The organism is Enterobacter cloacae complex sp. SHL009 (assembly GCF_049237205.1).
Lineage (GTDB): Bacteria > Pseudomonadota > Gammaproteobacteria > Enterobacterales > Enterobacteriaceae > Enterobacter > Enterobacter cloacae_M.
On record NZ_JBMKIW010000007.1, the window covers coordinates 112,877 to 170,022 of the forward strand.

At 57.3% G+C, this 57,146-nt stretch carries 55 protein-coding genes (1 of these 55 cut by a window edge); 17 read left to right on the forward strand and 38 right to left on the reverse strand.

The window, feature by feature from the left end:
• The first annotated feature begins 155 nt into the window (after positions 1-155).
• The 4 genes from xseB (at position 156) to ACOTZC_RS16575 (ending at position 4,223) form a co-directional block, all read left to right on the forward strand.
• Positions 156-398, forward strand: coding sequence for an exodeoxyribonuclease VII small subunit (xseB, locus tag ACOTZC_RS16560; protein ID WP_008503331.1), 243 nt, complete (start codon positions 156-158; stop codon positions 396-398).
• A complete protein-coding gene (gene ispA / locus ACOTZC_RS16565) occupies positions 399-1,298 on the forward strand; it encodes a (2E,6E)-farnesyl diphosphate synthase (protein WP_064791217.1) in 900 nt (299 codons plus the stop codon).
• 24 nt (positions 1,299-1,322) lie between these two features.
• Positions 1,323-3,185: a 1-deoxy-D-xylulose-5-phosphate synthase gene (dxs, locus tag ACOTZC_RS16570; protein WP_047173808.1), complete on the forward strand. Its 1,863-nt coding sequence runs from the start codon at positions 1,323-1,325 to the stop codon at positions 3,183-3,185.
• 63 nt (positions 3,186-3,248) lie between these two features.
• Positions 3,249-4,223, forward strand: coding sequence for an aldo/keto reductase (locus ACOTZC_RS16575; RefSeq protein WP_064791216.1), 975 nt, complete (start codon positions 3,249-3,251; stop codon positions 4,221-4,223).
• Positions 4,224-4,291: 68 nt separating this feature from the next.
• On the opposite strand, the gene thiL is transcribed toward ACOTZC_RS16575, so the two are convergent.
• The 5 genes from thiL to nrdR form a co-directional block, all read right to left on the reverse strand.
• The gene (gene thiL / locus ACOTZC_RS16580) at positions 4,292-5,263 is read right to left on the reverse strand and encodes a thiamine-phosphate kinase (RefSeq protein ID WP_033144764.1); all 972 of its coding nucleotides are present in this window, start codon (positions 5,261-5,263) and stop codon (positions 4,292-4,294) included.
• Positions 5,264-5,340: 77 nt separating this feature from the next.
• Positions 5,341-5,760, reverse strand: coding sequence for a transcription antitermination factor NusB (nusB, locus tag ACOTZC_RS16585; protein ID WP_024906809.1), 420 nt, complete (start codon positions 5,758-5,760; stop codon positions 5,341-5,343).
• 21 nt (positions 5,761-5,781) lie between these two features.
• Positions 5,782-6,252 carry a 6,7-dimethyl-8-ribityllumazine synthase gene (gene ribE, locus ACOTZC_RS16590; RefSeq protein WP_006176874.1) on the reverse strand — a complete coding sequence of 157 codons (471 nt, stop codon included), beginning with the start codon at positions 6,250-6,252 and terminating at the stop codon, positions 5,782-5,784.
• An 87-nt stretch (positions 6,253-6,339) separates the two neighbouring features.
• A complete protein-coding gene (gene ribD / locus ACOTZC_RS16595; protein WP_047173807.1) occupies positions 6,340-7,443 on the reverse strand; it encodes a bifunctional diaminohydroxyphosphoribosylaminopyrimidine deaminase/5-amino-6-(5-phosphoribosylamino)uracil reductase RibD in 1,104 nt (367 codons plus the stop codon).
• A gap of 4 nt (positions 7,444-7,447) precedes the next feature.
• On the reverse strand, positions 7,448-7,897 hold the full coding sequence (gene nrdR / locus ACOTZC_RS16600) for a transcriptional regulator NrdR (protein ID WP_008503337.1): 450 nt from the start codon (positions 7,895-7,897) through the stop codon (positions 7,448-7,450).
• Positions 7,898-8,049: 152 nt separating this feature from the next.
• On the opposite strand from nrdR, the gene ACOTZC_RS16605 reads away from it, so the two are divergent.
• Positions 8,050-8,589, forward strand: a complete 540-nt coding sequence (locus ACOTZC_RS16605) for a DUF3251 domain-containing protein (RefSeq protein ID WP_163353504.1) — start codon at positions 8,050-8,052, stop codon at positions 8,587-8,589.
• A 268-nt stretch (positions 8,590-8,857) separates the two neighbouring features.
• A complete protein-coding gene (locus ACOTZC_RS16610; protein WP_025756198.1) occupies positions 8,858-9,742 on the forward strand; it encodes a nucleoside-specific channel-forming protein Tsx in 885 nt (294 codons plus the stop codon).
• Positions 9,743-9,861: 119 nt separating this feature from the next.
• Here the strand turns inward: ACOTZC_RS16610 and ACOTZC_RS16615 are convergent, their stop codons facing one another.
• From ACOTZC_RS16615 to queA, 7 genes are all read right to left on the reverse strand, one after another.
• Positions 9,862-10,542, reverse strand: a complete 681-nt coding sequence (locus tag ACOTZC_RS16615) for a helix-turn-helix transcriptional regulator (RefSeq protein ID WP_045400660.1) — start codon at positions 10,540-10,542, stop codon at positions 9,862-9,864.
• A gap of 14 nt (positions 10,543-10,556) precedes the next feature.
• Complete coding sequence (locus ACOTZC_RS16620; protein ID WP_047173806.1) at positions 10,557-10,922, reverse strand: VOC family protein; 366 nt, start codon at positions 10,920-10,922, stop codon at positions 10,557-10,559.
• Between the two features lie 143 nt (positions 10,923-11,065).
• Complete coding sequence (gene secF / locus ACOTZC_RS16625) at positions 11,066-12,037, reverse strand: protein translocase subunit SecF (protein WP_008503342.1); 972 nt, start codon at positions 12,035-12,037, stop codon at positions 11,066-11,068.
• Positions 12,038-12,047: 10 nt separating this feature from the next.
• Positions 12,048-13,895 carry a protein translocase subunit SecD gene (secD, locus tag ACOTZC_RS16630; protein ID WP_071957349.1) on the reverse strand — a complete coding sequence of 616 codons (1,848 nt, stop codon included), beginning with the start codon at positions 13,893-13,895 and terminating at the stop codon, positions 12,048-12,050.
• A gap of 27 nt (positions 13,896-13,922) precedes the next feature.
• Positions 13,923-14,255 carry a preprotein translocase subunit YajC gene (yajC, locus tag ACOTZC_RS16635; protein WP_003859109.1) on the reverse strand — a complete coding sequence of 111 codons (333 nt, stop codon included), beginning with the start codon at positions 14,253-14,255 and terminating at the stop codon, positions 13,923-13,925.
• A 22-nt stretch (positions 14,256-14,277) separates the two neighbouring features.
• The gene (gene tgt, locus ACOTZC_RS16640) at positions 14,278-15,405 is read right to left on the reverse strand and encodes a tRNA guanosine(34) transglycosylase Tgt (RefSeq protein WP_003859110.1); all 1,128 of its coding nucleotides are present in this window, start codon (positions 15,403-15,405) and stop codon (positions 14,278-14,280) included.
• A gap of 53 nt (positions 15,406-15,458) precedes the next feature.
• Positions 15,459-16,529 (reverse strand): tRNA preQ1(34) S-adenosylmethionine ribosyltransferase-isomerase QueA, encoded by a 1,071-nt coding sequence (gene queA / locus ACOTZC_RS16645; protein ID WP_047173805.1) that lies wholly within the window; start codon positions 16,527-16,529, stop codon positions 15,459-15,461.
• A gap of 91 nt (positions 16,530-16,620) precedes the next feature.
• On the opposite strand from queA, the gene acpH reads away from it, so the two are divergent.
• Both acpH and ACOTZC_RS16655 read left to right on the forward strand, forming a co-directional pair.
• Complete coding sequence (acpH, locus tag ACOTZC_RS16650) at positions 16,621-17,202, forward strand: ACP phosphodiesterase (RefSeq protein WP_023310549.1); 582 nt, start codon at positions 16,621-16,623, stop codon at positions 17,200-17,202.
• A 127-nt stretch (positions 17,203-17,329) separates the two neighbouring features.
• The gene (locus ACOTZC_RS16655) at positions 17,330-17,932 is read left to right on the forward strand and encodes a peroxiredoxin (protein WP_014168840.1); all 603 of its coding nucleotides are present in this window, start codon (positions 17,330-17,332) and stop codon (positions 17,930-17,932) included.
• A 43-nt stretch (positions 17,933-17,975) separates the two neighbouring features.
• On the opposite strand, the gene ACOTZC_RS16660 is transcribed toward ACOTZC_RS16655, so the two are convergent.
• The 7 genes from ACOTZC_RS16660 to phoB all read right to left on the reverse strand — a co-directional run bounded on the left by ACOTZC_RS16660 (position 17,976) and on the right by phoB (position 29,604).
• Complete coding sequence (locus ACOTZC_RS16660; protein ID WP_045400648.1) at positions 17,976-19,361, reverse strand: DUF3999 domain-containing protein; 1,386 nt, start codon at positions 19,359-19,361, stop codon at positions 17,976-17,978.
• Positions 19,358-21,973, reverse strand: coding sequence for a DUF2339 domain-containing protein (locus ACOTZC_RS16665; protein WP_163353501.1), 2,616 nt, complete (start codon positions 21,971-21,973; stop codon positions 19,358-19,360). The genes ACOTZC_RS16660 and ACOTZC_RS16665 overlap by 4 nt, the downstream gene beginning before the upstream one ends.
• Before the next feature lie 88 nt (positions 21,974-22,061).
• Positions 22,062-23,879, reverse strand: coding sequence for a maltodextrin glucosidase (gene malZ, locus ACOTZC_RS16670; RefSeq protein ID WP_163353500.1), 1,818 nt, complete (start codon positions 23,877-23,879; stop codon positions 22,062-22,064).
• Positions 23,880-24,413: 534 nt separating this feature from the next.
• The gene (gene proY / locus ACOTZC_RS16675; RefSeq protein WP_029739758.1) at positions 24,414-25,787 is read right to left on the reverse strand and encodes a proline-specific permease ProY; all 1,374 of its coding nucleotides are present in this window, start codon (positions 25,785-25,787) and stop codon (positions 24,414-24,416) included.
• Between the two features lie 81 nt (positions 25,788-25,868).
• The gene (brnQ, locus tag ACOTZC_RS16680) at positions 25,869-27,188 is read right to left on the reverse strand and encodes a branched-chain amino acid transporter carrier protein BrnQ (protein ID WP_024906795.1); all 1,320 of its coding nucleotides are present in this window, start codon (positions 27,186-27,188) and stop codon (positions 25,869-25,871) included.
• Positions 27,189-27,597: 409 nt separating this feature from the next.
• Positions 27,598-28,893: a phosphate regulon sensor histidine kinase PhoR gene (gene phoR, locus ACOTZC_RS16685; protein WP_045400639.1), complete on the reverse strand. Its 1,296-nt coding sequence runs from the start codon at positions 28,891-28,893 to the stop codon at positions 27,598-27,600.
• 21 nt (positions 28,894-28,914) lie between these two features.
• A complete protein-coding gene (gene phoB, locus ACOTZC_RS16690; protein WP_008503265.1) occupies positions 28,915-29,604 on the reverse strand; it encodes a phosphate response regulator transcription factor PhoB in 690 nt (229 codons plus the stop codon).
• Between the two features lie 187 nt (positions 29,605-29,791).
• On the opposite strand from phoB, the gene sbcD reads away from it, so the two are divergent.
• Positions 29,792-30,997 carry an exonuclease subunit SbcD gene (gene sbcD / locus ACOTZC_RS16695; protein WP_163353499.1) on the forward strand — a complete coding sequence of 402 codons (1,206 nt, stop codon included), beginning with the start codon at positions 29,792-29,794 and terminating at the stop codon, positions 30,995-30,997.
• Positions 30,994-34,125: an exonuclease subunit SbcC gene (gene sbcC / locus ACOTZC_RS16700; protein ID WP_333032501.1), complete on the forward strand. Its 3,132-nt coding sequence runs from the start codon at positions 30,994-30,996 to the stop codon at positions 34,123-34,125. Before sbcD ends, sbcC begins: the two co-directional genes overlap by 4 nt.
• 74 nt (positions 34,126-34,199) lie before the next feature.
• Here sbcC and mak read toward each other — a convergent pair whose 3' ends face one another.
• Positions 34,200-35,105 (reverse strand): fructokinase, encoded by a 906-nt coding sequence (gene mak, locus ACOTZC_RS16705; protein WP_126302963.1) that lies wholly within the window; start codon positions 35,103-35,105, stop codon positions 34,200-34,202.
• Positions 35,106-35,228: 123 nt separating this feature from the next.
• Between mak and rdgC the strand changes: the two genes are divergently transcribed.
• The gene (rdgC, locus tag ACOTZC_RS16710; protein ID WP_023310540.1) at positions 35,229-36,143 is read left to right on the forward strand and encodes a recombination-associated protein RdgC; all 915 of its coding nucleotides are present in this window, start codon (positions 35,229-35,231) and stop codon (positions 36,141-36,143) included.
• A 48-nt stretch (positions 36,144-36,191) separates the two neighbouring features.
• On the opposite strand, the gene ppnP is transcribed toward rdgC, so the two are convergent.
• From ppnP to ACOTZC_RS16735, 5 genes are all read right to left on the reverse strand, one after another.
• Complete coding sequence (ppnP, locus tag ACOTZC_RS16715; RefSeq protein WP_008503270.1) at positions 36,192-36,479, reverse strand: pyrimidine/purine nucleoside phosphorylase; 288 nt, start codon at positions 36,477-36,479, stop codon at positions 36,192-36,194.
• Between the two features lie 71 nt (positions 36,480-36,550).
• Positions 36,551-37,228, reverse strand: coding sequence for an AroM family protein (locus ACOTZC_RS16720; protein ID WP_126302964.1), 678 nt, complete (start codon positions 37,226-37,228; stop codon positions 36,551-36,553).
• A gap of 237 nt (positions 37,229-37,465) precedes the next feature.
• Entirely contained in the window at positions 37,466-37,657 is a 192-nt protein-coding gene (gene yaiA / locus ACOTZC_RS16725) for a protein YaiA (RefSeq protein WP_008503272.1), read from the reverse strand.
• Between the two features lie 44 nt (positions 37,658-37,701).
• Entirely contained in the window at positions 37,702-38,226 is a 525-nt protein-coding gene (gene aroL, locus ACOTZC_RS16730) for a shikimate kinase AroL (protein ID WP_023310537.1), read from the reverse strand.
• 143 nt (positions 38,227-38,369) lie between these two features.
• The gene (locus ACOTZC_RS16735; RefSeq protein WP_045400626.1) at positions 38,370-38,828 is read right to left on the reverse strand and encodes a YaiI/YqxD family protein; all 459 of its coding nucleotides are present in this window, start codon (positions 38,826-38,828) and stop codon (positions 38,370-38,372) included.
• 97 nt (positions 38,829-38,925) lie between these two features.
• Between ACOTZC_RS16735 and proC the strand changes: the two genes are divergently transcribed.
• Entirely contained in the window at positions 38,926-39,735 is an 810-nt protein-coding gene (gene proC, locus ACOTZC_RS16740; RefSeq protein WP_023310536.1) for a pyrroline-5-carboxylate reductase, read from the forward strand.
• Between the two features lie 14 nt (positions 39,736-39,749).
• On the opposite strand, the gene adrA is transcribed toward proC, so the two are convergent.
• From adrA to ACOTZC_RS16770, 6 genes are all read right to left on the reverse strand, one after another.
• Positions 39,750-40,853 (reverse strand): diguanylate cyclase AdrA, encoded by a 1,104-nt coding sequence (gene adrA / locus ACOTZC_RS16745; RefSeq protein WP_045400623.1) that lies wholly within the window; start codon positions 40,851-40,853, stop codon positions 39,750-39,752.
• Between the two features lie 102 nt (positions 40,854-40,955).
• Positions 40,956-41,276, reverse strand: a complete 321-nt coding sequence (psiF, locus tag ACOTZC_RS16750; protein ID WP_045400620.1) for a phosphate starvation-inducible protein PsiF — start codon at positions 41,274-41,276, stop codon at positions 40,956-40,958.
• An 89-nt stretch (positions 41,277-41,365) separates the two neighbouring features.
• Positions 41,366-42,781: an alkaline phosphatase gene (phoA, locus tag ACOTZC_RS16755; protein WP_047173795.1), complete on the reverse strand. Its 1,416-nt coding sequence runs from the start codon at positions 42,779-42,781 to the stop codon at positions 41,366-41,368.
• Between the two features lie 99 nt (positions 42,782-42,880).
• Positions 42,881-43,141 (reverse strand): anti-adapter protein IraP, encoded by a 261-nt coding sequence (gene iraP / locus ACOTZC_RS16760; RefSeq protein ID WP_023310532.1) that lies wholly within the window; start codon positions 43,139-43,141, stop codon positions 42,881-42,883.
• Between the two features lie 209 nt (positions 43,142-43,350).
• The gene (locus tag ACOTZC_RS16765; protein ID WP_023310531.1) at positions 43,351-44,565 is read right to left on the reverse strand and encodes a multidrug efflux MFS transporter; all 1,215 of its coding nucleotides are present in this window, start codon (positions 44,563-44,565) and stop codon (positions 43,351-43,353) included.
• A 168-nt stretch (positions 44,566-44,733) separates the two neighbouring features.
• The gene (locus ACOTZC_RS16770) at positions 44,734-45,417 is read right to left on the reverse strand and encodes an extensin family protein (protein ID WP_045400617.1); all 684 of its coding nucleotides are present in this window, start codon (positions 45,415-45,417) and stop codon (positions 44,734-44,736) included.
• 103 nt (positions 45,418-45,520) lie between these two features.
• Here ACOTZC_RS16770 and ddlA point away from each other — a divergent pair, with 103 nt between their 5' ends.
• Entirely contained in the window at positions 45,521-46,621 is a 1,101-nt protein-coding gene (gene ddlA / locus ACOTZC_RS16775) for a D-alanine--D-alanine ligase (RefSeq protein ID WP_047173793.1), read from the forward strand.
• On the opposite strand, the gene ACOTZC_RS16780 is transcribed toward ddlA, so the two are convergent.
• Positions 46,618-46,845 (reverse strand): DUF2754 domain-containing protein, encoded by a 228-nt coding sequence (locus ACOTZC_RS16780; protein WP_023310528.1) that lies wholly within the window; start codon positions 46,843-46,845, stop codon positions 46,618-46,620. The genes ddlA and ACOTZC_RS16780 overlap by 4 nt on opposite strands.
• Before the next feature lie 249 nt (positions 46,846-47,094).
• Between ACOTZC_RS16780 and ACOTZC_RS16785 the strand changes: the two genes are divergently transcribed.
• Entirely contained in the window at positions 47,095-47,394 is a 300-nt protein-coding gene (locus tag ACOTZC_RS16785) for a DUF2755 family protein (RefSeq protein ID WP_008503287.1), read from the forward strand.
• Here the strand turns inward: ACOTZC_RS16785 and ACOTZC_RS16790 are convergent.
• The 3 genes from ACOTZC_RS16790 to ACOTZC_RS16800 form a co-directional block, all read right to left on the reverse strand.
• The gene (locus tag ACOTZC_RS16790; RefSeq protein WP_023310527.1) at positions 47,391-48,488 is read right to left on the reverse strand and encodes a DUF1615 domain-containing protein; all 1,098 of its coding nucleotides are present in this window, start codon (positions 48,486-48,488) and stop codon (positions 47,391-47,393) included. The two genes, ACOTZC_RS16785 and ACOTZC_RS16790, sit on opposite strands and share 4 nt — an antisense overlap.
• Before the next feature lie 14 nt (positions 48,489-48,502).
• Entirely contained in the window at positions 48,503-49,723 is a 1,221-nt protein-coding gene (gene sbmA / locus ACOTZC_RS16795) for a peptide antibiotic transporter SbmA (RefSeq protein ID WP_047173792.1), read from the reverse strand.
• Between the two features lie 115 nt (positions 49,724-49,838).
• Complete coding sequence (locus ACOTZC_RS16800; RefSeq protein WP_126302965.1) at positions 49,839-50,372, reverse strand: isochorismatase family protein; 534 nt, start codon at positions 50,370-50,372, stop codon at positions 49,839-49,841.
• Between the two features lie 204 nt (positions 50,373-50,576).
• Here ACOTZC_RS16800 and ampH point away from each other — a divergent pair, with 204 nt between their 5' ends.
• From ampH to ACOTZC_RS16815, 3 genes are all read left to right on the forward strand, one after another.
• Complete coding sequence (gene ampH, locus ACOTZC_RS16805; protein ID WP_023310524.1) at positions 50,577-51,737, forward strand: D-alanyl-D-alanine-carboxypeptidase/endopeptidase AmpH; 1,161 nt, start codon at positions 50,577-50,579, stop codon at positions 51,735-51,737.
• A 164-nt stretch (positions 51,738-51,901) separates the two neighbouring features.
• Complete coding sequence (hemB, locus tag ACOTZC_RS16810; protein WP_028017695.1) at positions 51,902-52,876, forward strand: porphobilinogen synthase; 975 nt, start codon at positions 51,902-51,904, stop codon at positions 52,874-52,876.
• Between the two features lie 127 nt (positions 52,877-53,003).
• Positions 53,004-54,728: a lysophospholipid acyltransferase family protein gene (locus tag ACOTZC_RS16815; protein WP_045400597.1), complete on the forward strand. Its 1,725-nt coding sequence runs from the start codon at positions 53,004-53,006 to the stop codon at positions 54,726-54,728.
• Between the two features lie 69 nt (positions 54,729-54,797).
• Here ACOTZC_RS16815 and tauD read toward each other — a convergent pair whose 3' ends face one another.
• The 3 genes in view from tauD to tauB are tightly spaced (each overlapping or abutting the next) and all read right to left on the reverse strand, a layout consistent with a single transcriptional unit that may run on beyond the window.
• Positions 54,798-55,649, reverse strand: a complete 852-nt coding sequence (gene tauD, locus ACOTZC_RS16820) for a taurine dioxygenase (RefSeq protein ID WP_001547743.1) — start codon at positions 55,647-55,649, stop codon at positions 54,798-54,800.
• Positions 55,646-56,473 (reverse strand): taurine ABC transporter permease TauC, encoded by an 828-nt coding sequence (gene tauC, locus ACOTZC_RS16825; RefSeq protein WP_213750918.1) that lies wholly within the window; start codon positions 56,471-56,473, stop codon positions 55,646-55,648. Before tauC ends, tauD begins: the two co-directional genes overlap by 4 nt.
• Positions 56,470-57,146: the 3' portion of a taurine ABC transporter ATP-binding subunit gene (tauB, locus tag ACOTZC_RS16830; protein ID WP_126302966.1), read on the reverse strand. The gene runs 91 nt beyond the window's last position; the window shows 677 of its 768 coding nt (coding positions 92-768); the start codon falls outside the window, past its right edge; its stop codon occupies positions 56,470-56,472. Before tauB ends, tauC begins: the two co-directional genes overlap by 4 nt.

The window sequence follows — 57,146 nt, forward strand, 5'->3', positions numbered from 1 at the left end:
GTAATGGAAAAGAGTACAGCAGCCCACACCCGTGGCTGCATCCAGGCGCGCAAGTATACCACCATCGCGCCGCTCCTGTGCACATTGCGCGTTATTTGATAATTGCCCTGAGTCCGTTACCATGTCGGGGCTGAGAATATAAGAGTCAATTCACTATGCCGAAGAAGAACGACGCACCGGCCAGTTTCGAAACTGCGCTGAGTGAACTGGAGCAAATCGTTACCCGTCTTGAGAGCGGCGATCTCCCGCTGGAAGAGGCGCTCAATGAATTCGAGCGTGGCGTGCAGCTGGCGCGCCAGGGGCAGGTCAAACTGCAGCAGGCCGAGCAGCGCGTGCAGATCCTGCTTTCCGACAGCGAAGACGCGAAAACCACGCCTTTCACACCGGACGCCGAGTAAATGGATTTTGCCATCGAGCTTCAGGCGCGTGTCGTACGCGCCAACGACGCCCTGCGCCGTTTTATTGCGCCACAGCCTTTTCAGAACACTCCACTGGTTGAAGCCATGCACTATGGCGCACTCTTGGGTGGAAAGCGCCTGCGCCCGTTCCTGGTGTACGCCACAGGCAATATGTTTGGCATCAGCGACAACACGCTGGACGCCCCGGCAGCCGCCGTGGAGTGCATCCACGCCTACTCGCTGATCCACGACGATCTCCCGGCCATGGACGACGACGATTTGCGTCGGGGTCAACCCACCTGCCATATCAAGTTTGGCGAGGCGAATGCCATTCTGGCGGGTGATGCCCTGCAAACGCTGGCATTCTCGATTTTGAGCGATGCACCGATGGCGGAAGTGGCCGACCGCGACCGCCTGGCGATGATCTCCGAGCTGGCAATGGCCAGCGGCGTGGCCGGCATGTGCGGCGGACAGGCGCTGGATCTTGAAGCGGAAGGTCGTCAGGTTAATCTGGAACAGCTGGAGCGTATTCATCGCCATAAAACAGGGGCGTTGATTCGTTCCGCCGTTCGCCTGGGCGCGCTGAGCGCGGGTGAACAAGGGCGCAAAGCCCTGCCGATTCTGGACAGATACGCAGAAAGTATCGGTCTGGCATTCCAGGTTCAGGATGACATTCTGGATGTGGTGGGCGATACTGCAACATTGGGTAAACGTCAGGGTGCGGACCAGCAGCTTGGCAAAAGTACCTACCCCGCCCTGCTGGGCCTTGAGCAAGCCCAACGTAAAGCCCGGGATCTGATTGACGACGCCCGCCAGTCGCTAAATGAACTGGCCGCGCAATCGCTGGATATCTCGGCACTGGAAGCGCTAGCGGACTATATAATCCAGCGTAATAAATAAACTATATATCTCGATGAGCCTTTGATGAGTTTTGATATTGCCAAATACCCGACACTGGCGTTAGTTGACTCCACCCAGGAGTTACGTCTGTTGCCGAAAGAGAGCCTGCCGAAGCTGTGCGACGAGCTGCGTCGCTACCTGCTCGACAGCGTAAGCCGCTCCAGCGGCCATTTCGCCTCCGGGCTTGGCACGGTAGAGCTGACCGTGGCGCTGCACTACGTCTATAACACGCCGTTCGATCAGCTGATCTGGGACGTGGGGCACCAGGCTTATCCGCACAAAATTCTGACCGGACGTCGCGATAAAATTGGCACCATTCGTCAGAAAGGCGGCCTGCACCCGTTCCCGTGGCGCGGTGAGAGCGAGTATGACGTGCTGAGCGTCGGCCACTCTTCCACCTCCATTTCTGCGGGCATCGGGATTGCCGTTGCCGCCGAGAAAGAGAACAAGCAGCGCCGCACCGTCTGCGTGATTGGCGACGGCGCCATCACCGCAGGGATGGCCTTCGAAGCCATGAACCACGCGGGCGACATCAAGCCGGACATGCTGGTTATCCTTAACGATAACGAAATGTCGATTTCCGAGAACGTCGGCGCGCTGAACAACCATCTGGCGCAGCTGCTCTCCGGCAAGCTTTACTCCTCGCTGCGCGAAGGCGGCAAGAAAGTCTTCTCCGGCGTACCGCCGATTAAAGAGCTGCTCAAGCGTACCGAAGAACACATCAAAGGCATGGTCGTGCCGGGCACCCTGTTTGAAGAGCTGGGCTTTAACTATATTGGCCCGGTTGACGGTCACGACGTGCTGGGCCTGGTGACCACGCTCAAGAACATGCGCGACCTGAAAGGCCCGCAGTTCCTGCATATCATGACTAAAAAAGGGCGCGGTTACGAACCGGCGGAAAAAGATCCGATCACCTTCCACGCGGTGCCGAAATTCGACCCGTCCAGCGGCTGTCTGCCAAAAAGCAGCGGCGGCATGCCGAGCTATTCAAAAATCTTCGGCGACTGGCTATGCGAAACCGCAGCCAAAGACAACAAGCTGATGGCTGTGACGCCTGCCATGCGTGAAGGCTCCGGCATGGTGGAGTTCTCCAGAAAATACCCTGACCAGTATTTTGACGTTGCCATTGCCGAGCAGCATGCGGTGACGTTTGCAGCGGGCCTGGCCATTGGCGGCTACAAGCCGGTTGTCGCTATCTATTCCACCTTCCTGCAGCGCGCCTACGATCAGGTGATCCACGACGTGGCGATTCAGAAGCTGCCGGTACTGTTTGCTATCGATCGTGCGGGCATCGTCGGTGCCGACGGCCAGACGCACCAGGGCGCGTTTGATCTGTCGTTCCTGCGCTGTATTCCGGATATGGTTGTCATGACGCCAAGCGACGAGAACGAATGTCGTCAGATGCTGTTTACCGGCTACCACTATCAGGATGGCCCAAGCGCCGTTCGCTACCCGCGCGGCAATGCGGTGGGCGTTGAGCTTCAGCCGCTGGAAAAACTGCCGATCGGTAAAGGTCTGGTGAAGCGTCGCGGTGAAAAAGTGGCGATCCTGAACTTCGGCACGCTGATGCCAGAGGCGGCTAAAGCGGCTGAAGCGTTGAATGCCACCCTGGTGGACATGCGCTTTGTGAAGCCGCTCGACGACTCTCTGATCCTGAGTATGGCTGAGACGCATGACGTGCTGGTCACGCTGGAAGAAAACGCCATCATGGGCGGCGCGGGCAGCGGCGTGAACGAGGTACTGATGGCGAACCGTAAAGCCGTGCCGGTGCTGAACCTCGGCCTGCCGGATCACTTCATTCCGCAAGGTACTCAGGACGAAGCCCGTGCGGCTATTGGCCTGGACGCCGCCGGTATCGAAGCCAAAATCCGTACCTGGCTGGACTGACCCCTCCCCCTTTTCCGCTCCTGCTATGCTTAAACCTGGTGTTTAAACAGCAGGAGCGGAACCGTGCAATACACAACATTAGGAAAAACGGACCTTAAGGTTTCCCGACTTTGTCTGGGATGCATGACCTTTGGCGAGCCCGATCGGGGAAACCACGCCTGGACGCTGCCGGAAGAGAGCAGCCGTCCGATTATCAAACGCGCCATCGAGGGCGGCATTAACTTCTTTGACACCGCCAACAGCTACTCCGACGGCAGCAGCGAGGAGATTGTCGGCCGCGCCCTGCGCGATTTTGCCCGTCGGGATGACATCGTCGTCGCCACCAAGGTCTTCTATCCGTCAGGCGACCTGTCTCAGGGACTTTCTCGCGCCCAGATCCTTCGCTCCATTGATGACAGCCTCAGACGTCTGAACATGGATTACGTCGATCTGCTGCAAATTCACCGCTGGGATTACAGCACGCCAGTCGAGGAGACGCTTGAGGCGCTCAACGACGTGGTCAAAGCCGGGAAAGCTCGCTACATCGGCGCGTCGTCTATGCACGCGTCGCAGTTTGCCCAGGCGCTGGCTCTCCAGGCGCAGCACGGCTGGGCGCGATTTGTCACCATGCAGGATCACTACAATCTGATCTATCGTGAAGAAGAACGCGAGATGCTGCCGCTGTGCCATCAGGAGGGCGTGGCGGTGATCCCGTGGAGTCCGCTGGCGCGCGGCCGCCTGACCCGTCCATGGGGGGAAACCACGGCTCGCCTGGTATCGGATGAAGTGGGAAAAAATCTTTATTCCGGTACAGAAGCCAGCGATGCGCTAATTGCCGAACGGTTAGCCGGAATTGCCGACGATACCGGTGCCACTCGCGCCCAGGTAGCGCTGGCTTGGCTGCTGGGCAAGCGCGGGGTCGCGGCACCGATTATTGGAACGTCGCGGGAAGAACAGCTGGATGAGCTGCTGAATGCGGTGGATATCACGCTGACGCCAGAGCAGATTGCCGAGCTGGAGACGCCGTATCAGCCGCATCCGGTGGTGGGGTTTAAGTAAGCCCTGCCACAGAGAAAGGGAACAAAACACATAGGCCGGGTAAGGCGAAGTTGCCACCCGGCAAAAGCTTACGCGAAGTGATCGTACCCTTTCCAGTCCAGCGTGACGGGCGCGCCGTCTTTCACAAACTTCAGCCCTTCGCTCTCCGGCATGATCTGACCGATGCAGGTGAATTTCGCGCCGAGATGCGCTAACGCCACGTCCAGCGTTCCACGGTTGAGCTCAGGCACCGTGAAGCACAACTCATAGTCTTCACCACCGGAGAGCGCCCAGCGCAGGGCCTGCTCAGGCTCCACATGGCGAAGCAGCTGCTCAGACAGCGGGAAGAGATCCAGGTCAACGCGCGCACCTACGCCGCTGGCCTTCAGGATATGGCCGAGATCGGAGATCAGCCCGTCAGAGAGATCGATAGCCGAGCTTGCCCGTTCGCGCAGCGCCTGGCCGTGCAAAATACGCGGCGTTGGCCGCAGATGGCGTTTCACCAGATACGCCGCATCGTCAGCATCTTCAACCGTTAAACGATTTTGAAGGATCGCCAGCCCTGCCGCGCTATCGCCCGGCGTACCGGTCACGTAGATCCAGTCGCCGGGTTTTGCGCCTGAACGCTTCAGCGCGCGGCCAAGCGGCACGTAGCCGTGGATCGCCAGCGTCATCGACAGCGGCCCGGCAGTCGTGTCGCCGCCAATCAGCTGCATATCGTAATAGCTAAGCTGCTCAAAAAGCGCATCGCTAAAGGCTTCCAGCCAGGCTTCATCTACCTCTGGCAGCGTCAGAGCCAGCGTTAGCCACGCGGGATCGGCCCCCATCGCCGCCAGATCGCTGACGTTAACCGCCAGGGCTTTATACGCCAGATCGGCAGGATCGATATCCGGTAAGAAATGACGGCCGCACACCAGAGTGTCGGTGCTGATTGCCAGCGTCTGTTTTTCGGGAATATTGAGAAGTGCACAGTCATCGCCAATGCCGGTTTCAACATCAAGACGAGAGGTTCTGACACGGTCGAAATAACGGGCAATCAGGGAGAATTCGCCGCATGCCATACGTTATGCCTCAGCAAATAAAAGAAAAAACCGGAGCCGCACTGCCCGTCAGGCAATGCAGGACTCCGGTTTGCGGATCACTTTTTGTGGGGACGGATCGCAGGTGCTGCTTTATCAAGTACGCCGTTTACAAACTTGTGGCTGTCTTCAGCGCCGAAGGTTTTCGCCAGCTCGATCGCTTCGTTGATGGCCACTTTATACGGCACATCATCACGTTTAGACAGCTCAAACAGCGCGATACGCAACACTGCTTTTTCCACCTGACCCAGCTCTTCGAGCAGACGGGACAGGTATGGCTTCATCAGGCCATCGAGATACGCGCTATTAGTCGCCACTCCCGACAGCAGTTCACGGAAGTACAGAACGTCAACGTCTTTCACGTCCTGTTCTGACAGGAACTGGTATTCAACATCAGAGATGTCGTTCTGGGACAACTGCCAGGAGTAAAGTGCCTGGACGGCACATTCACGGGCGCGGCGACGAGCAGCAGGTTTCACGGAATTCCCCTTACAAAAAAATCAGGCCTTGATGGCTTTCAATACATTGATCATTTCAAGCGCGGTCAGTGCAGCTTCTGCACCTTTGTTACCGGCTTTGGTGCCAGCACGTTCGATGGCTTGTTCAATACTTTCGGTGGTCAGCACGCCGAACGCGACAGGAATTTCAGCATCCTGCGCAACGTGTGCCAGACCGTTGCTTGCACCGCCCGCAACGTATTCGAAGTGCGCAGTGCCGCCACGAATAACGGTACCCAGCGCAATCACCGCGTCGTATTTACCGGTTTTCGCCAGCGCGCCCGCCGCCAGCGGCAGTTCGTAAGCGCCTGGAACCCAAACAACGGTAATATTGTCATCTTTAACCTGGCCGATACGTTTCAGGGCGTCAATCGCACCTTCCAGCAGGCTGTCGTTGATGAAGTTGTTGAAACGCGCAATGGTGATGGCGACGCGAGCGTCCGGGGTAGCTACAGCAGCTTCAATAATGTTCATACTCTTCCTTTACGGGTTCATTTGGCCCCGCAGGGGGGCGGATTTTATCATAATACTTTGCGCACTGCTTCCCTATTTCAGGAGCAATTACGCTGTCGTTAGGTGGAGGCAGACATCCGGGCCTACCGGACGAATCTCGCTAAATTTGAGTTGCGGTGCGTCGGCCAGTTTTTCAAGGCCGGGCAGCACAAACAGGCCGCGCGCGTCGTGACCTAACAGTTTAGGCGCAACGTAAACAATCAGCTCATCCACTAGCCCGGCCTGTAAAAGCGCACCGGCGAGCGTTGGCCCCGCTTCAACCCAGATGCTGTTCACCTGCTGCTTGCCGAGCAGCATCATCAGCACCACCAGATCCAGATGACCGTTATGCTCCGGCACCATAATACTGCGCACGCCTTCCGGCCATTCGCGTGTATCTTCTTTAGTGCGGGCAATCCAGGTTTCACCCGGCTGCTGGACAATACGGTGCTCCGGCGTCACGCGGTTCTGGCTATCAATGATAATACGCAGCGGCTGACGCAGGTTCTCCTGCGGGTAAAGCGTCTGAGTATCCGCATTCAGCTCGTCCCAGCGCACGGTCATGGCCGGATCGTCAGCCAGAACGGTTTCACTGCTGGTGAGAATAGCATGGCTTTGCGCGCGAAGACGTTGCACATCGCGCCTTGCCTGTGGTGACGTGATCCACTGGCTTTCGCCGTTTGCCATCGCCGTACGACCGTCCAGCGAGGCGCCCAGCTTAAGCTGAATATACGGGAACCCCGTGCGCATGCGCTTCAGAAAGCCTTTGTTGATCGCTTCCGCGTCCTGCATCATCAGCCCATGGCTGACGTCAATGCCTTCCTGCTGCAGGCGATACAGGCCGCGCCCGGCAACCTGTGGATTCGGGTCCTGCATCGCAGCGACCACGCGCGACACGCCCGCCGCAATCAGCGCTTCACAGCACGGCGGCGTGCGTCCGTGATGGCTGCAGGGCTCCAGCGTAACGTAGGCTGTGGCACCGCGCGCCTTCTCACCGGCCATGCGCAACGCATGGACCTCGGCATGCGGCTCGCCGGCACGATAGTGAAATCCTTCCCCTACGATCTCGCCATCTTTAACGATAACGCACCCGACGTTCGGGTTGGGATGGGTGGTAAAACGACCGCGCTGCGCCAGCTTCATGGCTCTCGCCATGTAAATCTCATCCTGCATGAGCTTAATCCTGTAAGCGGGCGATCTCTTCGCCAAACTCTTTGATGTCTTCGAAGCTGCGGTAGACCGAGGCGAAGCGGATATAGGCGACCTTATCGAGCTTTTTCAGCTGCTCCATCACAAGGTTGCCGATCATTTTGCTCGGCACTTCACGCTCACCCAAACCACGAAGGTAAGATTTTATGTGGTTTAACGCCATCTCAACGTCATCCGCGCTGACAGGGCGTTTTTCCAGGGCCTTCAGCATCCCGCTGCGCAGTTTCTCTTCGTTAAACGGCTCGCGCACGTCGTTGCTTTTTACCACGCGCGGCATTACCAGCTCTGCAACCTCAAAGGTCGTGAAACGCTCGTTGCACACCAGACACTGCCGACGACGGCGTACGGATGACCCTTCGCCCACAAGACGAGAGTCGATGACTTTGGTATCCACAGCGGAGCAGAATGGGCAATGCATACGGTATCCCTGTTATGTGGTTAACTAATTTTCATTTTACCCTGATCTGGCCTGACAACAAAGGAAGAGCTTTTTGAGACAAAGGATCTATGTCTGACACGTTGAGGCTGGCTACCATTAAGGCGATCCGTTATTTCAAGGAAATAAACGCAATGACAAGACGTTACCTGAAGATTTTGCTGGTGGGGAGCCTCTTCACCCTTAGCGCCTGTGCACAGCAAACCGAAGTTCGCCAGATGAAACAAAGCGTCAACACGCTCAATACGGCGATGGACAAACTGAATAAAGAAACGGTGAAGATCACCCAACAAAACGCGCTGAACGCAAAATCCAGCAGCGGGGTGTATCTGCTGCCTGGTGCCAATACGCCTGCGCGGCTCAACAGCCAGATTGGCACGCTTAAAATGTCACTGGTGAACGTTGCGGCGAATGCAGATGGTACTCGCGCAACATTACGCATCCAGGGAGAATCCAGCGATCCGCTTCCGGCCTTCAGTGGCACCGTCGAGTGGGGCCAGATCCAGGGCACAACCGAGAGCTATCAGGAAGTGAATGTGAAGAACCAGTTGTTCACTGCTCCCGCGAGTATACTGGCGCCCAGCGATGTTGATATCCCGCTTCAGCTGAGTGGACTCACGCCAGATCAGTTAGGTTTTATCCGCATCCACGATATCCAGCCCGCCGCGCAGTAACCCCCTCCTTCAGCGGAGTGCAATGTCACTCCGCTAACATTTACATTTCGTATGGATTGGCAACATAAATGATTGCCGCTACAATCCCGCCCGTTTAAAGTACGCAAACGTGAACGCAATCGATTACGCGTGTGAGAGATATGTGAAACAACACATATTTTTGTGAGCAGGGATTCCTATAATAGGCACCGCAGAAACACGAAATATTTAGAAACGCAATTCGCGCATTTTTCACTCCCGGAAGGGAATTTCAATCAGTGGCATGATTATGAAAAAAACATTACTTGCAGCCGGCGCCGTGCTGGCACTTTCCTCCTCTTTCACTGTTAACGCAGCGGAAAACGATAAACCACAATATCTCTCCGACTGGTGGCACCAGAGCGTTAACGTCGTGGGCAGCTACCACACCCGTTTCGGACCACAGATCCGCAACGATACCTACCTGGAGTACGAAGCGTTCGCCAAGAAAGACTGGTTTGATTTCTACGGCTATATGGATGCACCGGTATTCTTCGGCGGTAACACCGACGCGAAAGGTATCTGGAACCACGGTTCCCCACTGTTCATGGAAATTGAACCACGCTTCTCTATTGATAAACTGACCGGTACCAGCCTGGCGTTTGGTCCGTTCAAAGAGTGGTACTTCGCGAACAACTACATCTACGACATGGGCCGCAATAAGTCTGGTCGCCAGAGCACCTGGTACATGGGTCTGGGTACGGACATCGATACCGGCCTGCCAATGAGCCTGTCTCTGAACGTGTATGCTAAGTACCAGTGGCAGAACTACGGTGCCGCGAACGAAAACGAGTGGGATGGCTACCGTTTCAAAGTGAAATACTTTGTGCCAATTACCCAGCTGTGGGGCGGTAACCTGAGCTATATCGGCTTCACCAACTTTGACTGGGGTTCAGATCTGGGCGACAACGACTTCCGCGACCTGAACGGTAAGAAAGCGCGCACCAACGACTCCATCGCCTCCAGCCACATCCTGGCGCTGAACTACGATCACTGGCACTACTCTGTTGTTGCGCGTTACTGGCACAACGGTGGTCAGTGGAACGACGACGCGAGCCTGAACTTCGGCAACGGCGACTTCAGCGTTCGCTCTACCGGCTGGGGTGGTTACCTGGTTGTGGGTTATAACTTCTAATCAGCGCTGGACTGGGCGGGCTGATGCCCTCACCCTGCCCCTCTCCCACAGGGAGAGGGAACAAATACTAAAACGGCAACATACGTTGCCGTTTTGCTTTTACCTCGCCGCCAGGCTTTTTACTGCTTAACCTTGCGCAAAAAATCTGCCAGAGACCTGTCCGCACTCTCGCTAAACCGCCTCTCCGTCTGCACAATATTGAGACATCGGTCGAGCCGGAAACAGCGATAGTCATCGCGCCGTTCGCACCACGCCGCCAGCAGCCAACGCTCACCCCAGAAGAACAATCCTAACGGCTGAACCTCACGCTGTGAGAGTTGCCCAACTTCGTCGCGGTAATGCAACGCCAGCACACGCTGAGCGGAAATTGCCTTATGAATCATGTCAAAATCGCTACGGGAGTGGCTTTGCATGCAAAAATCCGGGGCGTAGATCCGCGTCTGCTCCGCCTTTCGACGACTCTCCTCGGGCAGGATAGCCAGCACCTTCTCCTGAGCCGACTCCAGCTCGCGCGACAGCGATTCCCCTCCCCAGGTTTTGAGCAGGCGAATCGCGACGATCAGCGCCTCTGACTCCTTATTTGTCAGCATCAGCGGCGGCAGGTCAAATCCCGACATCAGCCGATATCCGCTCCCCGCCTCACCTTCCACCGGCACGCCGGAAAGCGACAGGTCGCGGATATCGCGGTAGACCGTGCGCTCGGACACGCCAAGCCGGTCCGCGAGATGCGCTGCCGTTGTCAGACGCCTGCCCCGCAGGATCTGCACAATCTGAAACAAACGGTCAGCGCGTCGGGTCATATCTTATTCCGCTCTCAGGCAGGTTGATGGAGCCCGACGCGGTTGCCCTCGCTGTCGGTAAACAAGGCGATAGTGCCAATGCCATGCGGCAGTTCCAGCGGGCCAAACACGCACTCGCCGCCCGCAGAGGCGATGCGATCGAGCGTGGCCGCCAGATTGTCAGTATGCAGGTAAATAATAGCGCCCTGCAAAGACGGTGTAACGCCGTCAAATTTTGCCAGCGCCCCGCCTGTACCCGGATCCTCATGCGGGAAAACGGCCAGCTCCGCACAGTCCATTTTCTCGCGGCGCAGCGCAAGCTGCATCACGGGCTCATAAAATTTGATAGCGCGATCCATATTCGAGACCGGAATTTCAAACCAGTTAATGACGCTTTTCATACATCCTCCTGCCTGTTGTTTGGGTTCATAAGGAGTCTACGACAGGGCTCCTGACAGCATACTGTCAGGAGTGTTTGTCAGGAGCAGATAAAAAAAAATCCCGGTCAACCGACCGGGATTTCGATAACGCGCAAAACGTCGCCTTACGGCAGAATGGACGGCTGATCCGCCCCTTCTTTCTCGACTTTCTGCTGGAGCAGGTGCTCGCGCTTCATGCCGAGTTTCAGTGCCAGAGCGGATGCGACGTAGATAGATGACGCCGTACCGATGGTGACACCAATCAACATGGTCAGCGAGAAGCCTTCCAGTACCGGACCACCGAAGAGGAACAGCATCAGGATCACCATCAGGGTGGTACCGGATGTGATCAGGGTACGGTGCAGCGTCTGGGTCAACGACACGTTAAAGATTTCGTACGGCGTACCGCGACGGATCTTACGGAAGTTTTCACGGATACGGTCAGATACCACGATACTGTCGTTCAGTGAGTAACCGATAACGGACATCAGGGATGCCACAATCGTCAGGTCAATCTCAATGTGGAACAGCGACAGTATGCCCATGGTGATCACCACGTCGTGCGCCAGAGCGATAACCACACCGGCCGCCAGTCGCCACTCAAAGCGGAAACCGACGTACACCAGAATGGAGATCAGCGCCACCAGCAGCGCCATCGCGCCGGTCTGCGCCAGGTCAGCACCTACGCTTGGGCCGACGAACTCAATACGCTTAACCGCCGCGTTCTGGCTGGTTGTTTCGTTAATCACGCTAACAACCTTACTGCCCAGCTCCTGGCTGCCGTTGGCATCGTGCACCGGAGGCATACGTACCATGATGTCGCGGCTGCTGCCGAAGTTCTGCAGCAGCGGCTCTTCAAAGCCCGCTTTCTGCAGCGATTCGCGCATCTGGTCCATATCGACCGGTTTTTCCAGGGAGATTTCAATTACCGTACCACCGGTAAAATCGAGTCCCCAGTTAAAGCCTTTCACGCCCATAATGACGATGGACAGAATCAGCAGGAAACCTGAAATGCCGAAGGCCCAGTAGTCCCAGCGCATAAAGTCCCAGACTTTACGGCCGTGGTTCAATTGTTCAACAGTATATTCCTGTGCCACAACGCACTCCTCAGATAGACAGCTTTTTGACGCGCTTGCCGCCGTACAGCAGGTTCACGATGGCACGGGTGCCGACAATAGCGGTAAACATTGACGTTGCGACACCGATACCGGTTGTAATCGCAAAGCCTTTGATAGCGCCGGTACCCACTGCATACAGGATAAGAACCTTGATCAGTGTTGTTACGTTCGCATCGAAGATAGAGCTGAACGCGCCTTTATAACCTTCGTCAATCGCCTGCTGAACAGAACGACCGTTGCTCAACTCTTCTTTGATACGTTCGTTAATCAGTACGTTGGCGTCGACCGCCACCGCAAGGGTCAGAACGATACCCGCAATACCCGGCATGGTCAGCGTCGCCCCCGGCAGCAGGGACATGATGCCGATAATCAGCACCAGGTTCGCAATCAGCGCAGAGGTCGCAATCAGACCAAACTTCTTATAGAAGAAGATCATGAACAGAATAGAGACCACCAGACCGGCCAGACACGCTTCCAGGCCCTGCTGGATGTTTTGCATACCCAGAGTTGGACCAATGGTACGTTCTTCAACAATCTGAATTGGCGCAATCAGCGCACCGGCACGCAGCAGCAGGGAGAGCTGACGCGCTTCGTTCGGGTTGTTGATGCCGGTAATACGGAAGCTGTTACCCAGACGAGACTGGATATTGGCGATGTTAATCACCTCTTCCTCTTTCACCAGCACAGCACGACCGTTTGCATCTTTCTTACCGCTGTCTTTGTACTCCACGAACAGGGTTGCCATCGGTTTGCCGATGTTGTCCTTGGTGAAGTTAGACATGATGTTACCACCCGCGCTATCGAGCGAGATGTTAACCTGCGGCTGGTTGTATTCGTCCTGGCTCGACGTGGAGTCGGTGATATGATCACCGGTCAGAATCACGCGTTTGTACAGCACAACTGGCTGACCTTCGCGGGTCTGTTTCACTTCGGAGTCACCCGGAATACGGCCAGAAGCGGCAGCAGACTGGTCAACATTGGTATTCACCAGACGGAATTCCAGGGTTGCTGTCGCACCCAGAATCTCTTTCGCACGCGCGGTGTCCTGAATACCCGGCAGTTCAACCACGATACGGTCAGCACCCTGACGCTGTACCAGCGGCTCGGCCACACCCAGCTGGTTTACACGGTTACGCAGAATGTTGATGTTCTGCTGAACGGCATATTCACGCGCTTCTTTCAGGCGCGCATCGGTCATCACCGCACGCAGCTGGTTGCTGCCCTGCGAGGAGATCACCAGGTCACGGTGACGTTGAGTCAGATAATCTACAGCCTGATCGCGCGCCGCGCTGTCGCGGAACGTGATGCTCATGCCGTAGTTATCTTCTTTACGCACGGTGGTGTAAGCGATGCCTTTATCACGCAGATCGCTGCGCAGGCTGTCGATATTCTGTTCCTGCAGCTTGCCAAGCGCGGTATCCATATCCACTTCCATCAGGAAGTGAACGCCGCCACGCAGGTCAAGGCCGAGTTTCATTGGCTCTGCTTTCATCGCAGCCAGCCAACGCGGGGTTGCAGGGGCAAGGTTAAGCGCCACGACGTATTTGTCACCCAGCACGCCCATCAGCGCTTCGCGAGCGCGGAGCTGCGTGTCGGTGGTGTCGAAGCGAGCAAGAATTGCACCCTCTTCCAGAGCCACAGACTTAGCGGTAATTTTTTCTTCTTGTAACGTTTTCTGGACCTGGATCAGCGTTTGCTCACTGGCGGCGACACCGCGCGCGCCAGTGATTTGAACAGCCGGATCCTCACCATACAGGTTGGGAAGCGCGTACAGCAGGCCGACGAGAATCACGACGACCAGCATGATGTACTTCCACAAAGGATAACGGTTTAACACGGCAGTTCCCTTTGGGAAAAGTTGGGATTACAGCGCCTTCATGGTGCCTTTCGGCAGAACGGCAGCTACGAAGTCACGTTTGATGACCACTTCAGTGGTGTCGTTCAGGGCGATAGCAATGTAGCCATTTTCAGCCACTTTGGTTACGCGACCCACCAGACCACCGTTAGTCAGTACTTCATCGCCTTTCGCAATGGAGTTCATCAGGTTTTTGTGCTCTTTGGTGCGCTTCTGCTGTGGACGCAGGATCATGAAGTAGAAGATCAGACCGAACACAACCAGCATCAGAATCAGAGACATCGGGCTGCCCTGCGCTGGAGCACCTGTTGCCGCTACCGCATCAGAAATAAAAAAGCTCATTCAAATTCCCTCATTATTAAAATTAATCAACGTTCAACGGTGGAACATCCCGCCCCTGACGTTGGTAGAAATCGGTCACGAAGCTCTCTAATTTACCCTCTTCGATAGCCTTACGTAAACCAGCCATTAAGCGCTGATAATAACGAAGATTATGAATGGTATTGAGACGCGCGCCCAAAATCTCGTTGCAACGATCGAGATGATGCAGATACGCGCGAGAATAATTGCGACAGGTATAGCAATCGCACTCGGAATCGAGCGGGCTGGTGTCACTCTTATGCTTCGCGTTACGGATTTTCACCACGCCATCGGTAACGAACAAATGGCCGTTACGCGCGTTGCGGGTTGGCATGACGCAGTCGAACATATCAATGCCGCGGCGTACGCCTTCAACCAGATCTTCTGGTTTACCCACGCCCATCAGGTATCGTGGCTTATCCGCCGGGATTTGCGGGCAGACATGCTCCAGAATGCGGTGCATGTCTTCCTTCGGCTCACCCACAGCCAAACCGCCGACAGCGTAGCCATCAAAACCTATCTCTACCAGACCTTTAACAGAGATATCGCGTAAATCTTCGTAAACGCTGCCCTGGATAATGCCGAACAGCGCATTTTTGTTCTGCAGGGAGTCAAAACGATCACGGCTACGCTTCGCCCAGCGCAGAGACATCTCCATTGAACGCTTGGCGTAATCCCAGTCGGCCGGGTATGGCGTACATTCGTCGAAGATCATCACGATATCAGATCCGAGATCGTACTGAATCTCCATCGATTTTTCCGGATCGAGGAAAATCGGATCGCCGTTGATCGGGTTACGGAAGTGAACGCCCTGCTCGGTGATCTTACGGATATCGCCCAGGCTGAAGACCTGGAAGCCGCCGGAATCGGTCAGGATTGGGCCTTTCCACTGCATGAAATCGTGCAGGTCGCCGTGGAGCTTCATAATCTCCTGACCCGGACGCAGCCACAGGTGGAAGGTGTTGCCGAGGATAATCTGTGCGCCCGTGGCTTCAACTTCTTCCGGCGTCATCCCTTTTACGGTGCCGTAGGTGCCCACAGGCATAAACGCGGGGGTTTCCACCACGCCGCGATCAAACACCAGGCGACCGCGACGCGCGCGACCGTCGGTGGTATCGAGTTCAAATTTCATTTTTTCTCCGACGTCAGAAAAACAGTCCAACGTTGTAAAACGGTGCCGCGGACTTATTCCCCGACACGCTCATTCAAAGCCAGCGGATTGTACGTGATAAACATCGCGTCCCCGTAGCTAAAAAAGCGATATTTTTGTTCTACCGCAGACTTGTAGGCCGCCATCGTATGCTGATAACCGGCAAATGCCGACACCAGCATAATCAGCGTTGATTCAGGCAGATGGAAGTTGGTCACCAGCGCGTCAATCACTTTGTACTGATAGCCCGGGTAGATAAAGATCTGCGTATCGCCAAAGAACGGCTCGATAAGATCGCTCTTTGCGGCCTGCGCGGCGCTCTCGAGTGAGCGCACGGACGTTGTACCGACCGCCACGACGCGGCTGCCGCGCGCTTTCGCCGCCAGGACCGCGTCCACCACATCCTGAGGCACTTCAGCATACTCAGAGTGCATGATGTGATCTTCAATGCTGTCCACGCGCACCGGCTGGAAGGTTCCCGCCCCGACGTGCAGCGTCACGAACGCCATCTCCACGCCCTTCGCGCGCAGTTTCTCCAGCAGCGGCTCATCAAAATGCAGGCCCGCGGTCGGCGCAGCGACGGCGCCTGGCTTCTGGCTGTAGACGGTCTGGTACAGCTCGCGGTCGGCCTCTTCGTCCGGACGCTCAATATACGGCGGCAGCGGCATGTGGCCGATGGCGTTCAGGATATCGAGCACCGTGCGTTCGTCATTGAACTCCACCTCGAACAGCGCGTCGTGGCGCGCGGTCATGGTCGCTTTGATGCTCTCATCATCGCCCAGCAGCAGCTCCGCGCCCGGCTTTGGCGCCTTAGATGCGCGAATATGTGCCAGAATACGTTTATCATCGAGCATACGTTCGACCAGCACTTCAATCTTGCCGCCGCTGGCTTTACGGCCGAACAGGCGCGCCGGGATCACGCGGGTATTGTTAAAGACCAGCAGATCGCCAGGGTTGAGCTTGTCGAGCAAATCGGTGAAAGTACCGTGCGTCAGCTCGCCCGTTGGCCCATCCAGTGACAGTAAGCGACAGCTGCTGCGCTCAGGCATGGGATAGTGAGCAATCAGGGATTCAGGTAGTTCAAAGGAGAAATCGGCGACGCGCATGACGTATACTCGTGACTTAAAAACAGGCGGCATAGTCTAGTGCTCACACCCTTTTGCTGCAACAACTAGCCGCCCCCGGACAAAAAAACGCATGAATTTTCTCGCTCACCTGCATCTCGCACACCTCGCTGACAGCTCCCTTTCCGGCAATTTGCTGGCCGATTTCGTACGCGGCAACCCCGCTGAGGACTATTCCCCTGAGGTTGTCGACGGGATTTTTATGCACCGCCGCATCGACGTGCTGACGGATAAGCTGCCGGAAGTGACGGAAGCCAAAGCGTGGTTTCGCCCTGAAACGCGCCGCGTTGCGCCGATCACGCTCGACGTGATGTGGGACCACTTTCTGTCGCGCCACTGGGAACAGCTGTCGCCGGAGATGCCCTTGCCGGCGTTTGTGCGCTATGCCCACCAGCAGGTGTCGATCATTCTGCCCGACTCGCCGCCGCGCTTTGTCAATCTGAATAACTATTTATGGTCGGAACGCTGGCTGGAGCGCTATCGCGAGATGGATTTCATCCAGAATGTGCTGAACGGGATGGCGAGCCGCCGACCGCGACTGGATGCGCTGCGGGACTCCTGGTATGACCTGGATGAACATTACGATGCGCTGGAAGCGCGTTTCTGGCAGTTTTACCCGCGCATGATGGCGCAGGCGAAAAACAAACAGCTCTGACAGAATTCGTATTGATAGGTAAAAGCTGGCGGAACGATTGTCACCACCTCTTTGTCTTATCCATGAACACTCTCTATACTGGCTCGCGTTGCGTTCCAAATAACCTTAGTATCTACAGGAGAATCATATGGTTCTGGTAACTCGTCCGGCTCCGGATTTTACAGCTGCAGCAGTTCTGGGCAACGGTGAAATCGTTGAAAACTTCAACTTCAAACAGCACACCAACGGTAAAGCGACCGTTCTGTTCTTCTGGCCAATGGACTTCACTTTCGTTTGCCCGTCTGAGCTGATTGCCTTCGACAAACGTTATGAAGAATTCCAGAAGCGTGGCGTGGAAGTTGTTGGCGTCTCCTTCGACTCTGAATTTGTACACAACGCATGGCGTAACACCCCTGTCGACAAAGGCGGCATCGGTGCGGTGAAATACGCAATGGTTGCGGACATCAAACGCGAAATCCAGCAGGCTTACGGTATCGAACATCCGGACGCTGGCGTTGCGCTGCGCGGTTCCTTCCTGATCGACGCTAACGGCATCGTTCGTCACCAGGTTGTGAACGATCTGCCGCTGGGTCGTAACATCGACGAAATGCTGCGCATGGTTGACGCGCTGCAGTTCCACGAAGAGCACGGCGAAGTGTGCCCGGCTCAGTGGGAAAAAGGTAAAGAAGGCATGAACGCGTCTCCAGACGGCGTTGCTAAATACCTGTCTGAGAACGTATCCAGCCTGTAATCGGCACGGTTTACGAAAAAGGCCCGCTTATGCGGGCCTTTTTTTATGCCTTACGCTGCGTCTCTCGCCAGATGCGCCAGGCCATGCCCGCCAGCAGAATCACCCCCGCAATCAGCACGCCCCATACCAGCAGCGTGTTCATCCTGCTCTCCCGCTCGGCCGCGGAGGTAGCGGTCAGACGCCCCTCGCCGCCTAATGCGACATTATCCTGAATATCGGCCTGCGGCAGGTTCGCCATATCATAGGTCTTGCGCAGATCGGCCGGGATCAGCATATCGGGCTCCAGGCTGGCAGGCTTCGCGGCGCCGTTGCCCCAGGCGAGCACGTACGGCGCTTTCCCCTGCGCGTTGAACACCAGGTCATAGCGGTCGCGATGTCCCGTGACGCTCGGCAGGTATTCCGGCAGACGCGCATTCAGCGTCGTGATTTTCACGGCCTGCACCAGCCCCCCGTGAAGCGAAACCGGTGGCGACGTTTTTCCCTCAAGACGGTAAAGGACCTCTTTCTTCAGGGGGTGCCATGCGTCTTTCTCCGTACTCCGCCACGCTATCTCCACGGGAAGGACGCCATCGCCGTTCAGTGAAATGCTGACAGCACTCAGCGGCTGCGGTCGCGCCCAGTGCCACTGCGCTTCGCTTGTCGATAGCTGTTCCCCTTCGCCCTCAAGGTCGACCGCTTCCGGGGCCGCCTGGGCAGGTGCGCTGATTGCGTTTACGCCGGTCAGGGTTATCCCCTGGCTCTGCGCGTTCAGCACCACCATGAGATAGCGATTCGCATCGGGAGATAAAACCGCATCGGTATCGATCCGATCGAGCTTAAGACGATCCTGGCCGCTGACGACGTCCAGCAAGGGCATATCCTCGCGCAGGGTATACCAGCGCTTAAGATCCTCGCTGTAATAGACCGACGCCGTTCCCTGCCACGGCGTCTGCGGAGTATTCCAGAGCAGCTGCAGCTGGGATATGGCGATCTCGCCCGTCGCCTTTTCCGGCAGGGTCAGCAGATAATGTTGCCCGGCTGCGGCGGCTTTTTGCCCCTCCAGCACAATTTCAACGCCGTTTCCCGAACGAAGCAGGATCTTATCGCTGTCACCGGATCCTTGCGAAGCCGCAAGCGGCGAGGCGTCCAGCGGGAAGAGGCGCAGCGAAGTGGATTGCGCTGGCGTCTGCGGACGCGTCGCGCTGACCAGGCTGAAGGGAACCGGCTCGCCCGACTGGTTAAAGACGCGGACATCATGCAGATCCGGCGACGTACTTTGCTCATAGACGGCGAGCGGCAGCAGCACCCGATACCACTGGGAGGGAACCGACGTATCCAGTGAAAGACCAAAGGCATAGTCCCGGGGCGATTCCGTTTGTCCCTCGTCGCAGAACGCCCGGCCGGAAAGCGCCAGCAGCGCGGTACAGGCTACCGCTTTCATCCATTTCATTTTTCATCTCCTGTTTTGGGTGGTAGCGGTGAGAAATACCCCACGATCAGAACCAGTATCGCCACGCCGATAAACGCCACCGCGCGCGACAAACCGCCTCCGCCCGCGCTGTCCACCAGCATCAGTTTAACCATCACCACGCCCAGCAGTGCGGCACCGCAGAGCCACTCCTGCCGGGAAGCCCGACGGGTGGCATGGATCATGACCACCAGCGCGCTCAGCATCCAGAACAGGGCAAAACTGGTCTGGATAAGCCGCGAATCCCACAGCGATGCCATATTCCAGGCCACGTCGCCGTACCAGGCCAGGGCGCGCATCAACGCACCGTTTAGCCACCAGAAGCCAAACGCCATAATCGCGACGGCGGGCCACGGACGCGCTTGCGCAAGCCATGCCGGATAGTAGCGTTCTACCGCCCGATAAAAGACGACCAGCCCCAGCAGCGCGAACGCCGCGCCTTCCTCAAGCGGGTTTACCAGCGGCAGCCAGGTCTGACGATAGACCACGCCGTCCTGGAAATTGGTCACCACCAGCAGTACCAGCAGCGCCACGACGGCAGGGATCGGCGCCAGGCAGGCGTAGAGCGCAGGCCACTCCCGGAACGGCCACACGCGACGCCGTACGGCTGCAGAAAGCGCCATAATCACCCCGCCGCCTGCGGCCATCGCTAATCCGCTGCCCCAGGCCGCCATGCCCCACGGCAACGACCGGGCAAACCAGTAAAGCTCCGCGGCCAGCGCCAGCAAAATCATCCAGAACAGCGACAGATGCAGCCCCATCGCGATGCGCGGCAGGAGTCTTTCACCGTCGCGCCGCAGCAGCATCAGCGCGGCAGGAAGCGCAACGCACCAGGCGAGATTTGACCAGCCAGCGGCAACGATCTGCTGGTGCCAGAGCTGATAACCCACCATCAGCAGCATAACCGGCCACAGCAGCCATTTGCTGGCATCCAGCTCCCGCCACGCCAGGCGAGCAGCCGCCAGCCGCCAGCCACAGACCGATGCCGCCGTCAGCGCCAGCACGCCCGCCAGAATCGGTAATTCCTTCGTCAGTGCCAGCCGCGATGCACCCAATAGCGCCACGAGCCAGAACAGCAGCCCGCCTGCCAGCAGCGCCCAGCTGACCGGCAGAAAGAGAGTCCGCCACAGCCAGGCCGCAGCCAGCCAGCAAAGACTGAGGATGGTGAAGATCAGCAGCAGGCTCAGGGACGTAACGCCGTTCGTTTGCGCCCACAGCGCGCTGCCGAGCGCCAGCACCAGCAGCGCCGTCCCGCTATAGCTCATGCGACGCTGGTTCTGCTGTACGCCCAGCCATAGGATACCCAGCCCTTCCAGCGCCCAGGCCATCGCCGTCCAGCGCGCCGACAGCGCCAGCGGAATGGCGAGCGTGGCAAATCCGCCGCCGATTGCCAGCGCCGCCATGACCAGAGGTCGCCCGATAGAGGGATAGCGCCGCAGCGCAAGGAACGCGAGGGTAAGATAAAATGCGCCGTAGCCCAGCGCGCTCAGGGCCGGTCCATATTCCCAGTGCCGGGTCATGCCGTACTGCATCCCGAAACCGATCAGCGGCGGAGCAAACAGCAGCACGCCGTCAATAATTTGCTTCCCTTTCTCCTGCGCCCGCAGCGACAGCGCCACGCTCAGGACGCCGAATATCAGCGTATTGGCAATCAGGAACAGCTGGCAGACCCAATAGTCTTCAGGCTGGTAGTCATTCAGCCCCCACAGGCCGCCCACGCCGAACGTAAACAGTAGCCCGAGCAGATTCAGCTCGCGCCAGTGCTGCCAGATACTGATAGCGAGAATGCCGATGGAAAGCAGGAGATAGAAAGAGAACAGCGCCACAAAGCTGCCGCCCCCGGTAGATAAGAGCAGCGGCGCAAGATACCCGCCGAGGCTCGCCAGCATGGCCAGGCTCAGCGCCTTCTGCAGCACCGCCAGCCCGACGCTCGCCGCGCAAATCACCACCAGCAGCGCAAAGGCCAGCGTCATCGGCAGCATTTGCCAGAGCCGAAAGGCACCAAACACCGTCAGGTAGAGCACGCCGGTCGCCCCGCCCTGGAGGATCAGCGCATAGACGCGCTGCCTGTGCCGCAGCCGCCACCCGACCGCCAGCAGAACGATGGCAAACAGCGCCGTTGCCACGAGGCGCAGCTCAAGCGGGAACAGGGAATGTTCCACGGTATAGCGCAGCAGGAATGAAAGACCGAGGAAGAGCAGCAGGATCCCAAGCTTCGCCAGCGGATTACCCTGCATAAACCAGCGCACCAGCGACGTCAGTATACCGCCAAAGGCAGAAGGCTGTTTTGCCGCAGGCGTCGGGGCCGGAGCGGGTTCTGCCACGGCAGCGGGAGTATCGGAACGCCAGGGGTCGACAGGCGCGGGAGCATCTTCAACCACCGGCGCGGTCACGACCGCCGGAGTGGCAGACTGCACCGGCTCTGGCGCTATCTCATTCGCGCCGCGCTGCTCAAGCGCCTCAATGCGCTGGCGTAGCCGGGCGATCTCCTGTCGAGCCGCCGTACTTCGGTTAAAGCCGATAACCGCAAGCACGGGTGCCACCACCAGCGCAAATACCAGGAACAAACAGCCAAGGATGTAAAGCTCGTCCATGTTTCCACCTTCACCGTAAACGATCCGTTAAGATTGACACAAATAGTTGCATTTGCGCCATCTTAAAAGGTGGAAACATTAGCAGGTCTTAGCTGCCAAACCAGATCGTCGCGGATACCGCAGGCAGCGCCAGCACGCCGTCCTGTATCGTTGCCTTGCCCTCTTTATTCTTCCACGCCGCCACCTTCAGCAGCGGTGAATCATCCAGCACCACTTCGCAGGCTTCGCCCCGGTTAATGGCCACCAGCACGCGCTGCTGATTGTAGACGCGAGCAAACACCACCACGTTATCGTGGGCATACACCACCTGACAGCCGCCGTAGCGAAGGGCGAGACTCTGCTTACGCAGCTTCGCCAGCCGCTGATACAGGCTGAACAGCACCTTGTCCTGCTTCTCTGGCTCCCACGGGAAGGTTTTCCGGCAGAACGGATCGTTGTTGCCGTCCAGCCCCACTTCATCTCCATAATAGATGCACGGCACGCCCGGCCAGGTGAAGAGCCAGGTCACCGCCAGCGGCAGACGCGCCACATCCTTGCCGAGCAGGGATTTAAAGCGGGCGGTATCGTGGCTATCGAGCTGGTTGAACATCCGCAGCTGCTGCTGATGAGACAGACCGGCGCGATAGTTCTCCATCCACGCCATGCAGGTTTCAGCGTCGATATGATTCGGATCGTAGGAGATGTCGGTGTTAGCGAGGAATCCCCACAGCGGGAAGGTAAAGCCGCGATAGTTCATCGCCGCATCTTCCGCATCGTTCTGCAGCCACTGGCGCGCGTCGCCAAAGTGCTCGCCAAAGACGAACGCCTCTGGCTGGGCCGCTTTTGCCGAGCGCGTAATCCCGGCGACGTGCTGAAGGTTATTCCGCGCCCCGCCCGCTTCGCCGAGCATATGCACTACGTCCAGACGCCAGCCGTCCATATTCCACGGCGCCTTCAGCCAGTGACGGACGATGCTGTCTTCACCGCCGTAGATTTCATTCACGAGCGTTGGCGACTGGAAATCCAGCTTCGGCAGGCTGGCGTAACCCAGCCAGTCCAGCGCGCGGCCCTCCTCGTTAAAGCTGTACCAGTCGCGCTGCGGCGACTCCGGGTTATGACATGCCCCGCCCATCGACTGGTTATGACGGTCAAACCAGGCGTGCGAATCTCCGCTGTGGTTGAACACGCCGTCCAGAATCAGGCGCATGCCTTCGTTTTGGGTGTTCTTACGCAGGCGCAGCAGCGCCTCGTCACCGCCAAACTGCGCGTCAACGTGGCGATAATCTTCGGTATCGTATTTGTGCACGCTCGGGGCTTTAAACACCGGGTTGAGATACAGCGCCGTCACGCCGAGCTTTTTCAGGTACGGCAGCTTTTCGCTGATGCCGTCGAGATCGCCGCCGTAAAAAGTGGATCCGCCCGCCTGCGCGGTTAAGGGCTCATTCCACGCTTTCAGGATAATGTCGTGGCCCGCCGCATGGTGGTGATAGATCTTATCCTGGTCGGCAGTGCGTTTTTCGCTGCGCGCAAAACGGTCCGGGAAAATCTGGTAAAACACCTGATCGTTAACCCACTGCGGGCCGTTATCCGGGTAATCGACCGCGAACTGCTCCAGCCGTGCGGGCGGGAAACGGCTAAACCCCTGCGGGGTAAACCACAGCTGGCGGTTATTCCACAGCAGTTTGAAGCTGTAGCGGCGACGCGGCTGCCCGCTGCTCAGGTCGATATTTGCTCGCCACGCCGTTATCCCCGGCTGCGGCTGGCTGCGCAGCTTGTGCATTTTCAACCCGGTCTCTTCGTTATCTATTTCGGCGCGGAGCGTCACGCGTTCAGGCTGATTTTCCCCCGCCAGCCAGAGCGTAATCACAAGGTTGTCTTTGTTTTGCTTAACAAATGGGGCAACCGGAAGGTGCCAGGCGTTTAACATCACGAATCCCCTTTGATGAAATTGACGTCACCTTGCCACAGGGTGGTTAAGGATAGCTCACCATGACGTGATTTATTGGGGGAGGAGGACGGGGGAGGAGGTAATAATGCCCGCACGGACGGCTCCCTCTCCCTTGAGGGAGAGGGCTGGGGTGAGGGGGAAACATGCGGCTATTGGGGTAATTCCGTTCACTTCATGTTCCTTGCTACTCTGTAATGCCATGGCCTGTGAACGTGCCAGGGCGGCTCAGTCGCCACCACCCTGGCGACCCGGGCTCCCGGCGGTAAATCGCCGCTTCGCGGTGCCCTCAGCTTATTCCTTCAGGCTATCGGGTCGGGCATGAGCCTGCATCCATGCAGGCCCCGCCCTCTCGGCGCATCCCTGCGCCTCGCCCCGGCCTAACTGAAACGCTTCGGCGATTTACAGCCGGACCAGGGCATCGCTGTAAGCCATTCACTTTCCTGAAACCACATGCATCGCTTCAGGTTAAAAATTGCCTGGCAATCCCCTTCCACGGAACAAGTAATACAAATATTACTGCGCTTCCGCCAGCTGACGGTCGCGGCGGCATTTAAACACCCAGCCCACCAGCAGCAGGACGATCCACGCGCAGCCCACGTACAGGGAAATGCGGGTATCCGGATGGTAGCCAATCAGGGCAATGATAAACACCAGGAAGATCAGCCCGACCACGGTCGTCGCAACGCCGCCAGGAACTTTGAACTTCAGCGCTTTCGCCTCATCCGGCGACAGACGACGACGGAATGCGATCTGCGACAGCAGGATCATAATCCACACCCACACCGTCGCGAAGGTCGCCAGCGATGCGATCACCAGGAAGACGTTCTCCGGCATGATGTAGTTCAGGTAAACCGAGAACAGCAGCGCCACGGTCATCACCACGACGGTCACCCACGGCGTGCCGCGGCGTGAGGTTTTGGCGAACACCTTCGGCGCACTACCCTGCTCCGCCATGCCGTGCAGCATACGGCCCACGCCAAAGACGTCACTGTTAATCGCGGAGAGCGACGCGGTGAGCACCACAAAGTTCAGAATGCTGGCCGCAAAGGCAATCCCCATATGCTGGAAGGTCAGAACAAACGGGCTACCGTTGGTGCCTACCTGATTCCAAGGGTAGATGGACATAATCACGAACAGCGTACCCACGTAGAACACCAGAATACGCATCGGCACCGAGTTGATGGCGCGCGGAATGGACTTCTCCGGATCTTTCGCTTCCCCGGCGGTAATACCGATAATCTCGATACCGCCGTAGGCAAACATCACCATCTGCAGCGACATCACCATGCCGAGCCAGCCGTTGCTGAAGAAGCCCCCGTTGCTCCAGAGGTTATGGATGCCGGTCGGCTGCCCGCCGTTGCCGATTCCCCAGATGATGATGCCGAAACCGGCCACGATCATGATGATAATGGTGGCGACCTTGAAGAAGGAGAACCAGAACTCCAGCTCGCCGAACACCTTCACGCTCATCAGGTTAACGGCGCAAATGATCAGCACCACGCTCAGCACCCAAATCCAGTGCGGCACCGCCGGGAACCAGACGCCCATATAGATGCCAAATGCCGTCACGTCGGCAATTGCCACAATCAGGATTTCAAAACAGTAGGTCCAGCCGGTGATAAACCCGGCCAGCGGGCCGAGGTTTTCCTGCGCGTAGCGGGAGAAGGAGCTGGCGGACGGGTTGTGAACCGACATTTCGCCGAGGGCGCGCATGATGATATACGCCGCCACGCCGCCGATGATGTACGCCAGCAGAACGCTGGGACCGGCCATTTTGATGGCATCTGCCGAGCCATAAAAAAGACCGGTGCCGATAGCAGAGCCCAGCGCCATAAAGCGGATGTGGCGCGTGCTCAATCCACGTTTAAGTTTGTTAGTGCTTTCCATTTAAATCTTGCCATTCAACACGAAAAAAACAAAAAACCACGGGGCCTTAAGCCCCGTGGTTAAACAGTTTGTTGCCGTTGATTAATGGGCGTTCGATGCGACCTGACGCCCTGCAGCACGGTCCCAGATAATGGCCAGAACCAGTGCAACAACGGTAGGCATCAGCCAGGCCAGACCCTGCTCGGACAGCGGCAGACGCTGTGTCCATGCCGGCAGTATGTGCGCGAAAGCTGATGCTTTAATCCCGTCAAGGATACCAAAAATCAGGCTGATAAACATGGCTGGCGCAATAATTCGTGAAGAGTTGTTCCACCACGGGCGAGTAAAGCTCAACACCACCAGCACGATGCACGGCGGATAAATCGCCGTCAGCACCGGAATCGAGACCTGAATCAGGTGGCTCAGACCGAGGTTGGACACCGCCATAGAGAAGATGCCGAGGATAAACACCAGGGTGCGGTAAGAGAGCGGCAGATACTGTGCAAAGAACTCTGCGCAGGCGCAGGTCAGGCCAACCGCGGTGACCAGACAGGCCAGGAAGATGAGCGCCGCCAGCAGCATACTGCCCGCACCGCCGAAGGTGTGCTGAACGTAGGCGTGCAGGATAGCCGCACCGTTGGCGTTCTGATCGACCAGCATGGCGCTGTCGGAACCCAGACGGAACAGTGCCAGATACAGCAGCGTCAGACCCACACCGGCCATCAGGCCAGCCCAGATGGTATAGCGGGTCAGCAGGCGCGCTTCGGTCACACCGCGGGAACGCGCGGCGTTAACGATAACGATACCAAACACCATGGCGCCCAGCGTATCCATCGTCAGGTAGCCGTTCACAAAGCCGTTAGAGAACGCGGCGTTTTTATAGGCGTCCATCGCATCGCTAATTGGGCCTGCAGGCCAGACGATAGCGGCTACCGCCAGCACGATCAGGGCAACAATTTTCAGCGGAGCCAGGAAGTTACCCACGGTATCCAGCAGTTTTCCCGGATAGAGGGAAACCAGAATCACGATCGCGAAGTAGATCAGGCTGTAGATAAACAGCGGCATCGCACCGTCACCGGTCAGGGGAGCAATACCCACTTCGAAGGAAACGGTTGCCGTACGCGGGGTCGCAAACAGCGGGCCAACGGCGAGATAGCAGACGGTTGCCAGCAGAACGCCCGCCACTTTGCCAATCGGGGTGCTGAGGCTATCCACACCGCCGCCGACTTTCGCCAGCGCAACGACGGTCAGAACCGGCAGACCCACGGCAGTAATCAGGAAACCAAACGCGGCGGTCCAGACGTGTTCACCCGCCTGTAAGCCAACCATTGGAGGGAAAATGATGTTGCCTGCGCCAACGAACAGCGCAAATGTCATAAAGCCCAGCGCGATGATGTCACGCGATTTTAAGTGATGGGTCATAAAACCTTACTGCCTGTGGATGTGGTGTTGAAAACATTGAGATTTTCGATATCCCTGACGGGACGATGCAGCCGAAAATTTGCTCAATTTCAGCGGGAAATGCTCCCGTCCTGGCGTGGAGAAGAATAGTTTTTCGATTTACCACGCAAATACAGTCGGTCTGACAGTATCTGGGGCGCAATTTAAACGCTTATAACGTTTAAAGGCAAGGTGGGATCGCAAAACCAGAACAATATGCCAGCATGGAGACACACCTCAGAACAATACGCTATTTATAAGAAAAACCCATGGCTAATCATGCGAACAAAAAACAGTCAGCCGTATAAAATTCATCCGCGTTTCGCTTGACTGCAAAGCAAACGGGCCAGCAGACGCTGACCCGTGGAAAGGTAAAATGACACGCCTGCCGTCAGGCGATCTTTTTGGCAATTAATCGTTCCGGAATAACGAAACTGAAGCGGGTTCCTTTACCCAGCGTACTCTGAATATCGAGACGGCTTTCATGGTGATTCACCGCGTGTTTCACAATTGCCAGCCCCAGACCGCTTCCGCCAGTCTGCCGGGATCGCGCTTTATCCACACGGTAAAAGCGCTCGGTCAGGCGCGGAATATGCTCAGGCGCAATTCCCGGCCCGTTGTCTTCCACGCTAAACTCAGCCCCCGTTGGGGCATGATGCCAGCGCACCACGATATTCGTCCCCTCCGGCGTATGATTCACCGCGTTATACACCAGGTTGGAAATGGCGCTACGCAGTTCATCTTCGCTGCCCAGCACCTTCAGCGTATTGTCGACCTCAAAGGTCAGGTGATGCTTTTTGTGGCTTAGCGTCTGCGCTTCACGCTCAACGACCCGCAGCATCATCGGCACATCAATGGTGTCATTTAGCGCGAGCGTCGGCGCCGCTTCAATCTTCGAGAGCGTCAGCAGCTGCTTCACCAGCCCTTCCATCCGGTGCGTTTGCTCGCGCATGGTGTGCAGCGCTTTTTCACGCGGCGCGCCTTCAAGCGTTTGCTCCTGCATCATCTCCAGGTAGCCCTGAAGCACGGTCAGCGGGGTACGCAGTTCGTGACTGACGTTGGCGAAGAAGTTGCGACGCGCCCCTTCCAGCTGGTGCATCTGGGTGACATCGCGCGCCACCATTAGCCACTGCTTATCGCTGTAGGGCATCACGCGGATTTCCAGATGGCGACCATTATTGAGCTTCAGATTGTGCGGGCGGGTAAAATCACGCTTTTTCAGATACAGCGTGAACTCGGGATAACGCAGAAGGTTGAGGATATTCTGGCCATTGTCGTCGGGCCAGCGCAGGCCCAGCAGCTGTTGCGCAAGGCCGTTACACCAGAAGATTGTCCCTTCTTCGGTCGTCAGAATAACGGCATCCGGCAGCGACTCTGCACCGCTGCGAAAACGCTTAATCAGGCTTCCCAGCTCGCGGCGACGCTTTTTATTACGCATCTGCATCTGATGCAGACCGTACAGCAGCGGCTCCCAGCTGCCGCTTCCCGGCGGCGGCGTCATACTTCGGTCAACCCACAGCCACCAGGAGAGGCGCAGCAGGTTCCAGAAATGCCAGATGAGCAGCCCGGTGACCGACGCCAGCAGAAACCACGGCAGGTGTCCAAGAAAGGCCCCCAGAATGAAGGCCGGAATACAGCATAAGATCAGTTCAAAGACGAGCCTTTTCCATGACAGACGTTCCAGCACGCGTCACACTCCTGTCATTGTTCAGAAACGGGTAGAAAAACGATAACCCGTGCCGCGGACCGTCTGCACCATGCGATCGTGGCCGCTCAGTTCCAGTGCTTTTCGCAGGCGGCGAATATGTACGTCAACCGTCCGGTCTTCGACATACACGTTAGTTCCCCAGACGTTATTCAGCAACTGCTCGCGGCTGTAAACGCGTTCCGGATGGGTCATAAAGAAGTGCAGGAGTTTAAATTCGGTAGGCCCCATGTCGAGGGGATTTTCACCGGTCATTACGCGGTGTGAGGTGGGATCAAGGCTCAGCCCCTGCATTTCGATCACCTCTTCCACCGCCATCGGCGAAATACGGCGCATCACGGCTTTAATGCGGGCAACCAGCTCTTTTGGGGAGAACGGTTTTGTAATGTAATCGTCCGCGCCGGTCTCCAGACCGCGCACGCGATCCTCTTCTTCTCCGCGCGCCGTGAGCATCACAACCGGGATGTCGCGGGTCAGCGCTTCACGCTTCAGGTGTTTGATAAACTGCAGTCCGGAGCCGCCGGGCAACATCCAGTCCAGCAGAATCAGATCGGGCCAGGGTTCATTCAGCTGGTTCACTGCGCTGTCATAATCTTCCGCTTCAACCGGCTGGAAGCCGTTTTGCTCGAGCACGAAGCACACCATTTCACGAATTGGAGCTTCATCTTCTACGACCAGAATACGTCTCGCCATACTTTGCCCTGTCTTATCTTATTTAAGTTACAAGTTTGTAATTCGGCGCCATTATGCGTCAGATTTATGACAGATTTATGAAAAACAGTACCACGATAAGGGGCAAACCGTTGTTTTATTACAGCGGTTATTTTCCCGTCTCTGAACGTTTATAATCCTGCTTTCTCTTTTTTGCCACGGATCAGCTATGCGCATACTTCACACCTCGGACTGGCATCTGGGTCAAAATTTTTACAGCAAAAGCCGTGCGGCTGAACATGAAGCCTTCCTGAACTGGCTGCTGGAAACGGCCCGGACGCACGAGGTGGACGCGATTATTGTGGCGGGTGACATCTTTGATACCGGCTCGCCCCCCAGCTATGCGCGTGAACTGTACAACCGCTTCGTGGTGAATTTGCAGCAAACCGGCTGTCATCTGGTGATTGTCGCCGGCAACCATGATTCCGTCGCGACGCTCAATGAATCCCGCGACATCCTGGCATTTCTCAATACCACTGTCGTCGCCAGCGCCGGGCACGCCCCGCAGATCCTGAAAAAACGCGACGGCACGTCGGGGGCGGTGCTGTGCCCCATTCCCTTTTTACGGCCGCGCGACATCGTGCAAAGCCAGGCGGGGCTGTCGGGTGCGGAAAAGCAGCAGCATCTATTACAGGCCATCACCGACTATTATCACCAGCAGCACGCCGATGCCTGCGCCCTGCGCGGCGACCAGCCGATTCCGGTGATTGCGACGGGGCATCTAACCACCGTCGGGGCCAGTAAAAGTGACGCGGTACGTGACATCTATATCGGCACGCTGGATGCCTTTCCGGCGCAGAACTTCCCGCCAGCCGACTACATTGCGCTCGGGCACATACACCGGGCTCAGATCGTCGGCGGCAGCGAGCACATCCGCTACTGCGGCTCGCCAATTTCGCTCAGCTTTGACGAAACGGGCAAGGCCAAATCCGTCCATATGGTGAGCTTCTCCGAAGGAAAACTTCACGCCGTCGAGACGCTGGAGGTGCCCGTCACCCAGCCTCTGGCGGTGCTGAAGGGCGATCTTGACGCCATTACCGCCCAGCTTGAGCAGTGGCGCGGAACAGCGCTTAACCCGCCCATCTGGCTGGATATCGAAATCACCACCGACGACTACCTGCACGATATGCAGCGAAAAATTCAGGCGCTGACGGAAGATTTACCCGTCGAAGTCTTACTGGTACGCCGCAGCCGCGAGCAGCGCGAGAAAATTCTGTTAAGCGCTCAACGCGAAACGCTCAGTGAACTGCGGGTTGAAGAGGTGTTTGAACGCAGGCTCTCGCAGGAGGAAATTGACGACGCGAAGCGCGCAAGACTCAGCGAACTGTTCAGCCATACCCTGCATGCGCTCAATGATGAGGAAGAAAACGCATGAAAATTTTGAGCCTGCGTCTGAAAAATCTCAACTCCCTCAAGGGCGAGTGGAAAATTGACTTTACCGCGGAGCCGTTTGCCAGCAACGGTCTGTTTGCCATCACCGGCGCAACCGGGGCAGGTAAAACCACCCTGCTTGACGCCATCTGTCTGGCGCTTTATCACGAAACGCCACGCCTGCAGAAGGTTTCTCAGGCGCAAAACGACCTGATGACGCGCGACACCGCCGAGTGCCTGGCGGAAGTGGAGTTCGAGGTAAAAGGCACCGCCTATCGCGCATTCTGGAGCCAGAACCGCGCGCGCAACCAGCCGGACGGAAACCTGCAGGCGCCGCGCGTGGAGCTGGCGCGCTGCGAAGATGGCAAAATCCTGGCCGACAAAGTGACGGATAAACTGGAGCAAACCGCCGCGCTCACCGGGCTGGACTATGGCCGCTTCACCCGCTCCATGCTGCTCTCACAGGGGCAGTTTGCCGCCTTCCTTAATGCCAGGCCGAGCGATCGCGCCGAGCTGCTGGAAGAACTGACCGGCACCGAGATCTACGGCCAGATTTCCGCCATGGTGTTTGAGAAACACAAAGCCGCCCGCAGCGTGCTTGAAAAGTGCGAGGCGCAGGCGGCGGGCGTCGTGCTGTTGAGCGAAGAGCAACAGCAGCAGTTGCAGCAAAGTTTGCAGGCGCTTACTGACGAAGAGAAAACCCTGCTGGTTCAGCAGCAAAGCCAACAGAAAGATTTTCAGTGGCTTACGCGCCATGATGAGCTCGTGCTTGAGCAACAGCGCGTCACCGCGATGCAGCAGCAGGCGCAACAGGCGCTGACGAACGCTGCGCCAGAACTGGCAAAGCTCCAGCTTGCTCTGCCCGCCGCCCAGCTTCGACCGCTTTGGGAGCACCAGCAGGAGCAAACCGCGCGCCTGAGGCAAACCCAGCAGCGAATTATTGAAGTAAATACTCGCTTACAAGCAAAAACCGCGCTGCGCGCGCGGATCCGTCATACCGCCCAACGTAATCATGAGCAGCTTCAAACCGAGCAGACGGCGCTGGCGCAGTGGCTGGCGGAGCACGAACGCTATCGCCTGCTGGGGCAGGAGATTGCCGGCTGGCGTGCCCAGTTCTCTCAGCTTAACCGCGACAAAACGCAGTTAGCCTCGCTTGCTGCGCGGATGGGGGAATTACGCAACAGGCTGGCTGAGATGCCGGAAAATTCGCTGACGCTGACGGCAGATGAGGTCAGTGCGGCTATGGAGCAGCAGTCCCGGTCACGCACGCTGCGTCAGCGGCTGACGTCGCTGCATGCCCGCTATCAGCCGCTGCAAAAGCGCCTGCGCCAGAGCGGTGAAAGCGTGCTGAAGGCCCAGGCCGAACAAAACAAACTCAATGAAACGCTGACGCTGCGTCGCCAGCAGTACAAAGAGAAACACCAGCACTATCTGGACCTCAAGGCCCTGTGCGAAACCGAAGCGACGATCAAAAAGCTGGAACATTATCGTTCGCAGCTTGAGGCCGGCAAACCCTGTCCGCTGTGCGGCTCCAGCGAGCATCCCGCCGTTGCGCAATACCAGTCGCTTGAGCTGACGGATAACCAGCGCCGCCGTGATGACCTGGAAAAAGAGGTCGCCGCCCTTAAAGAGGAAGGCCTGCTGGTGCTGGGACAGGTTAATGCCCTGACGCAGCAGATTCAGCGCGAGACAGACGAAGCGCAGATGCTCTCTCAGGAAGAGCAAGCACTCACTAAAGAGTGGATGGAAGCCTGCACTTCCCTGAACATAGCGTTAAATATTCAGGAAGATATCTCGCCATGGATGAACGAGCAGGAACAGTACGAGCGCCAGCTCTATCAGCTCAGCCAGCGTCTGACCCTGCAAAACCAGTTAAACGAGCAGGAAGTGCAGGAGCGACAGTATCAGCAGCAGCTGACGGCCGCGCGCCAGGCGCTGGAAAACACCCTGCTTTCGCTATCGCTTAACGTACCTGAAGACGGGAATGAAGCCGCCTGGCTGCACGCCCGCGAAGCGGAATTCGCGCAGTGGCAGGAGAAACAAACGCAGCACGGCGCACTTCTGGAACGCATAAACGCGCTGAAGCCGCTGCTCGACACGCTTCCGGAAACGAACGGCGAAGAGGCCGAACCGGCCATTCCGGACGGCTGGCGAGACGTTCACGACGAATGCGTGTCGCTACAAAGCCAGCTCACCGCACATCAGCAGCAGGAAAAGCTGGAGCAAGAGCGCCTGCTTCAGTCGCAGGCACAGTTCACCGCGGCGCTCTCAGCGAGCTGCTTTGCCGATCGGGACGCGTTCCTTGCCGCCCTGCTGGATGACGACGCTATTCGTCGCCTCGAACAGCTGAAGCAGTCGCTGGAAAGCCAGATACAGCAGGCCGCGGCCCTTTCCGGCCAGGCTAACCAGCAGCTGCAGGCTCATCTGGCGCTGCGGCCGGAAGGGCTCAATGCCGATGCCCCCACGCTGCAAAGCCAGCTGCAGCAGCTGGCGCAACGGCTTCGCGAGAACACCACGCATCAGGGCGAGATCCGCCAGCAGCTTAAGCAGGACAGCGATAACCGTCAGCACCAGCTGGCGTTGATGCAGCAAATTGAAGAGACCGCGCGAGAGGCGGACGACTGGGGTTATCTGAACGCGCTGATCGGCTCCAGCACCGGCGACAAGTTCCGTAAATTCGCACAGGGGCTGACGCTGGATAATCTCGTCTGGCTTGCTAACCAGCAGCTTAACCGTCTGCACGGGCGTTATCTGCTGCAGCGCAAGGCCAGCGACGCGCTGGAGCTGGAAGTGGTCGATACCTGGCAGGCGGATGCGGTTCGCGATACCCGCACGCTCTCGGGCGGCGAGAGCTTCCTGGTCAGCCTGGCGCTGGCGCTGGCCCTTTCCGATCTGGTGAGCCATAAGACGCGGATCGATTCCCTGTTCCTGGATGAAGGGTTCGGCACGCTCGACAGTGAAACGCTGGATACCGCGCTGGATGCGCTCGACGCGCTGAACGCCACCGGGAAAACCATCGGCGTGATCAGCCACGTTGAGGCGATGAAAGAGCGCATTCCGGTGCAGATCAAGGTGAAGAAGATCAACGGGCTGGGATACAGCAGGCTGGATAAGGTGTTTGCGGTGGAATAAATGGGGATCGGTGCGGTCTGGTGCCCTCACCCTGGCCCTCTCCCACAGGGAGAGGGAATAAACATTATTTGCTTTTATTCCGGCCACAGCCACGCCGCGCCGCGCACGCCGCTGGAGTCACCGTGGACAGCTTTGCGGATCGGGGTTTCACACTCGCCGCCGAAGACCCACTGTTTGACAAGGTTCGGAACCGTGGCGTACAGCCGGTCAACGTTGCTCATGCCGCCGCCGAGCACAATCACGTCCGGATCGAGAATATTCACCACGTGCGCCAGGGATTTCGCCAGCCGCATTTCGTAGCGGCTAAGGGCCAGCTCGGCGACCGGATCCTGTTCTTCGACCAGACGCATGATTTCGTTGCCCTTTAACGGCTGGCCGCTTAAGCGGTGGTAGTCGGTAGCAAAACCGGTGCCGGAGATAAACGTCTCAATACAGCCCTGCTTTCCGCAGTAGCACGGCACTTCAGCGCGGTATTTAAGCTCGTCTTCATCCATCCACGGCAGCGGGTTGTGTCCCCACTCGCCCGCGGTGCCGTTACCGCCGATATGGACGCGTCCGCCGAACGCCACGCCCGCGCCGCAGCCGGTACCGACGATCACGGCAAACACGGTCTGGGCACCGGCCGCCGCGCCGTCGATGGCCTCAGAGACCGCCAGACAGTTGGCGTCGTTGGCCAGACGCACTTCCCGGTTCAGACGTTGGCTCAAATCTTTGTCAAACGGCTGACCGTTGAGCCAGGTGGAGTTGGCATTTTTAACCACCCCGGTATACGGCGAGATCGACCCCGGGATCCCCATCCCGACGCTGCCGGTTTGTCCTGTGGCCTGCTCGGCCATCTCAACCAGCCTGGCAATGGTCTCGATAGTCTGGTGATAATCATCGCGCGGCGTAGGCAGACGGTGGCGGAACAGCTGTTCCCCCTGCTCGCTCAGTGCGATAACTTCTGTTTTGGTGCCGCCCAAATCAATGCCAATACGCACAAGATTCTCCTCATTATTTTGATTATCAACAGAGTAGAAGCACGCATCCCGATTAGCAATGCAAGCGATGCGACAATTCGTTATCATGCCCGCTGATTTAACGACAAGGCCGTGGAAATTATCATGCTGTGGTTCAAAAATTTGATGGTTTACCGTCTCAGCCGCGACGTTTCGCTGCGTGCAGAAGAGATGGAAAAACAGTTAGCCGCTTATACCTTTTCCCCTTGCGGTAGCCAGGATATGGCAAAAACCGGCTGGGTTCCGCCAATGGGTTCACAAAGCGATGCACTGACCCACGCCAGCAGCACGGGTCAAATCATCGTCTGCGCCCGTAAAGAAGAGAAAATCCTGCCGACGCCGGTGGTTAAGCAGGCGCTCGAAGCGAAAATTTTCAAGCTGGAAGCCGAACAGGGCCGCAAGCTGAAAAAGACCGAAAAAGATTCGCTGAAAGACGAAGTGCTGCACTCCCTGCTGCCGCGCGCCTTCAGCCGCTTTAGCCAGACCATGATGTGGATCGACACCGTCAACGGGCTGATCATGGTGGACTGCGCCAGCGCCAAGAAAGCAGAAGATACTCTGGCCCTGCTGCGTAAAAGCATCGGATCTTTACCGGTCGTTCCGCTGGCGCTGGAAACGCCGATCGAGCTGACGTTGACCGAATGGGTACGCAGTGGCGCTGCGGCTCAGGGTTTCCAGATCCTTGATGAAGCCGAGCTGAAAGCCCTGCTGGAAGATGGCGGCGTGATCCGCGCGAAGAAGCAGGATCTGGTGAGCGACGAGATCGCTGTACACATCGAAGCGGGTAAAGTGGTCACTAAACTGGCGCTCGACTGGCAGCAGCGCATCCAGTTCGTGATGTGCGACGACGGCTCCGTGAAGCGTCTTAAGTTCTGCGACGAGTTGCGCGATCAGAACGAAGATATCGACAGGGAAGATTACGCCCAGCGCTTTGACGCGGACTTTATCCTGATGACCGGCGAGCTGGCCGCGTTGATTCAGAATCTGGTGGAAGGTCTCGGCGGCGAAGCGCAGAGATAACAGGCAAAACGCAGGCCGGGTAAGCGTTAGCGCCACCCGGCTTATTTTTTATTTCAGGTAGCGGCACAGATAAGAGGTAGGTTCAGCGACCTGCAAATGGAACTCGCTGTGGCCAGGGACGTTGAAAACTTGCCCGGCAGCGTAAACTTTCCATTCCGTTTCACCCGGCAGTAAGACGTTCAGCGCCCCGCTGACGACCGTCATTTCTTCAGCTTCCGCCGTGCCAAAGGTGTATTCCCCTTCCGCCATAACGCCGACACTGGCGCGGCCAGTGCTGCTGCTGGTAAAACCAATGGATTTCACTTTACCGGAAAAGTATTCGTTACTTTGAAGCATGAACTGGCCCTTATATTTTTAGATAAAAATTCACTATAGGGGCCACGCTCATCACCTGTCACGCAAAATCATTACATAAGGAGTTCCGAGGCCAGGCGAGCCATCAGAACGTTGGATAACAGCACGGGAACATCCAGCGCTTTTTGCAGCAGATCACGATGATGCTGATGGAAACCGAGGCAGTCCAGAATCAGGACATCTGCCCCTCTCTCAAGCAGTTCCTTCCCGGCAGCAATGAGCTTGGCCTCACTGTCCCAGAACGGATTTGCCAGCGCATACAAGGGCACTTTTTCCAGCACGTGCCACTTTGCTTCCTGGTTATCCATAAGCTCCTCAATGGGCACAATCACCCCCACCTGATGACCATCCACGATGGAGGCCACCAGCGGTGGAATGATCCGCATCGGCTCCAGCAAAATCGCATTACGCGCCGTGAGGCCCTTAATGGGCGCGGTACTCATCAGTAAAATAACGTCATAACCTTGATTATCGAGCACTTCTATTACGCCCTGCAGCGAGCGCTCGATTTTCTGGCGTGAAACATTCGCCAGTTTACCGTCGCTTAATAACGTCGCCAAGGGATCCTCCCCCGCCTCGACAGCGTAGTCTTCCATGACCTCTTCCCGACTCATCTTCCCCAGCAGGCTAAGATGCGTTATCTGTTGTTCAGATACATGCTCGGTTAAGAGCGGTAACACTTCGCTTACAGGGACCACACCAATGGTGAGGATCGCCAACGTTGCCTTCATCTTGATCGCCTTCCATTACTTCAACATCGTGCACACAGGTACAGGCTCACTACGCTGCACAGTTCATTTTTTCAACAAAACAGCACCAAGCGTAGCAGGTGATCCCGACATCGAAATGTAAAGATCGCCTGCCGATACCGGAGTTACTTGTAATAACTAAATATTAACTCCTGCTTAACTTTCCCGATGAGTAAAAAGTGTGATTCAGGCACGATACTGGAACGTTTAGGAAAACATTCAGGTTATGTCGGGATCTTCATAGCGCCGTTTCGCATCCAGCGCTTCCTGTTCAGTCTCGTGTTCACTGATCAGCGAGTCCGGCTTGGGGTGATCGGCACGCAGTTGGTACCAGGTCACGGTATGACCCGTCTGGCCTTTTTCAACGGTAACAATGCGCGCTTCACGCGGATAGGGAGGTCTGGTTGGCATAGCTCATCCTTTTTTTATGTCTGAGCTATAAGTATAGACGCCGGTTAGCTGGCACAAGCCAAACGCAGGGCGGTAATAATCTGAATCACAACCTCTTCGGGAGAGGCTGACGCATCCACCACGTGGTGAGCCGCTTCGCGGTATAGCGCATCGCGTTCGGCCAGCACTTCGCTCACCTCTTCGCTGAGCGGCCTGGAGGTCAGCGCGGGGCGTTGCCCCTCTTCCGGAAAGGCTTCCAGCCGCCCTACCAGAGCCGACACCGGCGCGCTGAGATAAATCACAATCCCCTTTTCGCGCATAAAGTGACGATTGCACTCCGCCAGAACGATGCCGCCGCCGGTCGCGATCACGGCAGACGGGGTAGTGACCGCTTTCAGCGCGGCCGTTTCGCGCGCGCGAAAGCTCTCCCATCCCTCTTGCTCAACGATCTCAGCGATGGTTTTTCCGGCCTCAGTTTGAAGCCAGTGGTCGGTATCAACAAACTGGCGATGACACACGCGTGCCAGCTCCAGGCCAACGGTGGTTTTCCCACAGCCGCGGGGGCCAACTAAAAAGATGGGTTGGGTCATGCCAGGTGTTCCCCTTGATGCCGAATGGCTGAAGAGTGTAAAGAAATAATTGCAGAAGATGTTGCGATTACTTTACTGCAAAGCGGTACGGGATGACAACCCTGTGGAGGCCACACTGTACCACAAATTGACAATAATTATCATTACGCTGTGCGGCGCTTCACTTCCAGCAGCCATTTATCCAGCTCGGCAGCGAACAGCTGACGGTCGCGCTGGGACAGGCTGTCCGGTCCACCGGTCTGCACGCCGCTGGCCCGCATCGTATCCATAAAATCGCGCATGGTAAGCTTTTCACGAATGGTCGAAGGCGAGTAACGCTCCCCGCGCGGATTGAGCGCCGCCGCCCCTTTCTCCAGCACTTCGGCAGCCAGCGGAATATCCGCCGTGATCACCAGATCCTCCGCGCTGCACAGGCGAACAATTTCGTTATCCGCCACGTCGAATCCGGCCGGCACGCGCAAAGAGCGGATAAACCGCGAAGGCGGTACGCGAATATTCTGGTTAGCCACCAGCGTCAGCGGCATCTGAACGCGCTCGGCGGCACGAAATAAAATCTCTTTAATCACATTCGGACACGCGTCCGCATCAACCCAAATCGCCATATTGTCTCCCCATAATGAGTCTGCCGACTATTGTCGCCTGCATTTCGTTGTTAAGCTATCAATCAGAGATAACAACGCATAATGACGGAGAATCGTGATGGACAAGAAAATCGGGTTTATCGGCTGCGGTAACATGGGCAAAGCCATCCTGGGCGGTCTGATCGCCAGCGGGCAGGTGCTGCCGGGTCAGATTTGGGTCTATACCCCGTCACCGGACAAAGTCGCCGAGTTGCGCGATCAATACGGGATCAACGCCGCCGAAAGCGCGCAGGAAGTCGCCCAGGTCGCCGATATCGTCTTTGGCGCCGTCAAGCCAAACATCATGATCAAAGTGCTAAGCGATATCACCTCCAGCCTGAATAAAGAGACGCTGGTCGTGTCGATTGCCGCGGGCGTCACGCTCGATCAGCTGGCGCGCGCGCTGGGTCACGATCGTAAAATCGTCCGCGCGATGCCCAATACCCCCTCGCTGGTCAATGCCGGCATGACCTCCGTCACGCCTAACGCGCTGGTGACCACGGAAGAAGTAGCCGACGTGCTGAATATTTTCCGCTGCTTCGGTGAAGCAGAAGTGATTGCCGAATCGATGATCCATCCGGTGGTCGGCGTGAGTGGCTCAGCCCCTGCCTATGTGTTCATGTTTTTAGAAGCGATGGCCGACGCCGCCGTGCTTGGCGGAATGCCGCGCGCGCAGGCGTATAAGTTCGCCGCGCAGGCCGTCATGGGCTCCGCCAAAATGGTGCTGGAAACCGGCAAACATCCGGGTGAACTGAAAGATATGGTCTGCTCTCCGGGCGGTACCACCATCGAAGCGGTGCGGGTGCTGGAAGAGCGCGGGTTCCGCTCGGCCGTCATTGAAGCGATGGCAAAATGCATGGAAAAATCAGAGAAGCTGAGTAAATCCTGATTTCTGACCGGGCGTCAGGCGGCCACTTCGGTGCGGCCGCGCCCGGCATTTTTCGCCTTATAGAGCGCCACGTCAGCCGCCTTTAGCCATTCCCGATAGTGTCCAAACTGCGGTCCCCAGGGGGCAACGCCGACGCTGATGCGCAGCGCTTCTTTTGGCGCGCACGGTAACGTCAGCTTTTCCAGCCGCTCATGCAGTCGCGACATCACGGCGATGGCGCTCTCCGCCGCTGTCTGCGACATGATCACCGCAAACTCATCCCCGCCAAACCGGCCGATCGCATCGCCTGACCGTACCGACCGCTGGAGCTGACGCGTAATGGCAACGATCGCCTCGTCGCCCACGTCGTGCCCCCATGTGTCGTTGATATTTTTAAAGTGGTCGATATCAATCAGCAATATCGTGGCGGTGCTGTGGTCGCGCCGACAATGCTCAAATTCATTTCGCAGCAGCATTTCCCAGTGTCGGCGGTTGAAGACCCCGGTCATCCCGTCTCGTGTGCTCATCATTTCCAGCCGCTGCTTATGTTCCGCAAGCCTGACGGCGGTTCGGTGGCTGAGCCAGGCAAACAGCATGGGATAAAGAACGAGTACGGGTAACGTTAAGCCCCACTCCACAAGGTCGGGGTTGAAGACGACAACCTTCCCGACGAGTGGCAGGGTCACCAGCGCGGAGAGCAGGGTCAACGCGATCCCCGGGAGAAACAGACGACAGCCCCCGGAGCCCATCATATTCATCCCTACCATCATCACCAGCGCTGCCGTGGGTAACGCATTCATCCCCATCACGCCGATCCAGAGCCCGGCAATAATGGCATCGATTTTAAGATTGAAAATTTCCTGCTGATGGGGTGAAGCGGCGCGGCAGGACAGCTGCCAGGCAAAATGGGGCCAGACGAACGACCACCCCACCAGTAAAAGCCACCAGCCGCCGGGTAAAAAATGGGTGACCAGCATCCCCGCAACGGGGAAAAACATTGCCGCCAGGCCGACGGCGCGCGCCAGCCTGACTCGCCGGGCAAACTGAATGCCGGCGCGGTGAGGGTCATCCTGAGAAAGGGTTAAACTCCACTCTTCACGAATGCGCTTTTTGTTGTAATACGTTTCATCATTCATCATTTTTGGGAATATTCTGAAACATTTTCCCAAATTATAGAGAGGGGGTCTGCGGGGAAAGTATGAAATTTCGGGTGAGCCGCCAGAGCCGCTCACCCGTTTGAACTACACTTTTTTCTTCAGGCACGCGCTCATGAACTTGCTGCGGTCGTCCCCTTTAAGGGACTGTTCGGTTGCTTTCGCATTACACTCGCGCATTTTTTGCTGCTGCGGCGTCAGACTTTTTTCAGCCGGCTTCGCGGCGCCGTTTTTAAGGCAGTCGCTCATGTATGTCTTGCGAGCATCTCCCTTCAGACTCTGAGACGTCGCCTGTTGATTACAGGTGGTCATACGCTGCTGTTGCGGCGTTAACGTTTTCTCTTCCGCGTTCGCCGATGCGATCAGGAACAGGCCAGAGAGCAGAGTAATCAGTAATGTTGTTTTCATTGCACCATCCTTTTGTGAACATTCCCTGTAAGTCTGGTTCGTGACAGGAAAAAAACCACCCGGCAGATGTGATTTCCGCCGGGATTTTATCATTTAAGACCCAGCGCCGCCTTCATCGTGTAGAACAGATCCGTTTGATCGGTCAGGCCTACCACGTTTGCCGCGTGCGGCCCATAGGCTGCAATGCGCAGCTGGGTGCCGGTGTGCTCCATGGACTCTTCTTCAGAGTTGCCGTAGCTCAACACCATAACGGCGCCATCTTCGGTATTCAGCGCCTGCGTCAGGCCCGGGGCCTTGGTATCTGCCGGAATAATCTGGCTGGCGTGCGCATGGTCCGCGGTGACCACCACCAGGGTGTTACCGTCTTTTTTCGCGAACTCAAGCGCCTTCTGCACCGCTTCGTCCAGATCGACGGTTTCGCCAATCTGGCCGCACGGGTTCGCCGCATGATCCTGCTTATCAATCGACGCGCCTTCCACCTGCAGGAAGAACCCTTTTTCGCTCTTGCTCAGCAGAGAGATGGCTTTATCAGTCATCGCCGCCAGCGTCGGTACGCTGTCCGTGCGTTTCGGGTTAGGCGTACAGGTTACGGCAGGTTTATCGATATTGCCGTGATAAGAGGCTTTTGGTCCTTCCCAGCGCACGGGCATGTTGCCGTCAGAGAATAGCCCCAGCAGCGGCTTGTCCTGGTTCGCCTCGGTGATGGCTGCCAGCGAACTGGCGTCACTCACCAGCTGATAGCCGCGGGCCTGCGCCTGCTCGCGCAGCGTTTTGCCCTGCCACTCGCCCGCCGTCGCGGTTTCTGCGAAGGTTTTCGCGCCGCCGCCCAGGGTCACGTCAGGACGCGCGTTCAGCAGCTGTTCCGTAATCGAGCCTTTGCCGCCTTTTTCCAGCGCGTTCGTCGGACATTTTTCGCTGGTCACTGACGGACCGTAGCATTTACGCGAGGTTACATGCGCCACCAGCGCCGCGGGCGTTGCATCCTGAAGTTCAGCGGTGGAGACGTTGCCGGTCGCAAGGCCCGCCGCTTTTGCCATCTCCAGAAGGGTTTGGTGATCTTTTTCGTGAATATCCACACCCAGCGCGCCATTATAGGTTTTCACGCCGGTGGACCACGCCGTAGCAGAGGCCGCCGAGTCCGTGACGTAATCCGGTTTACCGGTTTTTTTATCCAGGGCGTAATGGGTATATTGTCCGGTCAACGGTAATGCGTCGATACCTTTAAAAAAGCCGCCCGCACCCTCGGCATAATTTCGCGCCGCCGTAATTTCGGAATCCCCCATTCCATCGCCAATAAGCAGAATAATATTTTTCGCCGGCTTATCATTCAGCGAAGCCCGAATAGCGGCAGTTTGATCTTCTGATAAACGGCGTGCGCCGCCAGGCTGGGTGATATCCCCTTTTGCCGCGCGATTATCCAGCACGCTGGTTTGGGCAGTATCGGCATAAATGGCAGGGGTAATTAACAGGGGAAGTAATGCGATGAAAAGTGCGCTCTGTTTCAATTTATTTTCTCCATGTACAAATACATAAAAATAAAAACAGAGCGACTATAGGCATCCTGCATGACAATTCTATGACACGTCGTTACGTCCTGTGACGGTTTAGGTGCGAGGATGCCTTAACAGCTTCTTTACGTACTGGTGGAGCATCTCGGCATCCTCAACCGGAACCTGCGATTCAGGCCTGACGCTGTCCAGTGCGCCTTCCACGCTCTCAATCAACGCCTGTTGATCGGTTTTCGCCATTTGTCGCAGCAGCGCGGTGACCACAATTTCCAGTGCTTCGACCTGAGCAACCAGCTCTTTTGACTCCTCTTCCTTTTGTGCCAGTTTGACCAGCAATTCAGCAATGAGATTTTTCATCGTGCCAGTTCCTTTTTCAGTTTTGTCTGAAGTTAGCATTCTGAATCCATAATGCAAAGAGAAGAAATTTATTATGGTATGCAAAAGTGATGCAGGAATAAAAATAAAGAACCGCGCGGTGAGCGAAACGTTTTTCTATAAAAAAACGCCGCATTTTGTTATATAAAAATGCGACTACCATAAGAATATATAATACATCAACGAAACGATTATCTCGACGATTTCGCTTCCGCCATTTGTCTGCGGCGACGCAGTGCAATAGCCAGCTGGATAATATTGATTAAAACGACAATCGCCGTGGCGGCAAATACCCAACGAAAACCGGCCATCGCGGAAACGGATGCGCCAATAAGCGGACCGGCAACATTCCCCAGATACATAAATGACTGGTTATATCCAAAGATACGCCCCGTCACCTGGTCGCTGGAATATTTAACCAGCAGGGTCTGTACCGCAGGCAACATTGCACCATCAGCAAACCCGAGCAGGAATCGCAATACGCCTAGCTGAAGCGGAGAGGTGACAAAAGACATCGCGAAGAAGAGCACAACCGCAAAGATCAGCGTCGCCATCAGGATGCGCGCGGTGCCGATCCTGTCACCCAGTTTTCCCAGACGCGGCGCGGAAATCAGGGCGGATACGCCCGGCACGGCCGCAATCATGCCGCTCAGAAAAGCGATATTTGTGCTATCCGGCTCCATCGACTTGATAAACAGCGCCAGAATCGGACCGACCGAACCGTTACAGAGCTGGATAACCATAGTGGTCACAAACAGGCTGATCATCAGTCCCGGATAGGGCAGCGAGGCGAAGACGGCCTTGCCGCTCAGGCGTTCAGATTTACTGATAACCGGGCGTCCTCCCTCTTTGATAAGAAAGAGCGTGACCAGAAAACTGACCACCAGCAGGATCGCGGTGATGATAAATACCGCGCGCAGCCCGACGTGGTCCGCCAGAAAGCCCCCCAGCAGCGGACCGCCGATGACGCCGCTGATCTGCGCCGTGGAGAGCGTGCTCAGCGCCCAGCCGCTACGCTCGCGCGGCACCTGAGAGGCGACCAGCGCCATGGCGTTTGGAATGTACCCGGACGTCAGCCCCATCACCGCGCGCAGGAAAAACAGCTGCCAGACGTTGGTGGCGAAGGCCTGGAGCAGAATGGCGATCGCCATCCCGAGCGAGGCGCGCAGCAGCATCAGTTTACGGCCTTTCCGATCCGCCAGGCTGCCCCACATCGGTGACACAATGGCGGACACCAGAAACGTGACGCTGAACGTCAGGCCGGACCACATGGAGAGCGCTTCATGCGAGGTCACCCCCAGCTGCGAGACGTACAGCGGCAGGAATGGCAGGATCTGGCTAATGGCCAGCCCGGTAAAGAAGCAGCCAAACCAGACCGAGATAAGATTAACTTTCCAGGATTCCATAACGAAATAGTCTTCATTTTTAGGCGAATTCGCCGACAGATTAGCAAGTTACGCGTTTTGACGTCGCACCAGAGATGCGGCCCGACTGACTTTGGTGTTTTATCTTCCCAGTCATCATATTTGTGAAACAAGTCACAATTCATCCATTTTCTGGCGGAATATTATGCTTCACCGGCAGAGTCCGAAACCGTGCATTCCCAGATGAAAATGGTTGGCATGCGCCGCGTTATACTCCGGCCCGAGGCCGTTTCCGTAGTAGCCGCAGCTTGCCGCCAGCATGGCCTTTAGCCATGGCTGCGTTGTTGCCGCCTTCCAGCCGTTCAGCACCGTGACGCGCTCCCCGTTCGCCAGCCGAAAGGCGGCGATATCCAGCGCCTCCGCCGTGGCATGCTCACTGCGTCGCGCGTCAGGGCGGTGATAGATATTGCGGCAGGCAAAACTGCCGAGGTGGTCGATACGCGCAAGGTCGCTGCCCGTATAGCGCTTTGTCAGCGGTCGGGCCTGCTGGCTGATAAACAGCGCAGAGCTGAGCGCCAGCGGACAGCTAGCAAGAAAACTGCTGTTCAGGCCGACCGGACCGAAGTCACGCACGCGCACGACGTTGTTAAGCGGACACGCGCCGCCGCTGCCCGCCACCGGCTGGGTGTGGATGAGATCTCTTTGGTTAGCCTGCGCGAGCAGGCTCTCGCACGCCTCGGGGTTTAAACGCCGAAGCTTATACTGGGTGATTCGGCCCGGCGGGTCGTCCAGCGTCAGCGGCATGAAAGGGTTGTAGTAAGACGGCAACCAGCGGTAACCCACCGTTGCAACGGCCACAATGATGAATACGGTCAGCAGCGTTTTTCCTTTCACTCTCCCCCCTCAACATTCCCCAAAACATTATGGCAGAAGGCCGCGAAACCCGCCGGGCATCGTGGTATGTTATTGGCTTTTCGTCAGACTGGAAGAGAGTGAGATGGCTAAGCAGCGCGTAGGTATTGTCTTTGGGGGAAAATCAGCGGAGCACGAAGTGTCATTGCAATCGGCTAAAAATATCGTTGATGCGATCGATAAAAGCCGTTTCGACGTGGTGCTGCTGGGCATTGATAAACAGGGCCAGTGGCACGTGAACGATGCCAGCCAGTATCTGCTGAATGCTCACGATCCGGCCCATATCGCCCTTAATCCTTCGGAAGTAAGCGTCGCCACCGTACCCGGCGTCGTGAAGGGGCAGCTCATCGACGCCGGCAACGCTCAGGCTCTCGCCCAGATCGACGTTGTCTTCCCTATTGTTCACGGCACCCTGGGCGAAGATGGTTCCCTGCAGGGGATGCTGCGCATGGCCAACCTGCCGTTCGTCGGCTCGGACGTCCTCGGCTCTGCAGCGTGCATGGACAAAGACGTCACCAAACGCCTGCTGCGCGATGCCGGGCTGAATATTGCGCCATTCGTGACCCTCACCCGCGCAAACCGCGACAAACACAGCTTCGCGCAAATCAGCGGAGAGCTGGGTCTGCCGCTGTTTGTGAAGCCGGCAAACCAGGGCTCCTCCGTGGGCGTCAGCAAAGTCACCAGCGAAGCAGAGTTCACGCAGGCTGTCCGTCTGGCGTTTGAGTTCGACCATAAAGTGGTGGTTGAGCAGAGCATCAAAGGCCGTGAAATTGAGTGCGCCGTGCTGGGCAACGATTTTCCACAGGCGAGCACCTGCGGCGAAGTGGTGTTAAACAGCGACTTCTACTCGTACGACACCAAATACATTGATGACAAAGGCGCGCAGGTTGTCGTTCCTGCGGATATCGATCCGGCGATTAACGATAAGATCCGGGCGATCGCCATTCGCGCTTATCAGACGCTCGGCTGCTGCGGCATGGCGCGCGTGGATGTGTTCCTGACGCCGGAAAACGAAGTGGTGATCAATGAAATTAACACGCTGCCGGGGTTCACTAACATCAGCATGTATCCAAAACTGTGGCAGGCCAGCGGCCTGAGCTACCCGGAACTGATCACCCGCCTGATCGAACTGGCGCTGGAGCGTCACGCCGCCGACAGCGCGCTTAAAAGTTCCGTAAACGGTTAATCGGCGCTCTTCGCCTCATCCGCTGTCGTCTCTTCAGGACGACGGCGGATAATCAGCCCCGCCAGCCAGAAACTTATCACCCAGGTCACCAGCCCGACGGCATAGGTTTGCCACCCTTTTGCTTCAAACCCCAACAGGCCCACGACACCGTTAAGAATAAAGATCAGCCCGATGGCAAAGGCGTAGTAGTGCCAGTCACGGCGTAGTTTGGACGTGAGCTTCATAACAACTCCGGCAGGAAAAAAAGACATCCTCTCACAGTTTTACGGCCAGGTCTGTGGCAAATACGGAAATTCTGAAACGCGACGCAATTTCACTTAAGTGATGAAATTGTGATGTGCTGCAGAAATCGACAATCCAGGAGAATTCCTGAGCGCAAATTACCACGATTCTGATATTGACAAATGCGATGACCTGTCAAACTCACCCCGTAAGACGCGTATTAAAACAGAGTGATACCACGGGAGGTCAACATGGCTGACTTTACATTGTCGAAACCGATTTTTGGCGGCAAACCAAAAACCTCCACGGCGGGTAATATTGCTTATGCCCTGTTTGTCCTGTTCTGCTTCTGGGCCGGCTCACAGCTGCTCAACATGCTGGTCCATGCCCCCGGCGTTTATGAACACCTGATGCAGGTGCAGGATAACGGACGCCCGCGAGTTGAGATTGGGTTTGGCGTAAGCACCCTGTTCGGCCTGATCCCCTTCCTCGCGGGATGTATGATTCTGGGCGTTGTAGCGTTAGTTCTGCGCTTTCGCCGTCGCCGTTAAAGCCCCATACAGCGCGCCCGGCGATCGTCCACGCGTTTTGCGAACCATGCGGTTGTCAGGTTACGCGTGATCTTCGGGCTTTCCAGCTGGATCCCCGGCAGGATCGCCCTCGGTAACGTTTTCCCACTTTTCTGCTCCGCAAGCGCAAACACCTTCTTGTACAGATCCGTTTTCTCAAAGGCCAGGCTATCGCCTTTCTCAAGCTGACGGCGAATGTCGCTGTTGCTCAAGCCAAGCGTTGTCGATAATTTCCGTACTGCCAGCTCGGTGCTTCCCGCCTCGCTGCTGCCGTAAGCGATGAGATCGCCGTCCAGCGCCAGCTTGACGCCGCTTGCGCGGCTGACCGCACTCTGGAATGCCGCATTACGGCTGGCATACCAGCCCGCGTTAAAGTCGGCAAAGCGGTACAGCGGCTCATTGTAGTTCGCCGGATAGTTCAGCAGATGATACGTGCCGAACCACAGCCCACCGCGCAGGGAAAAGACCTCCTGACGCACCGTACCGTCGATTTTCCACGGGTAGCCGTCGGTATGCTTCTCCGCGAACGCAATGCTCACCTGCATCGGGCCACCGGTATGTACCGGGTTCAGCGAGCCGAACAGCTTCTGCCCCATCGGGACCATACTGATGAAATCATCAAAGATGGCGCTAAGCTGTTTTTCGGTTTTCACCGCATCCAGCCGTTCGCTGTAGCTTTTGCCATTCGGCGAGGTGATTTTAAGCGCGGTATGCACCAGGAAAACCGGGATATGCATGGACTCCGCGCGGCGGTCGATCTCTTTCCAGGCAATTTTGTTTAGGCCCGGCACCACCGGGTCTGACTGGTACATTGACTCCTGCTGCGCCACCGCTAGCACAGAGCAGATATTCTCCTCGGTCGGCGCAATCTTTTGGCTTTCAAAGGTTTTTGCCAGCGCATCTGCCCACGCATTGCGATCCTTCACGCTGGCGGGCATTTTCTGCCGCACAACGCTCGCCACATCGACGGGCTTCTCCCCCTTTTTGAGCGGAGCGGCCCCTTTTTCGGCACAGCCTGCCAGCACAAGAGCGGCCAGCAAGGACAACGGTAACGCGCGCGGTACGGCAAAAGACATAGCAACTTCCTGTATTAGCTAAATGTGTTGGTGACTTCCTGCAGGTCACGATCGTCCAGCTCACGTTCAAAACTGCGCAGACGTTTGTAGATGGACATCAGTTCTACCAGGGTGGTCCAGGAGCTGATCAGGTACTGGAACGAGCCTCGAACCTGACCGAAAACGTTGGTAATCTGCGTCATCAGACCGAGCGTAATCGTACCCGCAACAATCGACGGGAACAGCAGGAACAAACCGAAAACGTTATCCACCTGCAGATACAAAATACGCGCGATGTTGAAATACATATAGTGGAAGTAGAGTCGGAAGTAGTTACGACGCACGGCGCCAAACAGCTCGCGGACGGTCGGCGGCGAGGCGCGGTTGGGATCATCTTCACCGTAAACCAGCTCTTTACGGTAAGCGGCTTCCACGCGTTGATTTTTAAACTCCAGACCCGGCAGCTTGATCCCCACTACCGCCAGCAGGCCCGTCCCCATCAGCGACCAGACGATCGCGGCAATCACCAGACCATACGGAATATGACCGACAATAGGCAGATCCGGCACGTGCGCAGAGAGCGTTACCAGCACGGGCAGGAAGGCGATCAGCGTCATGATGGCGTTGATAAAGCTGACGCCCATGTCTTCAAGGGTGGAGGCAAAACGCATGGTGTCTTCCTGCACGCGCTGCGCGGCGCCTTCGATATGGCGCAGGTGCTGCCAGTGCGCCATGTAATGTTCATTCATCGCGGTACGCCAGCGGAAAACGTAGTGGCTGACGAAGAAGTTGTTCATCACGCCGATGATAACCGCAATCAGGGCGATACCGAGGAAGATCCCGACTTCATGGTAGAACTGGTTGATAGTCACCTTGTGCGGCGAGCTCAGCGCGGTCTGGATCAAATCGTAGAACGGCGCATACCAGGCGTTAACCGCCACGCCCACTTCGACAAGAAACCAGGTGACAAAGATAATCAGCGATGTGCCGAGGATCGACCAGTACTGCCAGCGGTGCGGAGAATACATAAACCAGAACAGCGCAAACAGCCCAACGCACACCATATAGTAGGCGTAAAACAGCAGATAGCTCAGCGACCAGAAGCGCGCCGCGCTAATCGGCACCTCGCCCGTTGCTCCCGTGATACGCGTCAGCCATGCGCCGCCGCCCGCCTGCCAGAAAATGACAGCGATGAGTGCCCAAATAAATGCCGACAGGAAAAAAGGCCCCGGCTTTGGGAAAAAAGACTTAAACATAATGCTTCCTTCTTGTTGTTATGGCTGTTGCTGCGCACAACACGTTACCACACGAAAAACCTGCCCGAGCCAGCCTCCCGGCTCCGGCAAAAAGGTCAGACCCGAGCGTTAATTATTAGTTCGCTTTCCAGTTTTCAAGAATTGTTTCGGTGCGTTTCACCGCGAGAGGATTCGCCGGCGCGATGAAGTTACGCCAGACGTCGTTGTGGTGGTTAATCAGGATCTGCGCATCTGCCGCCGGGCGATTGGCGGTAGTGTGGGCATCTTCCGCCACGATAATGTGATAACCCCGGCTGACGCCGTTCTTAATCGTCGCATCGACGCAGTAGTCGGTGGCGCAGCCGCAGATGACAAACTCGCGAATGCCCTGCTCACGCAGCAGCGTCTCTAGCGCGGTGTTATAGAAGGCATCACAGGCGGTTTTAGTGACGTAAAGCGCGTCAGCAGGCTGATGGAGTTCAGGCAGTAGCGCAAACCCTTCGCTTCCCTCTTCCAGGCCCCCGGCCTCGATATGCTGAATAAAAATCACCTTGTCGGCTGCCTGCGTAAGCTGGTTGATCAGAGAGACACACTTTTCGCGCTGATGACGAGGGGTTTCAAATACCCCGTTCTGCATATCGACAACCATAACCACACGCTTCTCAGACATACCGTTCTCCGTAAGATTGAGGGACACTGGTGCCTATCATAAGCCCGATGTCACAAAATGGGAGATGGCTCGTCAGTAAATTGTTCATATTTACCCATGGTTACGTTTTTCTCGCTATCGTTATGCAATTCGGGGCATTGCGCGGTACCGTTTAGTAGTATAAATACCCATTACTTTCCTCATTCACTTCATGGATGCTTTTCGTTGAAACGTTGTCTGCTCTCTTTTGCCGCGCTGTGTGCGGTGAGCTTTTCTACCGCCCAGGCAGCCCAACCGCTGACGGCGCCCGTTTTAGCTTCAGATATTGCCGATCGCTACGCGAACCTTATCTATTACGGCAGCGGCGCGACCGGGATGGCGATGGTAGTCATCGACGGCAACCAGCGTGTGTTCCGCAGCTTTGGCGAAACGCGCCCAGGAAATAACGTTCACCCGCAGCTGGATTCCGTTATCCGCATCGCGTCCTTAACCAAGCTGATGACCAGCGAAATGCTGGTGAAACTGCTCGACCAGGGCGTGGTGAAGCTCGACGACCCGCTCAGCAAATACGCGCCGCCAGGCGCCCGGGTACCCACGTATCAGGGGACGCCAATCCGGCTTGTGAACCTTGCCACCCACACCAGCGCCCTGCCGCGCGAGCAGCCAGGCGGGGCGGCGCACCGTGACGTATTTGTCTGGCCAACGCGCGACCAGCGCTGGAGCTACCTGAGCACCGCCACGCTGAAGGCGGCGCCGGGTTCGCAGGCCTCTTATTCAAACCTGGCCTTTGACCTGCTGGCGGACGCCCTTTCAACGGCGGCTGGCAAACCCTACACGCAGCTGTTTGAAGAGCAGATAACCCGTCCGCTGGGTATGAAAGACACCACCTTTACCCCGTCCCCGGATCAGTGCCGTCGCCTGATGGTGGCGGAGAAAGGCGCTAGCCCCTGTAATAACACGCTCGCGGCCGTGGGCAGCGGCGGGGTCTATTCCACGCCTGGCGACATGATGCGCTGGATGCAGCAGTTCCTTTCCTCAGATTTCTACGCCCGCAGCAGCCAGGCCGATCGCATGCAGACCCTGATTTATCAGCGCACTCAGCTGCAACGCGTCATCGGGATGGACGTGCCGGGTAAAGCCGATGCGCTCGGCATGGGCTGGGTCTATATGGCGCCGAAAAATGGCCGTCCGGGTATTATTCAGAAAACCGGCGGCGGCGGCGGATTTATCACCTATATGGCCATGATCCCGCAGTCAAACGTGGGCGCATTTGTGGTGGTCACCCGCTCCCCGCATACGCGTTTCGTCAATATGAGTGACGGGATTAATAACTTAGTGGCTGAACTGAGCGCCAATAAAGCACAGGTTCTCACCGCGTCTAACTAATCTTAATATTCCGTGGGCAAGCGGTTGATGTATAACCGCTTGCCCCGAACGATTCTCCTCCAACAGACTTACATGGCCTGACGGTAAACCGCCCACTTTAATAAACACCTCACGACGCTTTCGGGTACACTAGCCTTCTTTGTTCCACAAACATCAGGCATACCATGACCGATTTAATTGCACGTCCCCGCCGCCTGCGCAAGTCACCTGCACTGCGCGCTATGTTTGAAGAGACAACCCTGACCTTAAACGATCTGGTGTTGCCGATTTTTGTCGAAGAAGAGATCGATGACTACAAAGCCATCGAAGCCATGCCGGGCGTAATGCGCATTCCGGAGAAATATCTGGCACGTGAGATTGAACGCATCGCCAACGCGGGGATCCGCTCGGTGATGACCTTCGGCATCTCTCACCATACCGATGCCACCGGCAGCGACGCGTGGAAGGAAGATGGCCTCGTCGCCCGCATGTCTCGCATCTGCAAAGAGACCGTGCCGGAAATGGTGGTTATGTCAGACACCTGCTTCTGCGAATATACCTCTCACGGCCACTGCGGCGTGCTGTGCGATCACGGTGTCGATAACGATGCCACCCTGCTGAACCTCGGCAAACAGGCGGTCGTGGCTGCCGCTGCGGGTGCGGACTTCATCGCGCCCTCTGCCGCAATGGACGGACAGGTTCAGGCGATCCGTCAGGCGCTGGACGCGGCGGGCTTTACCGACACCGCCATCATGTCTTACTCCACCAAATTTGCCTCCTCCTTCTACGGCCCGTTCCGTGAAGCGGCGGGCACGGCGCTGAAGGGCGATCGTAAAACCTATCAGATGAACCCGCTTAACCGTCGGGAAGCGATTCGCGAATCCCTGCTTGATGAAGCCCAGGGCGCAGACTGCCTGATGGTGAAGCCGGCTGGTGCGTATCTTGATATCCTGCGCGACATTCGCGAGCGCACCGAGTTGCCGCTGGGCGCTTACCAGGTCAGCGGCGAGTACGCGATGATCAAATTCGCCGCGCTGGCCGGTGCGATTGACGAAGAGAAAGTGGTCCTCGAAAGCCTCGGCGCCATCAAACGCGCAGGCGCGGATCTGATCTTCAGCTACTTCGCGCTGGATCTGGCCGAGAAGAAAATTCTGCGTTAATCCGCTTTAGCGCCGGGTGGCGGCTTCGCCTTACCCGGCCTGCTCTCTGCGCTAATCTTCACCAAACTGCAATACAACCGACATCTGCGCCTTCTACTGTCTTCGCAAGACGGCAGGAGGAGTAACCATGTTTAGCCTCGATAGCGTTCTCGACGATCTTTGGCCTCAGGCGAGGCCCACCCCCTGGCAAAAAAGTCTGTTAAAAAGACTGTTTTACGAAGACGAATTTCAGCAATTTGCAGCAGCACACCGCCACCTGAAAGGACTGGATATGGTGGAGCAAGTTCTGGAACACCTTGATATTCTCTGCACCGTTTCCGCCCGCGATCTTGAACAAATCCCCGAACATGGCCCTCTGGTCATTATTGCCAACCACCCGACGGGTACGCTGGACGGTCTGGCGCTGATGTACGCCGTTTCTCGCGTGCGACGCGATGTTAAAGTCGTGACCAACCGGATGCTGACCCACCTTGAGCCCCTCAGCTCGCTGTTTATTCCGGTGGATAATATGGGCGGCAGGACAGCGAAATCGTCCCTGGTGCAGATGGAACAGCATCTGCAAAACGCGGGCGTGCTGATCTTCTTCCCGGCCGGAGAAGTTTCCCGCCCCACGCGCAAAGGCATTCGCGACAAAAAGTGGCACTCTGGCTTTATCAAACTCGCCAGCAAGCTGCGCGCCCCGCTGCTGCCGGTGCATATTCAGGCGCATAACAGCCTGCTCTTCTATGCCAGCACGCTGGTCTCCCCGACGCTGTCAATGCTGTTACTCATGCAGCAGATGTTCCGCCGCCGCCACAGCCAGCTGCCGATTAAGATCGGCCAGCAGATTGCCTGGCATCACTGGCACAGCGCCACCCTTTCGTCGCGTGAGATGGCCGAACAGTGCCGTCAGCACGTGATGCGTCTTGGCAAGGGATTGCCTGGCGTCTTTAAAACCCAGTGCGCCATTGCCCGCCCGGAAGACCGCGCCACCCTGAAACGCGCGCTGGCGCAGGCCGAATGTCTGGGCAATACCAGCGACGGTAAAACCATCTATCTTTGGCAGCGCAACGGGCAGGAAGACGCCCCGCTGCTGCGCGAGCTGGGCCGCCTGCGCGAGATTGCCTTTCGCGCGGTCGAGGAAGGGAGCGGCAAACGTCGGGACACCGACAGCTACGACGATGATTATCTGCACCTGATCCTGTGGGATGAGGACGATCTGGAGATCGTCGGGGCGTATCGCTTTATGCCGACGGCCATGCAGATCGAAAAGCGCGGCGTTGAGGGGTTGTACAGCTATAGCCTGTTCCACTACGACGACAAAATGCAGGACGTACTGGAGCACGGCATTGAGCTGGGGCGCAGCTTTATTCAGCCGCGCTACTGGGGACGCCGCGGCCTGGACTATTTATGGTCCGGCATTGGAGCCTACCTGGCGCGTTATCCGAACTACCGCTACCTGTTTGGCCCGGTCTCGATTTCCGGTGGCTTACCGCCTGCCGCACGGGATCTGCTGGTGGCCTTTTACCGCCTGTGGTTCCCGGCAACGCATCCGCTGGCCGCGTCACGTCAGCCGTATCCCGCATCGCTGCCGGACGTGCTCGCGCAGTTTGGCGGCGTGGATTACGTGGATGACCTGACAAAGCTGAAATCCCTGCTCGGCAATCTGGGCTGCGGCATTCCGCCGCTCTACAAGCAGTATTCCGAGCTGTGTGAACCCGGCGGCGTGCAGTTTATTGATTTTGGCAGCGACCCGGCGTTTAACGACTGCGTCGACGGACTGGTGCTGGTGGATTTGTGTTACCTGAAGGCGAACCGCTATCAGCGGTATATTGAGGCGCATTTAATACCCTCACCCCAGCCCTCTCCCTAAAAGGGAGAGGGTGAAAACCGCACCGGGCAGTCCCCTCGCCCCTTTGGGGAGAGGGTTAGGGTGAGGGGATCAAGGCGCACGATAAAACGGCTTATCCCCCAAAATCGTCGCCCGCTGCATAATCCGGCGCTGCGGCAGATAGTCCGCATTGGCATAGTGCTGCGTTACGCGGTTATCCCAGATCGCCAGGTCGTTCTCCTGCCAGCGCCAGCGGACCTGAAACTCCGGCCTGGTGATATGCGCGAACAGGAATCCCAGCAGCGCCTCACTCTCTTTCTCGGACACGTCCACGATGCGCGTCGTGAACCCTTCATTCACGAACAGCGCCTGCTTGCCCGTGACAGGATGGGTCCGCACCACCGGGTGCAGTAGCGGAGGATGCTTCGCAACCGCCTCCTGCCAGCGCTGATGTTCCTCTTCCGTTTTACGGTACTTGTACTCCTGGAACGACTTTTTGAAGTCGTGCTCCGCCCGCAGCCCGCTCAGCAGCGTCCGGAACGGCGCGGAGAGCGCCTCATACGCCGCAATCCCGCTGGTCCACAGCGTATCGCCGCCGGTTTCCGGCAGCAGCTTCGCCGCCAGAATCGCCCCGGCGGGCGGCGTCTCGATAAAGGTCACGTCGGTGTGCCAGTTGTCGTTGTCCGGCGGGTTATCGTTGTGGGTGTCCAGAACGATAATCTCCTCCACGCCTTCCGCATGCGGATAGACGGGGTGGATATGCAGATCGCCAAAGCGCAGGGCCAGCGCGCGCTGCTGCTGCGGGGTGATCGCCTGTTCGCGCAGGAAAACGACCTGATGACGCAGCACCGCGTGGTACAGCTGCTCGAACTGGTTATCGCTCAGCGGACGGGTCACATCCAGGCCCGACACCTGCGCGCCAATGTACGGCCCCAGCGGGGTAATGGTCAGACGTTCACTCATTGTATTTCTCCATGCCAGGGCGTCAGGCGGCGCTGTAACGCGCGCAGCCCCAGTTCTAATCCGAAGGCGATCGCGGCGATCACCGCGATCCCTGCCAGCACCACGTCAGTCGCCAGGAACTCTCCCGCCGACTGCACCATAAACCCAAGGCCGCGCGTGGCCGCAATCAGCTCTGCCGCCACCAGCGTGGACCAGCCCACGCCGAGGCCGATGCGCAGCCCGGTTAAAATTTCCGGCAGCGCGCCCGGTAAAATCACGAACAGCAGCACCTGCGTGCGGCTGGCTCCCAGCGACTGCGCCGCGCGGATCCGCACCTGCTGGGCGCTCTTCACGCCTTCCAGCGTTGACATTGCAACCGGCGCAAAGATCGCCAGATAGATGAGTAAAACTTTGGGCGTTTCACCTATGCCGAACCAGATAACCACCAGCGGCAGCCAGGCCAGCGGCGGCACCGGACGGTAAAGCTCAATCAGCGGATCGAGTATGCCGCGCACCGTCGGGCTTAAGCCCATCGCGATCCCGACCGGTATCCCGATAATTACCGCTGCCAGCAGCGCCACCAGAATACGCGCCAGACTTGCACCTAAGTGCTGCCAGAGCGTGGCATCCATAAAGCCCTGCGGCCCGGCGATGGTAATGAGTTTGGCCAGCACCTGGCCCGGCGGCGGCAGAAACAGCGGGCTGACCCACTGCTGGGCAGCAACCGCCCACCACACCGCCAGCAGCACCAGCAGAGTACCGACGCTCAACGTGATTTGGCGCGAGAAAGGCCAGCGCAGCGCCTGACGCGTGCGGCGCGTTTTTTCACTGAAGACGATACTCATGAGAAAGCCTCCCGTTGTTCAAACACGCGGCTTAAGACGTATTCACGCTGTTCGATAAACAGCGGATCGGATTTGATGCTGCGCACGGGTTCTCCCGCGACGAAGCGGCGGGCGAAATCCAGCGGCAAACGCTCCAGCACGCGGCCCGGCCCCGGCGAGAGCAGCACCAGCTCCGTCGCCATAAACACCGCCTCTTCGATATCGTGGGTAATCAACAGCACCTGCTTGCCTGTATCGTGCCACAGGCGCAGCAGCAGGGTTTGCATCTGCTCGCGGGTGAAGGCGTCGAGCGCTCCGAACGGCTCGTCCAGCAGCAACAGCTGCGGATTCGCGGCCAGCGCGCGGGCAATACCCACGCGCTGCCGCTGGCCGCCGGAAAGCTGCCAGATAAAGCGTTTTTCCGCCCCTTCCAGCCCCACTTTTTTCAGCATCGTCCGTGCCGTTTCCAGCCGCTGTTCGCGATTGACGCCCGCAAGCTGTAGCCCAAACGCCACGTTTTCCTGCACGTTGCGCCAGGGAAGCAATCCTTCGTTCTGGAAGACCACGCCGCGCTCGGCGCCCGGGCCTTCCACCTTTTTGCCTTCCAGTTGGATGCAGCCATGCTGATAAGGGACAAACCCGGCGATCAGATTCAGCAGCGTGGTTTTTCCGCACCCGGACGGGCCCAGCACCA

Coding starts and splice junctions, on each gene's coding strand:
- xseB (WP_008503331.1), top strand. CDS start 156: ATGCCGAAGAAGAACGACGCACCGGCCAGTTTCGAAACTGCGCTGAGT.
- ispA (WP_064791217.1), top strand. CDS start 399: ATGGATTTTGCCATCGAGCTTCAGGCGCGTGTCGTACGCGCCAACGAC.
- dxs (WP_047173808.1), top strand. CDS start 1,323: ATGAGTTTTGATATTGCCAAATACCCGACACTGGCGTTAGTTGACTCC.
- thiL (WP_033144764.1), bottom strand. CDS start 5,263: ATGGCATGCGGCGAATTCTCCCTGATTGCCCGTTATTTCGACCGTGTC.
- ribE (WP_006176874.1), bottom strand. CDS start 6,252: ATGAACATTATTGAAGCTGCTGTAGCTACCCCGGACGCTCGCGTCGCC.
- ribD (WP_047173807.1), bottom strand. CDS start 7,443: ATGCAGGATGAGATTTACATGGCGAGAGCCATGAAGCTGGCGCAGCGC.
- nrdR (WP_008503337.1), bottom strand. CDS start 7,897: ATGCATTGCCCATTCTGCTCCGCTGTGGATACCAAAGTCATCGACTCT.
- ACOTZC_RS16605 (WP_163353504.1), top strand. CDS start 8,050: ATGACAAGACGTTACCTGAAGATTTTGCTGGTGGGGAGCCTCTTCACC.
- ACOTZC_RS16610 (WP_025756198.1), top strand. CDS start 8,858: ATGAAAAAAACATTACTTGCAGCCGGCGCCGTGCTGGCACTTTCCTCC.
- ACOTZC_RS16615 (WP_045400660.1), bottom strand. CDS start 10,542: ATGACCCGACGCGCTGACCGTTTGTTTCAGATTGTGCAGATCCTGCGG.
- ACOTZC_RS16620 (WP_047173806.1), bottom strand. CDS start 10,922: ATGAAAAGCGTCATTAACTGGTTTGAAATTCCGGTCTCGAATATGGAT.
- yajC (WP_003859109.1), bottom strand. CDS start 14,255: ATGAGCTTTTTTATTTCTGATGCGGTAGCGGCAACAGGTGCTCCAGCG.
- tgt (WP_003859110.1), bottom strand. CDS start 15,405: ATGAAATTTGAACTCGATACCACCGACGGTCGCGCGCGTCGCGGTCGC.
- queA (WP_047173805.1), bottom strand. CDS start 16,529: ATGCGCGTCGCCGATTTCTCCTTTGAACTACCTGAATCCCTGATTGCT.
- acpH (WP_023310549.1), top strand. CDS start 16,621: ATGAATTTTCTCGCTCACCTGCATCTCGCACACCTCGCTGACAGCTCC.
- ACOTZC_RS16655 (WP_014168840.1), top strand. CDS start 17,330: ATGGTTCTGGTAACTCGTCCGGCTCCGGATTTTACAGCTGCAGCAGTT.
- ACOTZC_RS16660 (WP_045400648.1), bottom strand. CDS start 19,361: ATGAAATGGATGAAAGCGGTAGCCTGTACCGCGCTGCTGGCGCTTTCC.
- ACOTZC_RS16665 (WP_163353501.1), bottom strand. CDS start 21,973: ATGGACGAGCTTTACATCCTTGGCTGTTTGTTCCTGGTATTTGCGCTG.
- malZ (WP_163353500.1), bottom strand. CDS start 23,879: ATGTTAAACGCCTGGCACCTTCCGGTTGCCCCATTTGTTAAGCAAAAC.
- proY (WP_029739758.1), bottom strand. CDS start 25,787: ATGGAAAGCACTAACAAACTTAAACGTGGATTGAGCACGCGCCACATC.
- brnQ (WP_024906795.1), bottom strand. CDS start 27,188: ATGACCCATCACTTAAAATCGCGTGACATCATCGCGCTGGGCTTTATG.
- phoB (WP_008503265.1), bottom strand. CDS start 29,604: ATGGCGAGACGTATTCTGGTCGTAGAAGATGAAGCTCCAATTCGTGAA.
- sbcD (WP_163353499.1), top strand. CDS start 29,792: ATGCGCATACTTCACACCTCGGACTGGCATCTGGGTCAAAATTTTTAC.
- sbcC (WP_333032501.1), top strand. CDS start 30,994: ATGAAAATTTTGAGCCTGCGTCTGAAAAATCTCAACTCCCTCAAGGGC.
- rdgC (WP_023310540.1), top strand. CDS start 35,229: ATGCTGTGGTTCAAAAATTTGATGGTTTACCGTCTCAGCCGCGACGTT.
- ppnP (WP_008503270.1), bottom strand. CDS start 36,479: ATGCTTCAAAGTAACGAATACTTTTCCGGTAAAGTGAAATCCATTGGT.
- ACOTZC_RS16720 (WP_126302964.1), bottom strand. CDS start 37,228: ATGAAGGCAACGTTGGCGATCCTCACCATTGGTGTGGTCCCTGTAAGC.
- yaiA (WP_008503272.1), bottom strand. CDS start 37,657: ATGCCAACCAGACCTCCCTATCCGCGTGAAGCGCGCATTGTTACCGTT.
- aroL (WP_023310537.1), bottom strand. CDS start 38,226: ATGACCCAACCCATCTTTTTAGTTGGCCCCCGCGGCTGTGGGAAAACC.
- ACOTZC_RS16735 (WP_045400626.1), bottom strand. CDS start 38,828: ATGGCGATTTGGGTTGATGCGGACGCGTGTCCGAATGTGATTAAAGAG.
- proC (WP_023310536.1), top strand. CDS start 38,926: ATGGACAAGAAAATCGGGTTTATCGGCTGCGGTAACATGGGCAAAGCC.
- adrA (WP_045400623.1), bottom strand. CDS start 40,853: ATGATGAATGATGAAACGTATTACAACAAAAAGCGCATTCGTGAAGAG.
- psiF (WP_045400620.1), bottom strand. CDS start 41,276: ATGAAAACAACATTACTGATTACTCTGCTCTCTGGCCTGTTCCTGATC.
- iraP (WP_023310532.1), bottom strand. CDS start 43,141: ATGAAAAATCTCATTGCTGAATTGCTGGTCAAACTGGCACAAAAGGAA.
- ACOTZC_RS16765 (WP_023310531.1), bottom strand. CDS start 44,565: ATGGAATCCTGGAAAGTTAATCTTATCTCGGTCTGGTTTGGCTGCTTC.
- ddlA (WP_047173793.1), top strand. CDS start 45,521: ATGGCTAAGCAGCGCGTAGGTATTGTCTTTGGGGGAAAATCAGCGGAG.
- ACOTZC_RS16780 (WP_023310528.1), bottom strand. CDS start 46,845: ATGAAGCTCACGTCCAAACTACGCCGTGACTGGCACTACTACGCCTTT.
- ACOTZC_RS16785 (WP_008503287.1), top strand. CDS start 47,095: ATGGCTGACTTTACATTGTCGAAACCGATTTTTGGCGGCAAACCAAAA.
- ACOTZC_RS16790 (WP_023310527.1), bottom strand. CDS start 48,488: ATGTCTTTTGCCGTACCGCGCGCGTTACCGTTGTCCTTGCTGGCCGCT.
- sbmA (WP_047173792.1), bottom strand. CDS start 49,723: ATGTTTAAGTCTTTTTTCCCAAAGCCGGGGCCTTTTTTCCTGTCGGCA.
- ACOTZC_RS16800 (WP_126302965.1), bottom strand. CDS start 50,372: ATGTCTGAGAAGCGTGTGGTTATGGTTGTCGATATGCAGAACGGGGTA.
- hemB (WP_028017695.1), top strand. CDS start 51,902: ATGACCGATTTAATTGCACGTCCCCGCCGCCTGCGCAAGTCACCTGCA.
- ACOTZC_RS16815 (WP_045400597.1), top strand. CDS start 53,004: ATGTTTAGCCTCGATAGCGTTCTCGACGATCTTTGGCCTCAGGCGAGG.
- tauD (WP_001547743.1), bottom strand. CDS start 55,649: ATGAGTGAACGTCTGACCATTACCCCGCTGGGGCCGTACATTGGCGCG.
- tauC (WP_213750918.1), bottom strand. CDS start 56,473: ATGAGTATCGTCTTCAGTGAAAAAACGCGCCGCACGCGTCAGGCGCTG.